The organism is Paenibacillus sp. EPM92, assembly GCF_016586185.1.
GTDB classification, from domain to species: domain Bacteria; phylum Bacillota; class Bacilli; order Paenibacillales; family NBRC-103111; genus Paenibacillus_G; species Paenibacillus_G validus.
In genome coordinates this window covers 57,672-115,342 of the sequence record NZ_BCPS01000056.1, presented here as the reverse complement: position 1 = coordinate 115,342, position 57,671 = coordinate 57,672, and the positions used below count along the sequence as shown (strand labels likewise).

Genomic DNA, 57,671 nt, shown 5'->3' with positions numbered 1-57,671 from the left:
GCCATAACCGGAGCAATCACAATCTCGCCGTTCTTCACGACAGGCTTCTCGGAGATACGGCCTGTACCCAGGATCGCCACTTCAGGGAAGTTGATGATCGGCGTGAAGAACATGCCGCCCGCGGAGCCGATATTCGTAATCGTCAGCGTGGAGCCTCTCAGCTCGCTGCCGCTAAGCTTGCCTTCGCGGCCGCGAGTCGCCAAATCTTTGATCGCCGCTGCGATTGTCCAAATGTTTTTGCGGTCCGCATCCTGGATTACCGGTACGATCAGGCCGTTGTCGGTATCCGTAGCAATGCCGATATGATAGTACTTTTTGTACACAATTTCTTGCTTCTCTTCGTCGATCATCGCGTTCATCGCCGGGAATTGACGAGCCGCTGCGACCAAAGCCTTCACGATGAAAGGCAGGTAGGTCAGCTTGACGCCCTTCTTCTCGGCAACCGGCTTCGCTTTCTCGCGCAGCGCGACCAGACGCGTCACATCGACTTCGTCCATCAGCGTTACGTGCGGAGCCGTGTAGGCGCTCTTCACCATCGCGTTCGCGATCGCTTTGCGGATGCCCTTCAACGGCACGCGCTCTTCCTCGCGGTCGCCGCTGACAGCGCCCGCTGCGGACGAAGCCGCGCCAGGTGCCGCTGCAGCTGCCGCCGGCGCTGCTGCGCCAGCCTCAGCCACAGGCGCAGCAGCAGCCTTGCCGCCGCCAGCTGCAAAGCCGAGCACGTCTTCCTTCGTGACGCGGCCGTTCTTGCCTGTCGCCGGCACGTCGGCGATGTTCACGCCTTTCTCGCGCGCCAGCTTGCGCACGCTCGGCGTCGCCAGCACTTGGCCTGCCGCCGCTGCCGGCGCAGACGCCGGGCTTGCCGCAGGAGCGCTGCCCGCCATCGGCGTGTCGATCTTCGCCGCCGCAACATTGGCCGCGATCGCGCTGCCGACCGGCTCAACCGCCGCTGGAGCAGGCGCCGCTGCCGGAGCCGCGGCTGCTTCGCCGTGGCCGTGGGCTTGCTGAGGTACTTCGCCGACAACATCGATGATCGCGATGACGTCGCCAATCGTACATACAGTACCTTCGGAAACTTTCAGTTCGACGATTTTGCCTTCTACCGGAGAAGGAACCTCTACTGTCGATTTATCGTTCTGCACATCCATCAATATCGTTTCATCGTTTACGGAATCACCGGGCTTTACATGCCATTTGACGATCTCGCCTTCATGAATGCCTTCGCCCAGCTCCGGAAACCGGTATTCAAACGTTGCCATCGATCACTCACCGTCCTTGTCGCTTCATCGTTTTAGAAATCGAGCACTTTATTCAAGCCGGCAACGATTTTCGCCGGGTTCGGAAGCCATTGATCCTCGACTTGCGCAAAAGGATACACCGTATCCGGCGGCGCCACGCGCAGTACCGGGGCTTCGAGGTGCAGGATCGCTTTTTCGTTAATTTGCGCGATCACTTCAGCCGCGATACCGGACGTTTTTTGCGCTTCTTGCACGACGATCGCACGGTTCGTTTTCTTGATCGACTCGACGATCGTATCGATGTCAAGCGGCATCAGCGTACGCAGGTCGATCACTTCGACTTTCGCGCCGCGCGTTTTCTCGATTTCTTCCGCTGCTTTCAAGGACGTATGCACCATCGCGCCGTACGTGATGATCGTGGCGTCCGAGCCTTCGCGAACGACGTTCGCTTTGCCGATCGGCACCGTGTACTCGCCCTCCGGCACTTCCGCGCGGAACGAACGGTACAGATTCAAGTGTTCCATGAAAAAGACCGGGTCGTTATCGCGAATCGCCGAAATCAGCAAGCCTTTGGCATCGTAAGGGTTCGAAGGCACAACGACCTTGATCCCCGGCGTTTGCACCAGCAGGCCCTCAAGCGGGTCCGTATGCAGCTCGGCTGCTTTCACGCCGCCGCCGAAAGGCGTTCGAATCGTGATCGGAGCCTGGTAACGGCCGCCGGAACGGTAACGCATCCGTGCCGCTTGCACCGCGATTTGGTCGAACGCTTCGAAAATAAAGCCGACGAATTGAATTTCCATAATCGGACGGAAGCCTTGAATCGCCATCCCGACAGCCATACCGCCAATCGCGGACTCGGCCAGCGGCGTATCGAATACGCGCTCTTCGCCGAATTCGCCCTGCAGCCCTTCCGTTGCCCGGAACACGCCGCCTACTTTCCCGACGTCTTCCCCGAAAATGACGACGTTAGGATCGCGCTGCAGCTCGACGCGCATCGCGTCTTTTATCGCTTGAATCATTGTCATTTGAGCCATGGCTGAAAGTCCTCTCCTTTACGCTAAATAATCCGCTTTTTGCTCTTCCAGGTGCTGAGGCGTCGTCTCGAACATGCTGTCGATCAAGCCCGCAACCGTCATTTTCTCGGTCGTTTCCGCCTTCTTGATCTGCTCGGCTACCGTATTTTTCGCGTCTTCCACGACAGCCGCTTCTTCTTCCTCCGTCCAGAGGCCTTTGCTCGTCAAGTAGAGGCGGAAGCGGTTCAGCGGATCTCTAAGCTCCCATTCAGCCGTTTCTTCTTTGGTGCGGTATTTGGACGGGTCGTCGCCGGACATCGAGTGCGGCAGGAACCGGTAGGTGATCGCTTCAATCAACGTCGCGCCTTCGCCGCTGCGGCCGCGTTCGGCAGCGTCCTGTACGGCTTTGACAACCGCAAGCACGTCCATGCCGTCCACTTGCACGCCTTCGATACCCGCAGCTACCGCTTTATGAGCAACGGACAAAGCCGCCGTTTGTTTCGAGAATGGCGTGGTAATCGCATAACCGTTGTTTTGCACCATAAAGATCGCCGGCAATTTGAACGCGCCCGCAAAGTTCAGCGCTTCGTAGAAGTCGCCCTCGGATGAACCGCCATCTCCCGTATACGTGATGGAGACGCGTTTCTCGCCGCGCTTCTTGAACGCCATCGCTACGCCCATCGCATGCAAATATTGAGCGCCGATGATGATTTGCGGCATGAGCACATGCACGCCTTCCGGAATTTGTCCGCCGTGCTGGTGGCCGCGGGAATACAGGAACGCTTGGTACATCGGCAAGCCGTGCCATACGATTTGCGGCATATCCCGGTAGCCCGGGCAAATGAAATCGTCTTGATTCAGCGCGAATTCGCTGCCGATCATCGTCGCTTCCTGACCGGATACCGGCGCATAGAAGCCGAGACGTCCTTGGCGTGTCAAGTTCACGGCACGTTGGTCCCACGTTCTCGTGAATACCATGCGCCGCATCAGCTCGCGCAATTGCTCGTCTGTCAATTTCGGCATCGCTTCCGGATTGACCACTTGGCCGTCGGAACCGAGAACGGATAACGGCTGCACTTCTTGTACGCCAACGATATATGGCTTACTCATCAGATAAGTCACCTCTTACAGTTAATGTTGGAACAGGGGCAATATCGAAAAAACACAAATTCTGTTATAGTAGTATTATAAACCTGTTTTTGCAAATAACACAAGAACTATCCTGATAAATATGATTTTTTTCACAAATAATAACTATAACAGTTTCACAAAATGAATAGTACAGTGGGTGAAAATTGTGAAAACTATTATAATACAAACGGAGGTATCGACCGATGGAAGAAGACGTCTACTATAAACGAACGATCGTCAAAGAGCTTGTCCCGTCCACATATTTAGGCGAAAACCGCGCGCTGCGCATCTATCTGCCGCCCGGTTACAATGAGCTTCTGTCCTATCCCGTTATTTACTGCCAGGACGGCGAAGATTTTTTTAATTTCGGGCGAATCGCCACCGCCATGAACCGGCTGATCTACGATCACAACGCCGAACCAGCGATTATCGTCGGCGTCGACGTCGACAAAAGCGTTCGGACGAATGAATATGCGCCGGGCGGCGAACGTTTCGCGGCCTACTGCCGGTTTTTCGCAGAAGAGCTGCTGCCCTTCACTGAACATCATTACCCGGTACGCACCGATTCAAACGAACGGATACTTGCCGGCGACTCGCTGGGCGGAACGGTCTCGCTGCATCTTGCCTTAGATTATCCTAGCCTATTTAAGCAAGTTATATCCTTATCCGGAGCATTTTTGCAGTCAACCCAGGCACGGATCGCCGAAGAGCGCGATTTGTCCTGGCTGTCTTTGTCCATGCTCATCGGCACGGAAGAAACAGTGGTCTCCACCGGCCGCGGCACGTTCGACTTCCTCGAGGCAAACCGCATAACAAAACAGCTCCTCGTCGCGAGGAGCTGCCAGCTTGAATATATGGAGAAGCCCGGCAAGCATCTGTGGGGCTTCTGGCAGCAGGAGCTGCCTGCGATGTTATTGCGGTTTCTCTAGAATGCCGTAACGCGCGCGCATCTGTTCGGCCATCTCCCGCACCTTGGCGGCTTGCGGAAGCCACAGCTTGGCGGAAGCCGCGGCCAGCCCGGCCTCGCTTTGCCGCTCGCGAACGACGCGTTTCACCGCATCGGCGAACGCCGCGGCGCCGCCGAACCGCTCGCCGAGCAGCTCGGTCAGGCTCGCCATGCTGTCCTCCGTCACCCGCGGATAGGCCGCATCGGCCGCTGCGCCTTCGGCCGCCCGCTCGTAGAACGCACGCGCGAGCCGCGCTTTAGCGGCACCTGCGCCTTCGGCCACTACGAACGCCTGCACGACATACGCGTGCTGCTGTCTCCGCTGGGCGATGCCGCAAAACTTGCGGCCGCCGATGCTGAGGTCGAAATCGCCGGGACAGTACGCTCCGACGATTTCGCCCTTATCGACGCCGCCCCCGGCTTCGCGGAGCGCAGTCGCGATCAATTCGTACATCGTCTCGAAATCGTCGCGGAAATCAAGGTCTCCCTTTCTCCGCTTGGCACGGATGAACGAGACGTTCACCACCCCAAGATCCAGCGGCACAGCCGCCCCGCCGGAGTTGCGCACCGCGACGTTGTAGCCCTGAGCCTGGAGCCAACGGGTCGCTTGCGGCGCCCCCGGCAGCCGGCTGTCGCGCAGCCCCATCACGAACGCTCGCGGATGCCGCCACAGATGGACGATGGAAGGCCCTCCTTCGCCCGCATAACGGCAAAGCAATTCCTCAAGCGCGAACGGATACAGCACGTCCGCTTCGCCGAGCTCGTCGGTGCGGTCCAGGACCAGCACGCCTTCCCACCCGCTCGGCTGATGGCCCGTATCGTCTTTGTTCAGTGGTTCGTATGCGCGTTCCATGCCCGTTCCCCTTTTCCCCATCTTGTTCCTCTTATTGTAAAGAGGATACTCTTGGGATTCAAGGGAAGCTTACCAGAAATCTGTGCCGCATCAGCTTGTCGCGTCTTCCAGCCCTTCGATCTTCGCCTGTCCCCAAGGGGCCACTTTCACATGCACGATCAGCTGCGCGGCTTTTTCCTCAAGCTCTTTGCCCGTATTCTCCGGGACGTAATACTTCTCAATGCCGTAGCTCACCCGGAAGCCGCCTTCGTATCTGTTATCCCACGTGTACAGGGCGCGCGCTTTCAGCGTCACCTCGCCCGCTCCGACCGGCGGCTTCGCATCGTAAGCCGCCACAGGCTCGTATACGCCGTCGGCCCCCGGCTTCACGACGACGTATACGGCGTCCCCCCGCTTGACCTGCCGGTCCGAGCCTTTCCACATCACAGGCGTAACCGTATTGATATCATATGCCAGCGTGACGTAATCGCCGTACAACAAATCGCGCGGGTCGACGGGTACGGTGCGGATCCGGATGTCCTGGCCGTACCAGCCGACGGCGTAGTACGAGATCGCGATGCCGGCGAGCACAAGCGTTTGCAGCAAGGCGAACAGCGCGACCAGCCGCGACCGTCTTTTCTTCAAGTTCATCGCCTCGTTAGGCATCCCGGTTCCCCTCCCCCGCATCGTGTAACACCTGTTTGTTTTTTCGGTTCAAGAACCAGCTCAAGCCGATCAGGAGAACGCCCCCGATGATGAAAAAGAGCGATTTGTCCATAAAGTCCCACGTCAGCTTGCCGTAAGCGACGAGCGTGCTGCAAATGAACAGCGCCGTCCCGAAGTTGATTTTGAACCGCCAGCTTTCGGCATAGCCCCGCCACAGCACGTACAGCGAGAAGAAGAACAGCGACAGCAAATACATCACGTATATACCGGCGCTCAAGTAGAAGAACGGAACGAACAGCACCCATTCGTATGCGGTTGACAACCGCCCCCGCATCGATTTGCCGGCCAGCGAAGCAGCGAACAGCACGCCCAGCGCGCTCAGGTAGGCCAGCGGCTCCGGACTTAGCCCTTCGCGCAGCGAGCGTTCGCTCCACTCGCCGCCGATCAGCACCATGAACACGCCGAACACGAACGCGGCGGCGAGCGGCGCAGCTTGAAGCGCGTAGGCGCCGCGGCGCTCCTTCAACCAGTCCCCCAACACATACAGCGCAAGCGCCGGGATAAACATCCACATGAATTTATACTCTTCCGACAGCACCCACATGAGCGCATGCGCCGTGACACTTAAGCTGAAGCACCATACGAGCAGATCGCTGCGGAACTTCCAGCCGTAATAGCCAAGTCCCGCCGCCATGAGAAGAAAGGCGGTATAGCTGAAGCTGCCGAACGAAGCGACGCTGTAGACCTGCGCCGCATCGAACAACAGCAGCGCCAGCAAGTACAAGTAACGGCTGCGGTACATGTACGCGGCCAAAGCCCCCGCCGCCGCCCATAGAATGAACGACCCGGCATTGTAAGCGACCAAATGGAACATTTGACCGATCAGGATGATGCCGCCGCCGAAGCTGACGACCCCGAGACCGGCGAGCGCAATCCCCAGCTTCTGCGCGCCTCGCCGCGTCGCCGCCTCGCCGCCAGCGTAAAATCCGCACATGACGAGCACGATCAGCAGAAGCCGGAGCAGTTGGGGAATATCCTGCCAGTTTGCTGCAATAAAGCTCAAAATACCGAGACCGACCAACACGCTTCCCAAAATCGGAAGCAGGCCGACCGCATGCTTTTTATCCTCATAGAGTCCGATAATCCGATCGGCCTGCTCACGGGTGACAATTCCTTGATCGACCCAGGCCGACGCTTCGCGTTCCACCCATTTTTTGCTCAAGCGTATCACCTCTTGTCCGGACCGCATTCCAGTATGCCGTCCTGATACTTTCAGTATAGCGAAGAACGAGGCCGAGAACAGTACTAACTTCGGCTAGTACCTGCCCATTTTTCCATCAGTGGGTGCAGGAAAACTCCGAACTATCTTATTCAAATTTACCCTCTGCTACATTATAATGAATCTAGCTTCTTATTTTTCTATTTGGCGTTGCCCCCGGAGGGATTGTTCCTATATGATGTCCAGAAGACTTTTTGTCAAGCAATTGCTTGGCCTGCTTGCCTTAATGACCGGAGGCGCAGCCGCTACCCGGTTATTCGGAAAAGCCGCCCCCGGCGATCCAGCCGCTCCGCCGGTGCAGCCCGAGCTGCCGGTCCCGGCCCCTGCGAGCCAACCCGCAGCTTCCGGCGCGCCGCTGCTGTCCTTCTTCCTGCTCAGCGATCTGCATATCAGCGCAGCCGATTCGAGCATAGGCGATAAGCTGCACCTCGCGTTGAAAGACGTGAGCAATTTCGAATCAAGCGTCGATACGATCGTCTTCGGCGGCGACTTGACCGACTTCGCCCGCGATATCGAGTACAATCAGCTGAAAAAAATATTGGGCGCCTACAAGCTGCCTCCTTATTACGCGAATATGGGCAATCATGACTATTACGATATTTGGTTGACGGACCGCGGCGCTTTCTCCACCGAGACGATGCCCAACGGCAAGACGGATGCAATGGCGCGGGAGCGGTTCATGCGCTTTTTCGGGTATAAGGATAAACCGTATACAGACGTATGGGTGAACGGCGTACACCTCATCTTGCTCTCACAGGAGGCGTACGTGCAGGAGAAGCCCGATGTCGGCGAGGGCGCCTGGTATTCGGACGAACAGCTCGCCTGGCTGGAGGATAAAATGAAGGCGCACGCGGACGGCAAACCGGCGCTCGTGTTCATCCATCAGCCCCTGCCCGCACCCGGAACCGACGGCGGCACGCACCGGCTCATTCGCGCCAAACGGTTCCGCGCCATTCTCGAACCGTACCGCAACGTCTTCGTGTTCTCCGGACATTCCCACCGGACCTTTGTGAACGAGAACCATTACAATCAGGAGAACACGTTCCACTGGTTCAACAACGCCTCCGTCGGCAAAACCAGGGGCGGCACGAGCGGCACGCCGACCGTTCAAGGCATGTACGTGCAGGTGTACCCGCACCAAGTCGTCGTGAAAGGCCGGGAGTTCACCGACCGTTCGTGGATTCCGGGCGCGGAATGGACCGTGCCGTTGCGCGTGTAGACGAAGCGGGCGCGGTGTTCAAGGCGATCAACGCCTCCAACGCTTTCGACACAAAATGGGCTTCGCTCCTTCGAGCCAGCCCGTCATCTATTCATGCAATCGATCATACCCGTAAACCGCATCCCCGTGCACATACTTGAGCTTGGCGGCTTCGTTCCGGCCTGACGGATCCTCCGCCGGCGCAATGACCGAGAAAACCGCAAGTCCCTTCTTCTGCTCCCGGGCCAGCCATCCTACGCGCTCTTTCATCGCGGTTGGTTCACCCGGCTGGGGAAAAAGCGGAACGGTGGTTGTAAGCCTGCTTCTGGAATCTGTCCGATCTTCGGATAGATTCTTTTTTTATCCATGTAGGAAATAGGCAAATGTTGTCGAATGTAAATATGAATTGAACTATCGATGTATCGAATTTGTTGCAAAAGGTGATGAACGGTCGTGGATTTTGTTACCCAATTACTATTGAATATGCTCCTTGTCGTAACTCCGGTCATGATGTACCCCTTGTTCTGGATCGATCGTCTGCAGCACATCGACGACACCGGAAACCGGTGGGCCGCCGCCGCTCTCGCCGCCCTCTCGGCCGTGCTCAGCATGACGTATCCGGTTCAACTGGCCGACGGCTTCCAATACGACATGCGCTTTATCGCGCTCACCGCCTGTTTCATGTATACAGGAACGCTTCCTACGCTGGCGGTCTTCGCCGTCGTTGTGCTCTACCGGTTTATGGAGGGGGGCGCCGGCGCTTACGTTTCGCTCGCCATCACCGCAGTCGTCTTCCTCTTCTTGTGGGCCGTGAAGCGCAAAATTCATCCGTCCGCGCTGCTGCAAAAGCCGCTTGTCGCGGGATGGATCGGCCTGGTCGTTGTCGCCATCACCGCGGTCTTATCGATACCGTTCGCGGGACTCGGCCGCATGGTTTATAGTCCGGAAATCGCGCTTTTTTTTGTCGCCTATGCGCTGACTTATATGGGGACTTCGGTCATTATCGTATGTATCGTCCGGCAAATTCGCATCAATCTCGATTTGCGCAAGCAAATCCAGCAGCGCGACAAAATGAACCTGTTGAGCGAGCTGGCCGCTTCGTTTGCCCACGAAATCCGCAATCCAATGACGGTTGCGCGGGGATTCGTGCAGATGATGAAGCAGCGCGAGCTTACCGAAGAGAAGCGGCAGGTCTACAACCAGATGGTGCTTGACGAACTGGATCGCGCCCAGTCGATCATCAACGACTACTTGTCGTTCGCCAGACCGCAAATGGAAGCGCTGGAGCTGCTGGACGCCAAGCAGCTTGTGCTTCGGGCGCTGGAGCAGCTCGACACCTTCGCTCAACTGCGGAACGTCCGCATCGAAGTCGATCTGCAGGACAAGCTGATGATCAGCGCGAACGCGGACAAATTGACCCAGTGCATCGTCCACTTGTGCCGGAACGGCATCGAATCGATGCCGGGCGGGGGCATCCTGCGCATCATCGGGTCCGTGCAATCGTCCCGCGTCAGCATCGACATCATCGACCAGGGCATCGGGATGACCGAGGATGAAGTCGGACGTCTCGGCACTCCTTATTACACGACGCGGGGGAAAGGAACCGGACTCGGCATGATGGTGACCTACCGCGTCATTCAGAACATTCAAGGCCGTATCGATGTCACGAGCGAGCAGGGGAAAGGCACCTGTTTTACAATCACGCTCCCTTCGCTGCAGCCGAGCAGCTATCATTGATCAGCCTCCGCCAGTATGTCCATCGCTTCTTGAAAAAGAAGGATGGACTTATTTTTCGTTCCTGCCGGCACATGCCGAATGAGGACGGCAACGGCGTATTTCGGATGGTCCGCCGGTCCGTATCCGATAAACCAATGATTCTCGCCGGGCTTGCCGCCGGCCAGCTGCACTTGCGCCGTCCCGGACTTGCCGGCCACCGGCCACTTGGCGGCTTGCAGCGCGCTGCCGGTGCCGTGGTCCACGACTTGCGTCATCCAGCCCAGCATCGTCTTCGCCGTCGCCTGATGAATGGACGGGAACGCTTCCGCATCTGCTGCATGACGCGAATCGAACCGCTCGTATAACCTTTCGTTCCGGAACCGAACCTCTTGCACGACCCGCGGCGACAGCACCTGGCCGCCGTGGAACAGCGTTACGACAAGATTGGCCGCCTGCAGCGGGGTGAGCAGCACGTCACGTTGGCCGATCGCCGTCTGGACGAGCGCCCCCGCGTCTTTACGGTCGGTCGATGCGGCATACACTTGACCGGCTTCTTCCCCGTCCAGCTGCCGGAATCCCGCCGCCGCTGACGTATCCCCGAGCCAGCCGACCCGGTTCGTCAGGCCAAGCGATTGCGCATAGCGCTCCAGTCGTTCTCCGCCAAGCCGCTGCGCGACTTCCGCGAACACGATATTGCACGACTGGGCGAAGCCCTCCTCAAGCGTAAGCGTGCCGTGTCCCTCCTTCTTCCAGCACGTAAAGCCGAATTTCCCGAGCTCCCCGTCGCAATGAAACGTTTCGCCGGGCTTGACGACGTGTTCGTCCATCGCGGCCGCAGCGGTCACCGTCTTAAATATGGAACCCGGCGTCTCCGCCTTTAAAGCGCGATTGCCCCAGCCCGCCTCATTCGCCATATCGACGTGTTCCGGCTGAAAGCTCGGGCGGCTGGCCATCGCGATAACGTCGGCGTTTTCGATATCCATCACAACGACAGCCCCGTCGCGAATAGCCCATTGCTCCAGCTTGCCTTCGATACGCTCCTGCAGCTTGCGGTCCAAGGTTGTGACAATTTTCAACGGATAATACGGGTTGCCCGGCGTTACGGTGCGAATATCCAGCCCCGGAAGCGGCCGCCTTGCCGCATCCGTAAACAGCGACACCGAGGTTGCGCCGATCCCGCGCAGCCACGGCTCGAACGTTTTCTCCAGTCCGGCGTTGCCGATTTTGCTCGTCAATTGCAGCTCGCCCTTATGGAACTGGTCTGTGAATTGCTTCGTGATCCGTTCCGGGTTTTGCCCGATATACCCGATGACCTGGGCTGCAGGCTGGCGCCTGTCGTACCGTTCCTTATACGTCGTCACGCGTAAATCGGGAAGCCCTAGCGCGTCAAGCCGCTGCGCCTGATCCTCGGTCAGGGCAGCCGCTCTGCCATCGACCGTCCAAATTTGAGGTACCGTAAGCGAATCCAAAAAAACGGTCAGCTGCCGCTCCGGGACGCCAAGCACCTTCGCCGCTCGGGCGAGTGATGCTTCTCGTTCGGCGGCGCCGCTCGGGTCCGTTTCGATCGGAAATGCGGTCAGCACCCGCATCGTCTTCCCCGTGAGCGATACGCCGTTGCGGTCCACAAAGTCACCCCGTCCGCTGTCGAGCACGATTCCCTGTTCCCGCTGCACAACCGAATTTTCAACCAGATCGATCCCCCGGTCGGTCAAATGCGTAGCGGAGGCGACCTGGATCCAAAACAGCCGTACGTTCCAGCCGATCAAAACAAGAACGATGCCTATCAAAACGGTAAAATACGGTTTTTTTCAAGGTTGACGATTCATGCTCGCTCATGGCACTCACCTGCTCGCTTCGCGCTTGTGCTGTTTTCTTCCAGTATGCGCATATACAAGCTTCGACAAACGCGGCAGAGCTTGAAGTCAAAGCCGCACGCCTTCAATCCCATGAAATGGAAAAAAGCGCCCGCCTCTCCGCAGAGGCAAGCGCCGTAACGTGAACCGATCACTCGGTCTATACTTGGAATTTGGATAACGATTCTTTCAAGGAATTGGACAGCTCCTCCAGCTTGTCGGACAGCTTGACGAGTCCGGTGGAAACGTTGAGCTGCTCCGAGCTGAGCGATGCCACTTCCTCCGAAGTGGCCGACGACTGCTGCGCCACCGCGCTGACGTTAGCCATCGCATCGCTAAGCACCGATTGGGACGATTCCAATTGACTGATCGACTCGGTCACTTCGGACAGGCGCTCGATAAAGCCTGCCATTTGCGTATCAACCTGCTTGAAGATGGAATCCGCTTCCTTAACCGACGAAATTTGCTCTTGGAAAATCGGATACGCTTGCGACAACACCTGCACCGTCTCGTCAATTTCCTTCTGAATTTGCTCCGTGATTTGCCCGACGATCGCAATCGACTGACGGGATTGATCGGCCAGCTTGCGGATTTCATCGGCCACGACCATAAAGCCTTTGCCTGCCGCGCCGGCTCGAGCCGCTTCGATGGTCGCATTCAAGGATAGAATGTTCGTTTGCTTCGTCATATTGCCGAGCACGTCGAGAATTTTACGAATGGAGCGCGTGCTTTCTTTTAAATTATCGACTTTCTCCACCATGGAGCGGGTCATCGATTCCGTTTCGTTCGTTTTGCCGATCAGCTCGCTCATATAAGTGATCCCTTGCTTACTCGAGCCTTGTACTTCGCCGGCTGACGTGCCCATGATCACGTTCGCTTCCACGACACTTTTCATCTGCTTGGCGATGTTGTGCGTCAATTCGTTGCCTCGCTCGGACTCGACCGCCAAGCTGGATGCGCCGTTGGCGATTTCCTCGGTCGCGATCGAGATATCTTTGGCGGACATCGCCGTTCTCTTCGACGCATCGGACAAGTCGGCCGCCGTCTGCAGCACCTCTTGCGCGGAAGCGTTCGTTTGCTGCACAAGCGCCGTAATTTTCTCCATCATTTGGTTGAAGCTGACGCTAAGCTGCCCGATTTCGTCCTGGCTCTTCACATCCATACGGACGCGCAGATTGCCCTGCTCGCCTTCCTTCATCAGGTTGCGCAGCAGCACGAGCGGACGCCCGATCATGCGGGCGATGAAGTAACCGATGATGACGGCAATGACCATCGCCCCGAGCGCCATGCCAAGCGTCAGGTTGAAAATGACCGAAGCGTCTCTGACCAATTCGTTGACCGGCATATAACCGATGAAGTTCCATCCGTTAACCTGCGATTTGTAGTACACGATCTGGTAATCGCCCTTAATGCTGGTCAGCTTGCCGTTCCTCTCTTTGAAAGCGTCTTCGGGCACATCCAGCTTGCTTTCTTTGCCGAGCTGTTCCTGATTCGGGGAGTACACGTACGTATTCGTATCGGAAACGATGATCGTGCTTCCGCCTTCGCCCATGCTGATGCTTTCGGTTTCCCGGCCGATCGTATCGACGCCGATTTCGATCAGCAGCACACCGGTAATTTGACTCGTCGACGGGCTTTTCAGTATGCGGCCCAGGGCGAACGTCGGCTGCGCGTTCCCCAGAACGCCGTCGGTGAATCCTTTCTCCTGTGTACTAAGCCAGACCGCCTGACCGTTGCCCTCGATGATTTTCTTGAACCAGTCCTTCTCGGCCCGGCTGTCGTTGCCCATCGTATTGGCCGTCGAACTTATAGGTTCGCCCGTTTCCGTCAGCAAATGCACGGCTTTAATGCTTTTATTAGAGAAAGCATAAACATTCAGCTTCTCGTTCACTAACCGGTTCAAGTTCATATAATCGTATGTATCTCGTCCTGTTGCGCGAAGATTCGTGATCGTTGCCCGCAAATCTTCGTTCAGCATCATCTGCATGGTCAAATCTTCGAAGGTCGAATAGATCAGGTCAAGCTTCGATCCCGCTTGAATGATCGTTTGCTCCGAAGCGTCCGCCACTTTGTTCTGAAGGACTTGCTTGGACTTGTAATAAGAAGTCAAGCCAACCGTCAACACAAAAAACAAGATGCAGAAGAAAAAAATCAAGAACAGCTTCGCCCCGACGGATTTCATAAGATGGGTCATCCGCATGTTCTGTAAGGATTCGGCGACAGAACCGGCAGCGCTTGTGCCAGACCGCTTAGACCGGGATGTTTGTGCAGCAAGTTTCATTTGTGCGCTTTTGCCGAATTTTTGCAGGCTTACAAGTAGTGAAGACAACCTATTCTTCACAGGAAACACCACCTAATTCATTTTGGTTTCAAATCATTTTCTTGTTGCTTCTAGGTACAAGAACCTATTCGACATATTAAGCCAAAATCCTCCACCTTTTATGTATTCCTTTCCAATAAACATAGTGCTTGGTGATTAGCCTATGAAAAGGTTTTATAGGCATGTTTATATATATCGGGATAAAGCCCGTCCTTTTGAAGTACTTTTTTGTTCGAATTTCCGGACACGCAAAAAGGCCCGCGAGCGTGAAGCTTGATCGCGGGCCTTTCTTTTTCGCATTTCCGTTATTTGCCGACTCGTTTGCGCATCATATCGAACGGACGAACCGGCTGCTCCACTTTCATCCGAATCAATTGCAGCGGATGGCGGGCGGCGTCAAGCGCCTCTCCGGCCTCGTTCGCGATGCTGGGCACCTGCTGCTTGAAGAATGTGCCGCCCGGGCCGAAAAACTCCACCTCTTGTCCCGGTTTAAAGTGGTTGCGCTGCTGGATGAGCGCTATGCCTTCGGCCGGATCGTAGTCCATCACGACGCCGACGAAGTCGTAAGGCGCCGCTTTGTCCTCCGGCTCGAAGATGTGATCCTCGTGACCCGGTTCGTCGTAGAAAAAGCCGGTGTTCAGCGGACGGTTCGCCGCCTTCTGAATTTCGTACAGCCATTCCGGCTTTAACGTATAATTTTGCGGATCGTCGAAGTACGCGTCGATCGCTTGGCGGTACGCATTCACGACCGTCGCCACGTAGTGGACGCTCTTCATCCGCCCTTCGATCTTGAAGCTGTCGACTCCGGAGCGAATCAGCTCGGGGATGTGCTCGATCATGCACAAGTCTTTCGAGCTCATCGAGAACGGATTGTCACCCTCCTGGAACAACGGCAGCTCCTTGATGCCGATCTGAGACGCAGACGTCCCGCCGAGCTCCTCTTCCGTTGTAAACAGGTCATATTTCCAGCGGCACGACTGCGAACAGCCGCCCCGGTTCGAATCGCGGTCCGTAAAATGGTTCGACAGTACGCACCGGCCTGAATAGGAGCTGCACATCGCGCCATGCACGAACACTTCGATTTCGATGTCCACGTTGCGCTTGATGTCGACGATCTCCTCCATGCTCACTTCGCGCGCCAGCACGACGCGGTCCACGCCGTCTTCCTTCCAGAACTGCACGGCCTGCCAGTTCATCGTCGACTGCTGCGTGCTCAAATGAATTTCCAGCTTCGGCGCCACCCGCCGGCACGTCTCGATAATGATCGGATCGGCTACGATGATCGCGTGTACGCCCGCATCCTGAATGCCGCGCAAATAGTCCTCCAGGCCGTCGATATCCTCGTTGTGCGCAAAAATGTTAGTCGCGACGAACACCTTGGCGCCGTATTTTTCGGCAAACTCAACGCCCTCGCGCATTTCTTCGAATGTGAAATTATCCGCGTTGGAACGCAGCCCGTACTGCTGCCCACCGATATATACCGCATCCGCGCCGTAATGCACGGCGAACTTCAGCTTCTCCAGGCTGCCCGCAGGAGCCAGCAGCTCCGGTTTATCCAGACGCACGCGTTTGCCCAGCAGCTCTTGATTGATTAATGTCATCGCACTCACCCCATTTCGTGTAACGCTTCTTAGTATACTTGCTCTTTATAGAAGAACCCGTACGACAGCTCGCGCCGCGGATCCTGCAGCTTGCGAATCGCCTCCAGCCACTCTTCCTGGAACCGGTAACCGCCCGGGTCCGCCGTATAGGCGTCGATCGCTTGTCTGTAGCTGCGCAGCACCGTTTCGTTGTAGGCCGGCGTCTTCAAGAGCGACTCCACCTTCAAGCAGTCGATGCCGCCTTCCAGCAGCTCGTGAAGGCTGTCCAGCATGCAGACATCGTCCGAGCTCATAATGTGCGTGCCGTTCACATCCTCGTACACCGGATACCGCTCGTTCTGACGCTCCTGCTCGATCAGGAACAAACCTTCATCCATGCCGAGATCCAGCTGTTCCAGCTCTTCGGGACGGCCTTGATGTTCCTTGTAATTCGTCAGCAAGCTCCGCTTCGAGTGGTAAATGTTCGTGATGCCGTGCACCTGCACTTGAACTTCCAGCTCGGGCAGCTGCCGCTTGATCTCCAGCGTCTCCTCGAGGTTCAACTCGCGCGCCAGCACCATCCGGACGGCTCCCTTGCCCGCCCAATACCGGGCCGTCGCGTAGTTGGTCGACGTCATCTCCGCATTCCAATGCAGCTTCATGCCGGGCGCCGCTCTGCGAACGGCGATTAGTACAGCAGGGTCGCCGAAAACGAGCCCGTCGACCTGCACACGGTCCAGCTCTTTCAAATACGTTTCAAGCGGGGCCAGCAGCCCGTTATCCATAAGGTTGTTCACCGCCACATACACACAGGCGTTGCGTGCATGCGCCCAAGGAACAAGCTCTTCAAGCCCGGCTATGGAGATCTCGCCCGGTAAGCGCAGGCCGAAGCGATGCTCGCCTACGACAACGGCGTTTGCACCCGCCTCGATATAACGCTGCGCCTCCCGGACCGTACCGGCCGGGATCAGCAATTCCGGTTTTTTCGTCATGACAGTCACACCTTCTTTCCTTGAGACAACTTTGATCTACTTGTTGCTCTCGGCAATATTTTTCTTATGCTGCTCGAACGTTTCCGCAAACAAGTGCGTTCGGCTGCCGTCCTTCTTCGTCACGTAGAACAAATAGTTCGTCTCGGCGGGGTAAATCGCCGCGTGAATCGAAGCGAGCGACGGGCTGGCGATCGGCCCCGGAGGCAGCCCTTTGTTCAAGTACGTGTTATACGGGCTCTCGATACGCAAATCTTTCTCGAACAGCCGCTCTTTCGGCTTATCGAACAAGTATTGAATCGTGGCGTCAATTTCCAGCTGCTTGTTTTGCTTCAACCGGTTGTGAATAACGCCGCTGACGAGCGCCCGCTCTTCCTCTACCGCCACTTCCCTCTCCACCAAGGAGGCGAGCGTTAACATTTGGTGAAACGAAAGGCCGCGTTCGGCCATCGCCTGCCGCCAGCCTTCGGGCAGCTCCTGCAGCCGTTTGTCCAATTCGCCGACCATCGTGGCGATCATCTCCTGCGCCGAGGCGTCTTTCTTCCACTCGTAGGTTTCGGGGAACAAGTAACCCTCCAGCCGCACCTTCATATTCGGGTCCGCCGGTATGCCCGAAGCCACCGAGTCCCCGGATCCTTGGAATTGCTGCGCCGCCGCTTCGAACGCCTGCGCGTCGACGCCGAGCTGCTGCAGCTTCTCGGCTGTTTGCTTCAGCGTAAAGCCTTCCGGAACGGTGAGGCGTATACCTGCCGACTTCACCGTCTCGCCGCGATTGAACAGCGAGACGATCGCTTCCTTCGACAAGCCGGGCGACAGCTCGTATTCGCCCGCTTGAAACTTGCCGCCCTCGCCCTTCAGCTTCAAGTACCACGTGAAGAGCCGCGCATCGCGGATTAACCCTTTCTCTTCAAGCTGCGAGGCAAGCTCGCTGATCCCCGTTCCGGGAGGGTACGCCACCCGCTTGAGCTCGCTTGACGCCGGAAGCGGCGCAAGCCCGCGGCTGACGTACAGCATCAGCCCTAGCGCGGTCCCAAGGCCGATGAGAATTATGATCATGATTGCTGCAATTCCAACACGTTTCAGCGACATCGCCTGCTATCTGCACCTGAAAGGGCGCCGCTCCTTTCTTCTATTCAAACGAAAAAGAGCGGAGAATCTCCGCTCGTGGTATACGGCCAACCTACATTACAACGATTCATCCGCCGGAAACGTCCATTCGTCGAAAAGCTCCGAGACCTCTTCCCACTCGTCGTCGTCTTCGATCGTCTCCAGCGCAAGTTCCCCGTCTTCATTACGCGTTACGCGAAAAACTTCCGGTTCATCCTCTTTGCCCGGCTTCGCCTTCTCCAGCATGGCATAGCCTTGGCCGTTCCTGACAAGCTCCGACACAATGCGGTACACGACGGATTCTTGATGCTCATCATATAAAATAATATCATCTCCGTACGCTTCCCGCAACTGGCGCGTCGGCACCGCTTCCGAGGCCGAATTCGACATGGGCCTCCTCCTTTGCACCTAAGCTTACTTGGACTCTTCTTCGTCTTCCTCGAATTCGTCCATCAGCGTGTTGAACGTTTCTTCGACAATGTTCCATTCTTCTTCATCGTCGATCGTGTACAGCTGCAGATCGTCGCCGTCTTCTTCATAACGGAACGCATACACCTCGTCGGATTCCTCGTCGGCGTCCACAGGGACGACCATCATGTACTTCTTGTCCGAGCCGTCCACTTCGAACTTCATAATCACTTCAAATTCTTCTTCGTTGCCTTCATCATCCGGAATGAATATAATTTCGGGCTCTTCTTCCTGCAACAGCTCTTCGTTCACGTTCTGGTCGTTCTGAGACATGAGTTCTTCACCTCTTCGAGTTGGAGTTGGCATCCATATATCCTTGCAATATGAGCGCGGCCGCCATCTTATCGATGACCTGCTTTCTTTTCTTGCGGCTGACGTCCGCCTCGAGCAGCGTACGCTGCGCGGAGGCGGTGGTCAACCTTTCGTCCCACAAATGTACGGGCAATTGTAGTTTTTCATGTAAACTTTGGGAAAATGCAATGCAAATTTCCCCACGCGGGCCGATCGTGTTGTTCATGTTCTTCGGCAAGCCGACCACGATCTCCGACACGCCGTAATCGCGGATAATTTCGCGCAGCCGGTTCGTGTCCCTCTCTTCCGTCGTACGACGGATGACTTCCAGCCCTTGCGCGGTCCAGCCCAGCTCGTCGCTTACCGCAACGCCGATCGTTTTGTCCCCGTAATCCAAGCCCATTAAGCGCATAACTTGCTCCTGTCCGTCCCTCTTGCGTCCCGCTTCTAAGATTTGTACTGCTGCAAATAGGAACGAACCAGCTCTTCGATCAGTTCGTCCCGTTCCCGTTTGCGAATGATGCTCCGGGCGTTGTTGTGACGCGGAATGTAGGCCGGATCGCCGGAGAGCAGGTAGCCGACAATTTGATTGATCGGATTGTACCCTTTTTCCTGAAGCGCGTCGTACACCGCGAGAATGACTTCTTTGGGCGAGGTTTCGATTTCTTCCGCTTTCATGTTGAATTTCATCGTTTTATCCATAGAACTCATATCTGCGAAGCACCCCCCTGCAAAGTTATTACTGACTTATTCGCCATCGGCCATAAAATTCCTGTTGACAGCGAACATTTATTTGGATGCGACCAGCCGTTCGACCGTTCCGAGGGCTTCCTTCAGCTTGGAGGCGTCTTTACCGCCCGCCTGCGCCATATCCGGACGGCCGCCGCCGCTGCCGCCGCAAGCCGCAGCGACTTCTTTAATCAGCTTGCCGGCATGATAGCCTTGCCCGACCAAATCCTGTGAAACGGCCGCTACCAGATTCACCTTATCTTCCGCCGCAGCGCCGAGCACGATGATGGCCGAACCGAGCTTTTGCTTCATCTGGTCGACGATATTGCGCAGCGATTCCATATCGCCCGCGCTTACTTCGGCCGCAAGCACGTTAACCCCGTTCACGGCTTTGACCTGATCGGTCAGGGAGCCGGCTTCAATGCCGCCCAGCTTCGCTTTCAACGATTCGTTCTCGCGGGAAAGCTCCTTCAATTGGGTGAACAAGCCTTCCACCCGTTTCGGCACGTCCGTAATATTCGACTTCAGCAGGCTTGCCGCATCGCGCAGCAGCTGCAGCTGTCCGTCCAAGTATTGGTAGGCCTGACGCCCGGTCGTCGCTTCGATCCGCCGTATGCCGGAGCCGATGCCGGACTCGCTGACGAGCTTGAACAAGCCGATTTGGCTCGTATTGGACACGTGGCAACCGCCGCACAGCTCCAGGCTGTAACCGCCGATGCGAACGACACGCACAACATCTCCGTATTTTTCCCCGAACAACGCCATAGCGCCCATCGCTCTCGCTTCGGCGATCGGCTTGAGCGAAATGTCCACCTCGAGGCTGTTCCAAATTTGCGCGTTGACCCGCCGCTCGATCTCCTGCAGCTCTTCGGCGGAAATGCTTCCGAAATGCGAGAAGTCGAAACGCAGACGTTCCGGCGCAACGAGCGAGCCCGCTTGATTGACATGGTCGCCCAGCACTTCTTTCAAAGCTTTATGCAAAAGGTGCGTCGCCGTATGATTCTTGATAATGTCCTCGCGGACATCCTGAGTCACGGTTGCCTGCACCGTCTCTCCGCTGCGCAGCACACCGGCCTGGACGACGACGGTATGCACGTGCTGGCCGTGGGGCGCTTTGCCGACCGATTCGACTTTAAGCACGGTATCGCCCGCTGTCATGTAGCCGTGATCGCTGACTTGACCGCCGCTTTCCGCATAGAACGGCGTCCGGTCCAGGATAACCTGACACGTTTCACCCGTTCCGACCAGATCGACGAACTGCTGCTCATGCACGATTGCGATCACTTTAGCACTTGTTACCAAATCAGTATATCCAACAAACTCGCTTTTAACCGTAAAATCAGCCAGCGGTCCGCCCTGCACCTTCATGCTGTCAGACTCCTGGCGTGCCGCGCGGGCGCGGTCCCGCTGCTCCTGCATCGCACGGTCGAACCCTTCGCGGTCCACCGTCAGCCCTTGCTCCGAAGCATAATCCTCCGTCAGATCGAACGGGAATCCGTAGGTATCGTACAGCTTGAAAGCGTCCGATCCGCTGATCGTGGTCAAACCATCCTTGCGGGCCTTCTCGGTCAACTCGGCCAGAATGGCGAGACCGCCGCCGAGCGTCTCATGGAAACGCTCCTCTTCGGTACGGATCACCTTCTCGATAAATTCGCGCTTCTCCACCACTTCCGGGTAGTACACGCCCATAATTTCGCCTACGACCGGCGTCAACAGGTACAGGAACGGCTTATCCATACCGAGCACCACTTTGCCGTATCGGACCGCACGGCGAAGCAAACGGCGGATGACATAGCCGCGTCCTTCATTGGACGGCAGTACGCCGTCGCCGACGGAGAACGCTACCGTCCGGATATGGTCGGCGATAACTTTGAGCGCGACATCCTGCTCGTCGTTTTCTTTGTATTTGACCCCGGCCAGCTCGCACGTTTTTTGAATGATCGGCTGGAACAGATCGGTGTCAAAGTTCGAATCGACATCTTGCAGAATCGAAGCGAACCGTTCGAGTCCGGCGCCGGTATCGATGTTTTTGTTCGGAAGCGGCGTATAGCTGCCGTCCTTATTATGGTTGAACTGCGAGAATACGAGGTTCCACACCTCGAGGAAGCGCTCGTTCTCGCCGCCCGGCCAGCATTCCGGATCGTTCAGGTCGCCGTATTTGTCGCCGCGGTCGTAAAAAATTTCCGTACACGGTCCGCAAGGCCCTTCGCCGATATCCCAGAAGTTTTCCTGGAGCTTGTAAATTCGCTCTTCCGGAATCCCGATTTTCTTGTTCCAAAGCTCGAACGCTTCCGTATCTTCCGGATATACGGTAACGGAGAGACGCTCCGGATCGAAGCCGATCCATTCTTTGTCGGTCAGAAACTCCCACGCCCACGTGATGACTTCTTCCTTGAAGTAATCGCCGATGGAGAAGTTGCCGAGCATTTCGAAAAAAGTGTGGTGGCGGCGCGTCTTCCCCACGTTCTCGATGTCGTTCGTCCGGATACACTTCTGCGAGTTGGCGATCCGCGGGTTCTCCGGTACGATGCGGCCGTCGAAGTACGGCTTCAGCGGCGCCATCCCGGCGTTGATCCAGAGCAACGACGGGTCGTTGTGAGGCACGAGCGGGGCGCTCGGCTCGATTTTATGGCCTTTGCTTTCAAAAAACTTTAACCATTTGGAACGAATTTCACTAGCTTTCACTTTCGTAAGCCCCCCCTGAATTGAAATGAAACGGGAAAAACAATAAAAAAACGCCCCTGAAAACAGGGACGATTGCTCGCGGTACCACCCTGGTTATTGCACGGCCTTCGCCTGCGCTGTTAACGCTCGGCGGTTCGGTGCAATCTCCTCTTCGCGGACGATAACGGGTCCTTCCGGCGGAGTTTATCCGCGCTCCGAAATGAGCGTTCAGTCGCCCTTCATTAGGAAGACTCTCGCAGCGGACCGCACCCAAGCCCGGCTCTCGGACATGGCCTGCGCCTGCCTTCTCGCCGTATCGGTATGCATCCGAGCCTTCTCTCTGGCTAATGGACTACAACCTACTGAATTTCTTCAACGCTTTCTTGTTTGGAAGCCAAAGCTTTACAAAGCAAAATTATACCTTTCCGACGGCGGGCCTGTCAACCGAGATCCGCCCTGTAGAGCCCGGCATTTGGGCGTATCCCGTTCCCGTGTCCCGTGCGGGGCCGGGGCCCTACTCCCAAACGAGGGAGGTCAACAGCTTGTGTTCGAACGCCCGGATGACGAATGCCTCGTAGAAGTCGCGGCGGACAATCCATTGGTACACCGCATTGTGGTGCGCATAGAACAACACGTCGGTCAGAACGTCGTTATGGCCAAAATAATCGCGCACCGCCTTCACGCCCTTCTCGACACTCGCATCCGGCACGGATAGACGCAGCCAAAATTCCACGTCCGCCTCCCCGTCGTTCTGCTCCTCCCAAGATAAGAGCTTCTCGTCATATGTATAGCGAAGCTTTGTCATCGCAGCCTTTCCCCCTTACATCAAATATCTTACATAAATATATACGTGCGCCAGCGCCACCGAAAACAGCATCAAAGGAAATGCGATTATCATATATTTCATAAACGATATCGGATATCCTTCCCTGGCGGACATGCCGGCGACGATCAAGTTGGCGCTGGCCCCGATCAGCGTCCCGTTACCGCCGAGGCAAGCCCCTAGCGCAAGGCTCCACCAGAGCGGCTCCAAATCGGATACGCCCATCGTTCCCATCTCGAAGATCATCGGAATCATAGTGGCCACGAACGGGATATTGTCGAGGAACGCCGAAGCGAGCGCGCTAAACCACAAAATCATGATCGACGTCTTCGTCACATCCCCGCCGGTCAACTTGATCGCCTGCTCGGCCAAAGCCGCGATGACGCCGGTTTCAACTAAACCCGATACGAGCACGAACAATCCGATGAAGAAAAATATCGTCATCCACTCGACCCGGCGGAACGATTCTTCCAAATAATGCTCCCCGGTTAACAGGAGCAACAGGAACGCGCCGGCCAAGGCCACCGTGGCCGATTCCAGATGGACGATCTGATGGATGAAGAAGCCGCCGATCGTTAAGCCCAGCACGACCAAACTTTTGCGAAGCAGCGCCGGGTTCTGGATTTCCGACTTTTCATCCAGATCCATGACGCCGCGCCGCAGCTCCTCCGTTGTCTGAATGTCTTTGCGAAACAGCAGGACGAAGACCGGGATCGTCGCGATCAGGATGATGATCACAATCGGCGTCAGGTTGTTGATGAACGCCATGAACGTCAGTTCCTTCACCGCGCTGCCGATCATAATGTTCGGCGGATCGCCGATTAACGTCGCAGTCCCGCCGATGTTGCACGCAAATATTTGTGAAATGAAGAACGGGATCGGATTGACCCGCAGCTGTCGCGTAATGCTGAAAGTGACCGGCACCATCAGGAGCACCGTCGTGACGTTGTCGAGGAACGCCGAACCGAACGCCGTCACGATCGCCAGCGCGACCATGATGCGCGCGGGGTGTCCGCCGACTTTTTTGGCCGCCCAAATTGCGACGTACTTAAATACCCCCGTCTCCGCCGTAATGCTGACGATGATCATCATCCCGACGAGCAGTCCGAGCGTGTTAAAGTCGATGTGATGGAGCGCCGTTTCCTGATTAACGATTCCGAGCACAACCACTAGAATGCCGCCGGTCATGGCGACGATCGTTCGGTGGATTTTCTCCGAGATGATGAATCCGTAGGCGACGAGAAATAACCCGATAGCGATGAGCGCTTGCTTGTCCATATAGATAGTCCTCCTGCGATGTCTGGTGAGACCCTGAAAAAAGACAAAGAGGAGCCCTTGGTGACAGGCTCCTCCTATGAAACGATTGCTGAATATGCAGTTGTAGACGGGCTTCAGGGTCTCCCGAAAAAAATTCCATCTGTATATACGCCGGAGGTTGCAATTTGTTGCGCCCATGACCAAATTTTTTTTAAACGGTTCGTTTATGCACGTAATATAAAAAGACATGCTGCAGAATAACCTTGATTACCGCAAAGAACGGAACCGCCAATATGAGCCCGACCACACCCGCCACCTCTCCTCCAACGAGCAGCGCGAACATGATAAATAATGGGTGCATGTTCAAAGAACGGCCGACTACCTGCGGTGAGATGACGTTGCCCTCGAGAATTTGGCAGACGGTATTGACCACGATAACCAGCAGCAGCATTTTGATCGAAATCGTCGAGGCGACGATGAGCGCCGGAGCCGCGCCGAGAAACGGCCCCAGGTACGGAATGATGTTGAACACCGCGACCACGCTTGCCAGCAGCAGCGCATAGGGGATGCCGATTGCCCAATACCCGATGTAAGCAAGCAGCCCGACAATCAGACAAACCGTAAACTGTCCGCGAATGTAGTTGCCGAGCGCCGTATCGATATCGGTCAGCATCGACACAATCTCTTTGCGGTGCGTTCTGGGCACAATGGCCAGCGTCGTTTTTTCGATCAATTGAAAATCTTTCAAAATATAGAATGCGACGAACGGGATAATAAAAATCATAAACAGCTTATTGATCGTATTGCCGATCCCGTTGATGTAATCGGCGATCGCCAGCGAGATGCCGTCCTCCAGCTTCGCCAACGATTGATGGATCCCGATCCGGACGCTGTCCGGCAAAAACTGCAGGCCGTTCAAGTCGTCGACCAGGCTCTGCGCCTTGAACGAAACGTCCGGCATGTGCTCGTTCAGCTCCGCCAGCTGGCGAACGAGCATCGGAATCACGTTCATCAGGATGACCGTCATGGACATGATGAACAAGGCGTAGATCAGAAGCACAGCGATCGTACGCGGCACTTTGCGTGCGCCCAGCAGCGAGACGACCGGATTCAAGACATAGGAAATAATGAGCGCGATGATAAACGGTGTCAAAATTTCGCGCAAAAACCAATACACCCCTGAAATCATCGGCCGGAGCTGCATCAGCAAATATAAAATAACAAGAATGAGCAAGGTATAAACCATCCCGAGCAGAACGCGGTTTTTGGGCAGCCGTTCCAGACACGTCCCCTCCTTCGGCATCTTTCGGTACCGGCTTCGTCAGTACGAACGAACTTCCATATACTACAGTATATGTACAACCCCTGGTTCTTAACCCAACATTCGGACGTCCCCCGCACATAAAGCCGGCACGAGCCGAATACAATGAAGAAGGACGAACGGGGCAAAAAAACACCGCAAGCGAAGGAGCGACGCTCCCTGCAGCGGTGTTCATAGGCGTTATATTGTAAGTCGGCTTGCCGGTCCGAACCGTTAGTTGGCGTGAACTTGCGGCATTTCCTCTTCAAAGAAGAGATCATCCAACGAACTTAACGTACCGTCTTCCTCGACTTGGAATACGGACATCTTCTCCCCGTTCACGGTCAGTTCGATAAAGCAGCCCCAGCAATAAAATTGATGCGAGCCGATTTTGCCGATATCTTTGGAATTACAGTTTGGACAACGTAACATCTGTATCACCCTATTCTTCTTTTGGTACGAAGATTTCCTCCAACGCCTCGCTTGCGCGTACGGGAACAATTAAGGCGTCCTCGCCGACTTTCACGGAATCCGGCATGGGCAGCCATTTGCGCCCTTCTTTGAGATCTGAAATGAAACCCTCGGTCAATTCGTATCCTATTACTTTTTTACCCGTTTTTGCATCTAAATAAACATCCTCGACGACGCCGAGTTGTTGACCGTTCACGGTCAGCAGCGGAAGTCCCTTGATCCGGTGTCTCCCGCCAAGCAGAAGCTTCCAGGTATTCTTCGCTTCAAGCGGCTTAATCGCGTCCTCCCGCTTGATCGTAACGGCGTCTTCGCCTAGTGCGATAACGTCTTCCCATTCCACGCAAGTCGCTTCTTGAAACCAATGTCCCGCCCCTAGCAGAAACGCCTGCACTTGCCAATCCTCGTCGAGCAGCAGATCCGTAACTTCACCGACTTGTTTGCCGGTATGCACGCAGATCACAGGCAACCCGATCACATCCCGCGTACGTCTCACCAAACTCTCTCCAATCGTGAATTGGCTTAAACGATACTACGTAAACGGCGGATGACGGTTTCAACCCGTGACGCGGTTTCGCGAATCTGTGCGGAATCATTCGAGGCGCCGAAGCTGAACCGAATCGCCGACGAAGTTCTCGCTTCGGATAACCCCATCGCTTTCAGCACATGGGATACCTCCAGCGATCCTGAGGTACACGCCGATCCGCTTGCCGCCGCGACTCCGGCCAAATCGAGATTCATCAGCATCGATTCCGTCGAGACGCCCGGGAAGCTGACGTTCAGGATGTGCGGCAGCCGCTCGCTCGGATGTCCGTTCACGATGAAATCGTCCGGGCTGAGCCGCTTTTCCAGCTCGTTTACCAGTTCTTGACGTAGTGTTTCCACGTGATGTTTCTTTTCATACCTCGCGCGGTCAAAAAGTTCAACCGCCTTCGCAAAACCTGCGATCGCCGGGGTATTCTCCGTACCTGGGCGCCGTTTGCGCTCCTGGGAGCCGCCGTAGCCTAACGGCACGAACCGAGCGTTCTTCGCTATATACAACGCGCCGACCCCTTTGGGACCGTTCAATTTGTGCGCGGAAAAGCTCATAAAGTCAACAGGCAGCGCATGCAAATGAAGCGGCATGTAAGCCAGCGCCTGAACCGCGTCGACGTGAAAGGCGATTCCCTTCTCGCGAGCCAGTGCGCCGATCGCTTCGATCGGCTGCAGCGTGCCGACTTCGTTATTGCCGTACATGACGCTGATCAATATCGTATCCGGGCGAAGCGCGGATTTAATGTCGTCCACCGAGACCCGTCCGTATTCGTCGACCGGCACGTAGGTCACTTCGTAGCCGAGGCGCTCCAATCTCTCGCATGCATGCAGAACCGCATGATGCTCGATCTGCGTCGTAACGATATGGTTGCCGCGAGCGCGGTTCGCTTCAGCGGCGCCGAACAGCGCCATATTATCGCTCTCCGTGCCTCCGCCGGTAAAGACGAGCTCAGACGGCGCACATCCGACGAAAGAGGCGATCCGATCGCGCGCTTCGTTCAGCGCGCTCTTCGCGTCGCGGCCGGCCCAATGCGTGCTGGAGGCATTCCCGAAGCTATTCGTCCAATATGGCATCATGGCTTCCACCACTTCCGGATGAACCGGGGTTGTTGCGGCATGATCCAAATAAATCAGGTTCAATGTACTCACCACATCGTTCATAAGAAATGTAAAGACACTTAGATATAAAACATATAGCTGTCGTGATGGCTTCCCTCGTCATGATAGGAGATCATATCCTGCAGCGAGGTCGAATCCAGCACTTGTGCGATGCCATCGCGAATGCGTATCCACAAGTTCCGTTTGGCAGGGTCGTCTTCCTCCGTAAAATCGACGGGGCTGATCGGACCTTCCAGTACCCGAATGACATCTCCAGCGGAAATCTCCTCGGGCGATTTTGATAATATATATCCACCGTAAGCGCCGCGAATGCTTTTGACTAACCCGGCATTACGCAGCGGGGCAACCAATTGCTCCAAATAATGCTCGGAAAGCTGATGCTTTTCGGCGATGCTTTTCAGTGAGGTGGGGCCTTCTCCGAACCTGGTGGCAAGCTCCATCATGATGGTCAGCCCGTAGCGGCCTTTAGTTGATATCTTCAAATCGAGCACCTCATTTACATATCATACATTTTGGTATCTTTTCTATGGTAACACAAAACCTTCTATTGTGGGAGAAAAACAATGACGATATGTTGAAATAATTTTATTTATGAGCAAATCTATGTATAATACTAAGCAGGCCACAAGAGCAAAGCGAGGGGATTAAGAATGAGTAAACCACGTGTTGTCCTCGGCATGTCAGGCGGCGTCGATTCGTCCGTTGCGGCGCTGCTCCTGAAAGAGCAAGGTTACGAGGTCATAGGCGTATTCATGAAAAACTGGGACGATACCGACGAGTTCGGACACTGTACGGCGGAAGAAGATGCCGAAGATGTGCGCCGGGTATGCAGTCAAATCGGTATTCCTTATTATACGGTAAATTTTGAGAAACCATACATGGACAAGGTGTTCGCCTATTTCTTGGACGAATATCGCAAAGGTCGCACGCCGAACCCGGACGTCATGTGCAACCGGGAAATCAAATTCGGCGAGTTTCTGAACAAGGCGCTCGAGCTTGGTGCAGACTATATTGCGACCGGCCATTATGCACGCGTCGAGCAAGTTGACGGCGTATATCGGCTGCTGCGAGGCGTCGATTCGAATAAGGATCAGACGTATTTCCTGCACGCACTGAGCCAGTACCAGCTCTCCAAGGCCATGTTCCCGATCGGCCATCTGCCGAAGCCGGAAGTCCGCGCGATCGCGGAGAAATCGGGTCTTGCGACCGCGAAGAAAAAAGACAGCACCGGCGTTTGCTTTATCGGCGAGCGAAATTTCAAAGAGTTTCTCAGCGGTTATTTGCCGGCCAAGCCGGGTGAGATGCGCACGCTGGACGGGGAATTGAAGGGCCGCCACGACGGCCTGATGTACTATACCCTCGGACAACGCCAAGGGCTCGGCATCGGCGGCTCGGGCAGCGGCGAGCCTTGGTTCGTCGCCGGCAAAGACCTGGAGCGTAACGTGTTGTACGTCGTTCAAGGCGAGAAACATCCGGCGTTGTACTCGAAGGGCTTGCTGGCCACCGACTTGACCTGGATCTCGGGAGAACCTCCGCAAAGCCCGTTCCGCTGCACGGCCAAGTTCAGATACCGCCAGCCGGACCAAGGCGTCATCGTTCATTTCGAAGCGGACGGCAGCTGCCGCGTGGAATTCGATCAGCCTCAGAAGGCGATTACGCCGGGACAATCCGTCGTGTTCTATGACGGCGATGTCTGCTTGGGCGGAGCGGTCATCGACAAGATGGTGAAGTGACGCGGACAAGGTTTGGCTATACCGCATCAGGCACCGGAGATCGGCTGACTTGAGCGTTCGGCGTCCCATATACAAAAACCGTCAAGGTACTCCACCTTGACGGTTTTTTTGTATAAAATTATTTCCCGGGCTATAACGCAGACCGCTCAACCGATCGTCAGCTTGCCTTCCGGATACCGATAGCTGTCCTTCTTAAGCTTCGGCTGCAAAGCGAACGCCAGCGTGATCAGACCGACTCGGCCGATATACATCATGACAATGATGTTTATTTTGCCGGCGAAGCCTAGCTCTGGCGTCAGTCCCGCGCTTAAGCCCACCGTCCCGAAAGCCGAAGCCGCTTCGAACAAAATCATCAGGAAATCTTGCCCCTGCACGGTGGATAACGCCATCGTGGACAGCACGAGGCAAAACAAGCCAAGCAAGGAAAAGGTCGTCGCTTTATATATATCTCTCTTCGGGACCCGGTAACGGAACAGGACCATGTCTTGCTTCCCCCGCACCATGGTCAGTACGGCGCCGACCAGAATAACGAAGGTTGTCAGCTTGATCCCGCCGCCGGTGGAGCCGGGAGCCGCGCCGATAAACATCATGATGACCATCAGGAACTGCGTAGCCGACCGCAATCCGGTAATATCGATCGTATTCACTCCTGCGGAGCGCAAGGTGATCGCTTGGAACAACGAGGCGAGAATTTTCGTGTCGAGACTGAGCGGGCCGAGCGTACGCGCATTCGTATATTCGAATATAAAGATGAGCAGTGCGCTTAACAGCGTCAAAATGCCGGTAGCCGTCAGCACAACCTTGCTGTGCAGCGACAGGCGCCGCGAGCTCGGGTAATCCACGAGCTCTGAGAGCACGATAAATCCGATACCGCCGAACAAGATAAGCAGCATCGACACAAGGTTGATTCCCCAGTCCGCCACATAAGGCGTCAGGTTGCGGAACCCGCCAAACAGCTCAAAGCCCGCGTTGTTGAACAGCGATATGGCATGAAACACGCCGTAATAAAGCGCATGGCCGAGCGGCATCTCCTGCGACAAGCGATAGGCGAAGTACAGCGCGGCAAAGCTCTCGATGACGACGGAATAGATCAGCACCTTCATAATAAGCCGCACGACGCCTTCGATGCCGAGAAGATTCATCGACTCCTTCAGCATGAGCCGATCGCGCAGCGAAATCCGCTTCTTCATCGCGATTGCGAACCATGTGACCGTCGTCATAAAGCCCAAACCTCCGAGCTGCACCAGAATCAGGATGACGACTTGACCAAACTTTGTAAAATAAGTGCCCGTATCGACCACGAGCAATCCTGTCACGCAAGTAGCCGAGGTCGCCGTGAACAACGCGTCGACCCACGGGGTAGCTTCCCCGCTTACGGCAGCGGCCGGCAGCGACAACAACAGCGTGCCGACCGCAATAATAAGGGCGAAACCGCCGGCAAACACGCGCGGCGGCGTCAGTTTGAACCATTTGGACTTGCGTTTCACTCGTATGTCATCTCCTTGCACCGGGCTCCTTCTTATGAGCTAGTATACCACGACGCAACTAGGCGGCAAACGTCATCGTCACCTTTCGTCAAGCAGCGGACTTTTCCGCATGCGAAGCTTCAGCCGGGTTCAAGCGCCGATACCGAGCGCCGTCAGCACCATATAGATCGTCACGACCCATCTCGGCATATCGGGAGATACCGCCCGAAAGCTGTGTAAGAAATTCGTCCATGCAGGCCTCCTGCGGTCATAAGCTTTTACGGCTCTCTCCGACACGCGAATCCGGATGGTGATTGAACGTATCCGCGTATTCCACCAATCCGATGTCGCAGCCGGGCCCCAGGCTCACATTCTTGGCCCGGACGATGCCGGCGCGGGTGTGCTCCAGATAAACCTCGTCGCCTTCAATCGTATCGACGATCAGCGCATCTTCTGCGAACATCAGCGCCCGTACCAGCTTGCCGAGCGCGCCGGCAAGCTCCGTTTTGCGGACAGATATCGTTTCGCCGCCGATTTCTTTAGCCCGGCATTCCGTGTACAAGTCGACTTCGATGCTCCCCGCATTCAGCAGACCGTCCACGCGAAAGCAGCCGCGGGAACGGAACGATTCCGCTTCGCAAGCGCCCTGAACCTTCAAATAACCGTTCACCACGATGTCTTCTCCGGATAAGCCGGCCTTCACCTTCAACTGCCCGTCGACTCTCAGCTCGCGTGCGCTTAAGCTTCCTTCCACGTCCGCTTTGCCGTTAATTTGCATGCTGCCGGTATCCACCTTCGCTTCAAACGAAGTCGAGCCGTTGACTTCCACCGTTTGAGCCTTCACCTCGCCGTGTATGCTCGACCTTCCGTTACAGACGAAGCTCACCAATCCAAAGGACCGTTCACGTTCCCTTGCCCGTTAATCTTAACGTTGTTATACGCGCCTCCGCCCGCGCCGCCCATTACGCCTGAAATATTCAAATCGCCGCGTAAGCCCATCGTTATCGCTCCATTCCCCCATCAAATTTGCACAGCGTCGGTAACATCCGATCCCGCCGTATGCTCGAGCTTGTTCGTATATTCAATCCGGCCGATGCCGCACCCGGGTCCGACGACTACGTTCCGCCCCCGGATGACCTCCGCCTGCGTGTACTCCACATAAACGTCGTCGCCCTCGATCGATTCGGCCGTCAGTGTGCCTTCATAATAATCCGCCGGAAGAAACAAGGAGCCGAGCAGCTTCTTCAGCATCGTCCCGGTCCCGCGCCGCACTTCGATGCGTTCGCCGCCGATTTCCTTAACCTGACATCGGCTGTGCAGAGCAAGATCAACCGAATCCGCATTGACAAGCTCGGCGATTTTGAAGATGCCCTTAATCCGCAGTTGCTCCGCTTCGCAGCGGCCCTTTATTTGGAAATAACCTTCCAAATGAATCCGGTCCCCCGTGACATGGCCCCGAATAGTCGTTTCGCCGTTCGACTTGATCTCCTGCGCCTTCACGTTGCCTTCGACCGCCATCCTCCCGTGGATCGTCGCGCGCCCGGTGACCAAATCGCCGCTGACATCGAAGGTTCCGTTGATACGACACGACGTGCTTTTCACGTCGCCTTTTACCTTCACCGTACCGCTGCACTTGAGAGCCAGACAGTCGACATCGCCGTTAAAGTCCGCTTCCCCCATCACCTTGATGTCTTTATACAAGCCCCCGGCCGCGCCGCCCGTCCCGGTGACCGTCAAATTGTTGCGCGATTCCATTGGGTCATCCCCTTCCATCGTTCATCTTCATCTTCAGTTCTTCCATGCACGCGGCAAAGCTCAACCGGGCCACGACTTTCGTACCCGGGTCGAACATAACGGAATCCGAACCGCCGATCATCAGGAACGAAGAGATGCCCATCTTGCGAATGAACACCAGCACCCAACTTTTGTTCTCTATTGCCGACTCGTGGCCATGCAGCGTCTGCAGCATCATAACGCCTTCGTCCAGATTGATATCGCCAGCTTGCAGCAGCTTATCGAGCATATAAGCGATCAAGATGCGTCCGAACGGGAGCACGGGTCCGTCGCCGAACGTGTTCGCGAACAACTCCAGCGATTGTTTCGAAACAATGTTACGTTCCAAAAGTTCGCTTTGCCCTACCGCCATGTCCGCCACTTCCGGCGAGAAGACGTCCGCCAACTCGTCAAGCGATAAATCTTCCTTCATATTGATGATCTTATCGATACGAGCCAAAATGCTTTTCTTCGGAAAAAAAGTTTCCTGCCCGGTAAACGTCGATTTGCGGATGAACCAGTCTTCGGGAATTAAATTTTTCCGCTTCCAGCGGTACAGTTGGCCATACGAAATACCCGTCAATTCCAGCAATTCTTTCTTGGATATGAGCTCTTGCTCGATCATAACCGCACCACCTTATACGTAACAATGTAACATAACATTGTTACGTTGTAAACTCGAAAAAAAATGACCTTCCCGCAGGTCAATTTTTCCGGCATTTATCGGCTTACATCCCATGGTCTCCGGATGCCGGATCGCTATGCTTCGCATTCTTGCTCGGCGTCACGAGAATGCGGGAGATACGTAAATGGTCGATTTCCTCTACGGTAAACACAAACCGTTCATTCCACTCGACCTGCTGCAGCTTGGTGGGCGGCATCTCAACCTGCGCGTACATCCATCCCCCGATCGTATCGTAATCGTCCGATTCGATTTCGAGACCGAAATACCCGTTCACCTCTTCGATCAACAAGCGCCCGTCGATCGAATGCGTCCGTTCGTCCTTCCGCTCGATCTGCGGGCGTTCTTCGTCGAATTCGTCCTGGATTTCACCCACAATTTCCTCGATAATATCCTCGAAGGTAACAAGTCCGCTCGTGCCGCCGAATTCGTCGATCAATAGCACCATCTGCGCTTTGCGCTTCTGCATCAGCTTCAATAAGGCGCTGATTTGCATGGATTCCGCGACCTTCATAATCGGCCTTACGATCGTCAGCAACTCGCCTTCGCCATCCGTCAGCTTCAATAAATCTTTAATATGGACAAAACCGATGATCGCGTCCTTATCGGGATCGCATACCGGGTACCGCGTATGCATTTCGCTGATCGCGATCATTTTATTGTCCTCATAGGAGCGCTGGGCGTACAAACATATCATTTCCGTACGGGGAATCATAATCTCACGCGCATTCGTTTCCGTAAATTCAAAAATGTTATCGACAAGCGTCAGCTCCGTATTGTCGATTAACCCTTTCTGGTTGCTTTCTTTCATCAGCACGCGTATTTCGTCTTCCGTATGGGCGCTGCGATGCTCCTCCGTCGGTTCGATGCCGGTCAGCCTCAGCAGCGCGTTCGACAGCCCGTTCAGCATCCAAATGAAAGGGTACATGATCTTGTAGAACGCCACCAAGGGAACGGATGAAAGCAGCGTCACACGTTCCGACTTGCGAATCGCATACGTCTTGGGAAACTGCTCGCCGAGCGTAATGTGCAGCGTCGTGATGAGCGTAAATGCCAGAACGAAAGCCGCCATGTGAACGACGGACTCCGGCAGCCCGAACGGGCGCAAAAGCGGCGCCAGCAGCTTGGAAACGACCGGTTCCCCAAGCCACCCGAGCCCGAGGGAGGTTAATGTGATTCCGAGCTGACAGGCGGATAAATACGCGTCCACATTGCTCAGGACCAAGCTCGCACACCGTCCGCTTCGCGAGCCGGCGGAAGTGAGCTTCTCGAGCCGGCTGCGGGACGCTTTGACGATGGCGAACTCAGCAGCGACAAAAAAACCGTTCAAACACACCAGCAGCAGTACAAACCCGATGTTTAACCAAAGGGGGAACGGATCGCTGATCAAGCCCTTTCACCTTCCCAACCGCAAGAAGTCTAGTTTGAAACTATACTAATACCCTATACATCCAAGGGCACGGCTAGAACGGGAAAGTGCGACGCTTCGTCTTCCTTCCGGGTTACGACGGCATCGGCGTAGGGGTCGGTTTGGCAAAGCCTTGCTTGTACGTTTGCTCGATCGTTTGGCGTATTTCCTTCAGCGTCTTGCCGTCCTGCTTCATCTTGATCGACTTGACTGCAATTTGCAAACATACGCCGCAGCGCGTGCCATGATCGTCCCAGACGACGGAGCCGTCCGCTTGCACTTCCTTAATAAAACAGTTCATGTTGCTCATATGACCGGCACTCTCCCCGCAGCCGCAGTAACAGGGCATCCACTTCAAGAGATCGGCCGCTTTGCCGGCGGCTTCATAGACGAGGCGCACATCCTCGGGTTGTTTGTCAAGAAAACGCGGCAGCGCGTCCGCGGAAGCTGTTTTTTCTTGAATATCGCCCTGCGGCGTTGGATGTCCTTGCTGAGTGTGCCCGGCATGCGCACTGCCGTTACCTTCGGCAGAAGGGGCCGTCTTCGGCGCGCAGGCCGAGACGACGGAGGCCAGCAGCAGAAGCGCGATTACCGGTTTGACCGCTTGTTTCATACGTTCCCTCTTTTCCTTCATTCGTTTACCTTCGATTGTACATCAATAATGGCCGCGGTGCCAAAACTTACCGTGTGGAGAGCTTTCGCCGCTGGAGCTGCGTTGAAATTCCATGTTTGCCGCTCATGTGGTAAAATAACTTTATGAAATAGAAACATCCGTTCTAATTTCCATATGTAAAGCGAGAGTTAGCCATGGACCTATTCGATTACAACTACGAAGAGCGGCGGGAAGTCGTCGAGCCGTTGTCGGAACGGTTTCGCCCCCGCAGCTTGGATGACATTGCCGGCCAACAGCACCTGATTGGCAAAGGGAAGCTGCTGCGCAATCTGATTGAGCAAGACCGCGTGTCGTCGATGATCTTGCAAGGTCCGCCCTCCTCGGGCAAAACAAGTCTGGCCGCCGTTATCAGCCGTTTAACGTCCGCCCACTTCGTCAAGCTGAATGCCGTCTCCTTGACCGTCGCCGAGCTGCGCGGCGTATTCGCCAAGGCGCTTGACGACTTGAAGCTGTACGGTCACAAAACGATCGTGTTCATCGATGAGATCCACGCGATGAAATCGAATGTGCAGGAAGCGCTGCTGCCCGTCGTCGAGAACGGCACGATCACGCTGATCGGCGCCACGACCGAATCGATCGCGCACGACATCATCCCCCCGCTCGCTTCCCGCTGCCGGATATACCGGCTCGAGGCGCTGTCTGAGGCGGAGATCAAGCGCGTGATTCTCGAGGCGCTTAACGACCCGGAGCGCGGCCTCGGCAAGCTGAAGGTATCGATCGAGACGGAAGCGCTCGATTATTTGGCCGACATTTGCAACGGCGACATCCGCAATGCGTTGAATGCGCTGGAGAATGCCGTGTACAGTCTCACCGATGCGGATACGGTCGATTTGGCGACCGTGCAGCAGGCGTTCCAATTCCGGCTCAACGCCGTCACGACGAACGACATGTACAACCTGACGTCCGCCTTCTGCAAGAGCATCCGCGGCAGCCAAACCGATGCGGCGCTCTATTGGATGGCCCGGCTGCTCGAATCGGGCGTCGACCCGCTGTATATCGCCAGACGCATGGTCGTCCATTCCAGCGAGGACATCGGCATGGCCAATCCGCACGCGCTGCAAATTGCGCTCGCCGCGAAGGATGCGGTGCTGTTCCTCGGCATGCCGGAAGCTCGGATCCCGCTTGCGCAGGCTGCGGTTTACTTATGCGAAAGTCCGAAGTCGAACTCCGCATACAAGGCGATCGCGCGCGCCTTCGACACCGTGAAGAACAACCGGGCATACCCGGTGCCGGATTCGATCAAGGACGGCTCGAAGACATATGTCAATCCGATCGACCATCCGGACCGTGCCGGCAAGGTCCAGTATATGCCGGAGCCGCTGAAGGACGCGAAATTTTACGAGCCCCAGAACAGCGGCGTCGAAGCGAAAATTTATATGAAAAAGCAATAAGACAGTCCCAAGCGGGACTGTCTCTTTTCGTCTCATGCGTATGATCCCCACTGGCCGACCGCCATCGCCATCCGGTAGCGGAGCATCTGCTTCACCAGCTCTGATTGCTCTCCCGAGCATTGTACGATCAATACAACCTGGCCTTCATTCTGTGACGAGCTGGCTTCACGGTTTCTTTTTTCCGGTTTACCCAGTAATCGATTCCCATCCCGAGCAGCGCACCCAGCGCAAGCCCGAGCAGCCCGCATATAATCGGCCCCCATGTCCAGCTGAACCCGAGGGAAGCGCCCAGAACAGCTAACACGGTCCCAAGCACAGCGGGGCCGTCTAACAGGCTGACACCGTCCGATCGATGCATCGTATCCATAAAATGAGCCCGACCCGACATTTGGCGATCCAGCGGAACCGCCGCGATCGAATCCGCTCCGATCCCTGTGCCGTGCAGGTCGCTGATCGCAAGTTCCAATTCCATGGAGTAACGGAAGGTCGCTACGATATACATCGATTACTACCCTCCTGCGCCTGATTTGATCGAAAATCCCAACGTTTGGTACTCTTCTTCCAGCCACTGCCGCTGCGCTTTTTCAAACAGCTTGTTGTTTTCCACGGCATACACATAGGCGTCAAAGGCCGCAAAGCCATAAATCGACGGCATAAACAACGACCATTGCGGGTCCATGGGCGAATGAATGCGGCCCCAGCTCTCTATCGTAAGCAGAAGGCATTCCATAAAATTGGAGTTTATAGCCATTACAATCCAGGCGATAAGCAGCAAAAAACCGGTCGGAATCCGGTGCAGATACATCTGCCCAAGCCCGGGCATGAGCAGCGACCAGACCATCGCCAGCCATGGCGAACGAAGGTCCAAATATTGAACCGCCAGCGAGTTCATCTGAAAACGGATGATCGGCGCATTCTCCCGTTCCGCTAGCGTGAACACTTTGTTTTGTTCGATCGTCGTTCGGTAGCTGTCCCATATGGCATAAATGTAGACCGCAATGTATAAGAGCACCCAGCGAGGATTTATAATGAGCGCCGCTTGCTTGTATTTGCCGTGAATCGAGAACACCATCGCTCCATTAATGTGCGATTGCATGTTGATCAGCACTTCCCACACGATGAGGATAGCCCCCTTGAAATGGTTGCCGAGCAGCAAATGCCCGAAGCCCGGAAAAGCGGCCGACCACCAGGCAGTCACCCATGGCTTGCGGAAATGCAATATGTTGACATTCAGTGTGCTCATATGAGCCAAACTGCGACGGTTGTTGCGGTTTTTCGCCTTGCCGTTCATACGACTCACCCCGATAAGGTTGCGATTAAATCAGACACCAGGTAGCTTGCCCCAATTCTGGAAATTTTACAAATGCAAAAAAAACCGGCATCCGCATGAAGCAGAGATGCCGGTTGGCAGAAGTTAATTGAGGCCGGCTTTAGCCAGCAGATCGCGCACCGCAACGCTAACCATAATCAGGCCGGCCACTGGCGGCACGAACGCGTTGCTCGCCGGAGGTTGCTGCGCCTTGCGGATTTCCGGCGCGTTGTCCGGTACGATCCGCTGGGTGACATCCTCCCGGGGCTTTATCGGCTCTTCCGTGGAGAAGACGACTTTAACCCCCTTGTGGATGCCTTCCTTGCGCAGCTTGTGACGAATGACGCGAGCAAGCGGATCAACCGTCGTTTTAGAGATGTCCGCCACCTGAAAACGCGTCGGGTCCATCTTATTCGCCGCCCCCATGCTCGAAATGAGCGGGATTTTGCGGCGCCGGCACTCCTTGATCAGGTGAATCTTGTAGCTGATCGTATCCGAAGCGTCCAGGACGTAATCAAGCGGATATTCAAACAGCTTCTCGTACGTTTCCTCGGTATAAAACATGCGCAGTGCAATGGCGTCGCACTCCGGATTGATTTGCAGAATGCGGTCGCGCATCAGCTCCGCCTTCGGCTCACCAACGGTCGACAGGAGAGCGTGGATTTGACGGTTCACGTTCGTGATATCCACCACGTCCTTATCGATCATAACGATGCGGCCGACCCCGGTGCGGGCCAGCGCTTCGGCGGCAATCGAGCCGACGCCGCCGATGCCGAGCACCGCAACCGTACTGTTTCTCATGACGTCCAGCCCTTCCGGGCCGATCGCCAGTTCCGTTCGTGAAAATTGATGCAGCATCGAGGGTACGCTCCTTTCAGCAAATCCTCTTATTTCGTAACCGGCGGCTTGACGGCAATGCGAATGGACAGCTGCTCCAACTGCTTATCGTCCACCGTACCAGGTGCATCGGTAAGCAAATCGGTCGCGCTGGCCGTTTTCGGGAAGGCGATCGTCTCACGCAGGTTGGTGCGGCCGGTTATCAGCATGACCAACCGGTCGAACCCGAACGCGATCCCGCCGTGCGGCGGTGTGCCGTACTCGAACGCTTCCAGCAGGAAGCCGAATTTCTCATTCGCTTCTTCCGGCGAGAAGCCGAGAGCGGCGAACATTTTTTCTTGCACTTCGCGCTTGTAGATCCGCATCGAGCCGCCGCCGACTTCGTACCCGTTAAGCACGAGATCGTACGCTTGCGCGCGGATTTGGCCCGGATCGGTATCGAAAAAGTGAACGTCCTCTTCCTTCGGACGCGTGAACGGATGGTGCTCGGCCACGTAACGTTTCTCGTCTTCGTCGTAGCTGAGCAGCGGGAAGTCGACGACCCAAGCAAACTTAAACTGGCTCTCGTCGATCAGGCCGAGCTGTTTGCCAATCTTCAGACGCAGGTTGCCGAGTACGTCCGCAACGACTTTCTTCGTGTCGGCGGAGAACAGCAGCAGGTCGCCTTCTTCGGCTTCCAGACGCTCTTTCAGCAATTCGAGCTCCTGCTCGTTGAAGAACTTCACGATCGGGCCTTTCAGCTCGCCGTCTTTGTACGTAATCCAGGCCAGCCCTTTGGCTCCGTAGCGGGCGGCGAACACGCCGAGATCGTCGATTTCTTTGCGGCTCCAGACGCCGCATCCTTTGGCGTTGAGAGCCTTCACCTGGCCGCCTTTGGCGATGACGCTGGCGAATACTTGAACGCCGGATTGGGCGACGATGTCGGACACGTCTTTCAGTTCAAGACCGAAGCGCAGGTCAGGTTTATCCGAGCCGTATTTGCCAATCGCGTCGGCGTAGCTGATCCGCTGGAACGGGGTCGGGATTTCCGTGTTGGCGGTTTCGCGGAACAAGCGTACGACGAGCTTCTCCATCAGATCAAGCAGCTGATCCTGCGACAGGAACGACGTCTCGATGTCGACCTGGGTAAACTCCGGCTGGCGGTCGGCGCGAAGGTCTTCGTCGCGGAAGCAGCGGGCGATCTGGTAGTAACGCTCGAGGCCGCCGACCATCAAGAGCTGCTTGAAAATTTGCGGCGATTGCGGCAGCGCGAAAAATTCGCCCGGATGGACGCGGCTCGGCACCAGGTAATCGCGCGCGCCTTCCGGCGTGCTCTTGGTCAGGATCGGCGTTTCCACTTCGATAAAACCGTTCTCGTCGAGGTAATCGCGGAACACCTTCGCCGCTTTGGAACGAAGCTGCAGCGTGCGCTGCATTTCCGGACGGCGCAGGTCGAGGTAACGATACTTCAACCGCAGCGACTCGTCGATATCGATGCCGTCTTCGATGAAGAACGGCGGGTTTTTGGCCGGGTTCATAATTTCGAGTTCGGTAATTTGCACTTCGATTTCGCCGGTCGGCAAGTTCGCGTTCACCGTTTCCGCATCACGCTCGACGACTTTACCGCGAACGGCCAGCACGTACTCGTTGCGCGCACGATCTGCGATGCCGTGCGCGTCGCCGGAAAATTCCGGGTTGAACACGATTTGCACAAGTCCGCTCCGGTCGCGCAGGTCAATGAACAAGACGCCCCCGAGGTCGCGGCGGCGCTGTACCCAGCCGTTCAACGTGACGGTTTCACCGACGTTGGCTTTACTTAACGTTCCACAGTCATGCGTTTTTAACATTTGTGTCATGATTCGTACCTACCTCCAAAGTGTGGTCAACAAGGATTGAACTTAGTACTGCCCGCAAATTGCGGAACTGCGGTGCGCGAATATCCGGGTGCGCGCCGGCAGCTTATTACGCCCGCAGCCGGGCGGCCAGCGCTGCGGCAAAGCCAGCGAGCGGCAGCGTCTCCTGCTCGCCCGTCGCCATCGCTTTAACGGTGATCTCGCCTTTCGCGAGCTCGTCTTCGCCGAGGATGGCGACATAGGCGGCGCGGTGGCGGTCAGCCGACTTCATCTGCGCTTTAATTTTACGCGATTGATAATCCCGCTCTGCGGACAGCCCCTGCATCCGAAGCTGCTGGAGCAGCTTCACGGTTTCCTTCTCGGCCGCTTCGCCGAGGCCGATCAAGTACACGTCGAGCGGCTTCGCAGCCGGAATCTCGACACCCTGCGCCTGCAGCACGAGCAGAATGCGCTCGAGGCCGAGGCCAAGGCCTACGCCCGGCTGGTCGTTGCCGCCGATTTGGCCGACAAGGCCGTTATAACGGCCTCCGCCGCCAATCGTATCGATGGCCCCAATGCCCGCCGCCTTATACTCGAACGCCGTGTGGGTGTAATAGTCCAATCCGCGCACAAGGCGAGGATTGAGCCGGTAAGGGATATCCATCGCCGCCAGGTGATCCTGCACCGCTTGGAAATGCGTCCGGCATTCTTCATCCAGATGCTCGACGATCGTCGGCGCGCCCTCGCAGAACTTCTGGTCGATCTTGCAATCGAGAATCCGCATCGGATTGCGGTCATACCGCGATTGGCAGTCTTTGCAGAGCTGGTCTTTCACCGGCGCAAAAAAGCGTTGAATGTGCTCGCGATAAGCGGCGCGCACGGCCGGATTGCCGACCGAATTAATCTCCACGGTGACATCCTTCAAGCCGATCTCCCGGTAGAACGAATACCCAAGCGCGATGACTTCCGCATCAATGCCGGGATCGACGGAACCGAACGCCTCGATGCCGAACTGGTGGAATTGACGGTAGCGTCCGGCCTGCGGCTGCTCATAGCGGAACATCGGCCCGATGTAGTACAGCTTGCTGACGTCCGGTTCGCCGTACAGCTTGTTCTCTACGTATGCGCGAACGACGCCGGCCGTCCCTTCCGGACGAAGCGAGATACTGCGGTCGCCCTTGTCCTGAAACGTATACATCTCTTTCTCCACGATGTCCGTCGTTTCGCCGACGCCGCGTTGGAACAGCTCGGTGTGCTCGAAAACAGGCGTGCGAATTTCGCGGTAATTGAACCGGCGGCACAGCTCGCGGGCTTTATTCTCGAGATACTGCCACTTCTCGATCTCGCCGGGCAGCAGATCTTGCGTGCCCTTAGGTTTCTGTATACTCATCTGGGTCTGGCTCCTTTCTCCTTGACACGAACACAGGTGTGAAAAATAAAAAATCTCCCGCCCCTGTCGATAAAACAGGGACGAGAGAATCGGTTCCGGTTCTCCCGCGGTACCACCCGCGATTTGAATGCATCGGCCGCCGCGGCAAGCCGGACGGAAGAAGGACATTCACACTTGAGGCGGATAACGCCCGCTACACGCAGCACGGCTACTGTCCGGCTTCCCTTGTCTTTCGGCTGTCAGCACGAAAAGCGCGGGTAGCGCCGGGGTTCCCCGACTGTCCTCCGGGAGGTCTGTTCATCCGATTCGCATAAGGAAGCTTGCAGCCTGGGCTTCCCTCTCTGTCCTATGCAAGGTTCGAATTACTTGTTCCCATCCATGGATCGTATCAATGACTTTCAATGTTCACATTTTAACTGCGAATTTTGGCAAAGTCAAGCATACGCTGCTGCGCATAAACGGCAAGCCCGAAATTGAAGGCGGGTGGCGAAAACCGTGTCCACCGCCCGCCCAGGCGTCCTGGGGCGACACACCGCTCTGATTGCGTTCTGCCCGTGATCAGACCCGGCCGGGATGAAGCATGCTGATGAAGACGTTTAACGATCACCGGGAAAATATAACATATACATATCATAAACCTGACACGTATATTATTTTATCGAGTCTGCGAAATTTCGGCTGTTTCATGATCAGCATGAAGGGCTTTGCCCGCTTCATCCTTCACCAACCGGGCATGTACGACAAATCTGCCTGCCACCGGGTCCAGCAAATAATCACAGGTGGACAAAGTTATAATCCGTTCCTCGGTGCCAGGCTCCACATCCCTCGGATACAGTGATTTTTTCTGAATATTCTCCAGAAAGGCCGCATAAGCCCCCTCATCGTTAAATTCCGTTTCTATATAATTAAAATCCGTTGTCGTATAATAAGCCGCAAAAACCTCAGCCGTATAAGATTCATACAAGGTGTCGAAACGGATTTTCCGATGCGTATCATAGTAGTCCCGATTCACATACTGCTTCAATTCGCCAAACATGGTACCATCCTTCATCCGGTGGCCGTAAATAATCGTATTGCGGTCGTCCGCTCCAATGTTATTGCGAAAATCGAGGAAAATGCTGCCCGCCTTGGATGCCTCTCCTTTATAGTTGCGATATAAGTAATGCTCGTTATCAGAACCTTGAACCACGGGATAATCGATCCGGCTGCCCTCCAGCCTGATCCACCCCACTACGTCTGGATTCAGCTCCAGCAGCGGCTTGAACGAGCTGCGAATCGGACGCTCGCTCCCCCCACCGTAGACGCTCTCCGCTACGGCACTGGCTCCCGCAGAAGAGAACGATTCCTTAACTTGCTCTGCTGCGAACATTCGGCTCGCCTCAGCGAGCACCTTACGGTTCTCGTAGTATCCCCAACCAACGGCCGTCAATCGAATCGAGGCATACATAAACACAGCAACCGCCAGCAGGGTCCAGACCCGATGCATGTGCCGACGCCTCCCCCGCTCCAAAGTTAAACGTCTCTATTCTTCGGTTTCTCCGTAAGTATCCTCTGCCGGCCTTGTTCAAATCGGATTAAAAATACCTGAGGACGCCGGGGTTCCGGCATCCTCAGGTTTTTGCAGCTATGCTAGTACCAGCTTATTACTTTACATAATTGTTCAGAGCCAGGATTAGGGTGACCGCTTCTGCGCGCGTCGCGCTTTCATTAGGAGCAAACAGGTTGTTGTCCCGTCCGCTAATTATACCCAGCTCATTCGCTGCCGCCACTTCGGCTTGCGCCCACTGCGGAATGCTGCCTGCGTCCTCGAAAGTCGACTGCGCGTTCGCCTCTACGTCCAGCTTCAACGCACGTACGATGATGACCGCCAGCTCCGCACGGCTGATCTTGCGCTCGGCACGGAACGAACCGTCTTCATACCCCCCGATAATTCCGGCTTGCACCACAGGAGCCAGATGCGGTTTCACCCACTCCGGAATGTTCTCCAGATCGGTGAAGCTCAGTTCTTCCGTGCTTGGGACCAGCTTTAACGTCCTGCTCAGCAGCGTCGTAAATTCCGCACGGTTAATTTCGGCATCCGGACGGAACGTACCGTCTTCGTAGCCGTTCACGATGCCGAGCCCTACGGCTCGTTCAATGGCCGCCTTCGCCCAATGGTCTTCAAGATCTGCGAAGCTGCCGCTTACGCCCTGCTGTTTGCCCGGCTTGATTTGTCCGTTATCCGAAGGCTGCTCCTTATACGGCTTCACGCTGTTTCCGTCCAGTACAAATTCTACGTTGTACTCTCCATTGTATTTGCCTGGCACCGCAAGAATGAATTGGGCGAATATTTTCGTCTTGGTGTCCTTCACTTCGAACTGCAGCGTTCTTTCATTCCGCTGCTCGTTCGTCGAGACGACTTCCGCATCGGTCAAGACGCCGTCCTTCTCGATCTTCAATCCCGTAACTTCCTTGTTTGACACCGTGACGACCAGATAGCTCTTCCCTTCCTTCAGCACCAGCTTGGCCGGGTGCTTCACATAGTCATTCGTTACCGATGTTTGCTTGGAGCCCCGTAGATTCAGCGCATACTCGATGGCATATTCTCCCTCTGTGTATTTTTCCAAGAACGGCTTATTCGCATCATCTTGCGCTGGATTTGCCCCGCTCGCGATCGCCTTGATCGTAGATTTGTCGAAGGTCAGGTGAACATCATACTCATGATCGTACAAGAAGTCCGGGCTCACCTGCCAGTAAATCTTGACCCAGCCTTTTAATTTTTCCGTCAGGTCATTGACCTGGAACTTTACGGTCCGCGTATTTTTCTCTTCGTCCGTTTGGCTCACTTCCGGAGTGGACATACCTCCGCCATTGTCAATTTTAAAATCCGTGACTTCCTTGCTTTGCTGTAACGTAATCTCGACGAACATCGTTCCATTCTGGACCGTCAGCCTTCCCGGTGTAATGACATAGTCCTGCATCACCGAAGTTTCGTTCGTGTTATACTTCAGGAACCTGTAAGCGATGCTGTACGTGCCATCCGGAATTCCATGAATATTAGGTGTCGTGCCTCCACCGCCGGGTCCTCCACTGCCAGGTCCGCCTCCACCAGGCCCCTCCGGATTGGTTGTCGGAGGTGGAACAAGCGCTACTTCAGCGAACGCAATTTCAAAGGCACGCTCCGTCTGATCGGCATCCACGAGGCTTAGCACGTACACAGCCGTACGATCCTTCACTTCAAAGCTGATTGCCGATGCAGCGCCGTCCGCGCTTAACACGGTCACAACTCCCGCTTGCTTGGCAGCAGCTGCAACCTTTTCCACGTCTTCCAGACTGCCGTCTGCTTTTTTCATTTGAATCTTTTTAAGCTTCACACCGGCTTTCAATTCGAAAGTGGCTACCTGCTTGCCGCTGCTCACCTCAAACTTCGCACCGCTGGAAACATAATTGCTGATTGGCGCTCCCGTTGCATCGGTAATCATGGCAGGCAAGCTGAAGGTGTAGCTTGCATCCGCCAGAATCTCGGAAGCGTTAAAGATGACCAAAGCTTTTTTCAGAGCATTCACAGCTTCATTCACAGCTTGTTGTGTCGCTGTCGTACTAGAGGAAACGTCTTTAGCCGTATCAATTGCCTTTTGCAGGGCAGCCTTGGCCCCTGCCGCATATTGGCCGGGCGAGCTGCCCTCTGCGGCTGCTTGATACTTAGCTTCAGCTTCTGTGATTTTGCTGTTCAGCGTCGTCTTGCTCACAGGAAGCACAGGCAAGTTGCTGAAGCCCAGTTCTACGTCATATTCATGGTCATACAGGTAGGAGTCGGTGATCTGCCAATAAATTTTGACCCATCCATCCTTGCGAGCCGTTAAGTCTTCAACTTCAAAGCGGACTGTACGTGTATTGGCTGCCTCATCGGTGCTTACAGTCTCTGTTTCCTGTAGTACGCCGTTTTGCTTCGTTTTGAACGATACGACTTCCTTGCTTTGCTTCAACGTGAAGGACACATAGTACTTGTCGTTCTCCAACACTAGCTTGCCGCTGTTCCGGTCCACATAATCATACATCACGGAGTTTTGATCGGTGCCCTTTTTATAAATCGTAAAGCCGATCGGATACTCGTTCGGATTTCCTGTTCCAGGATCAGGGTTGGCAGGGATCACCGATGCTTGGAACGCATCGACTGCCGCCTGCAATTTCGCAGAAGCGTCGGCGATTTGCGGCCTTGAAGCGGCAAGCTTGCTTCCGGTAACCGCCGCAAGCTCAATAGCCTCTAACAGCGTCGCTTTGGCTCCGGCTTGATATTGTCCCGGCTCCGTGCCTTCCACCGCACCTTCATGAAGCTGTCTGGCGTAGGCAACGGAATTGTTTAAGGCTGCAAGCTGATCCGCATTGAAGCTGATGTAAACGGTTTTGGTCACACCGTTCACCGTGTACCTCAAACCTGTTAACCCCCGCCACTTGGAGTCATCTGCAGAAGCATACCGAATAGCGGGTTGATAAACCTTGTTCTGCGCATCCGACTGATTCTTCACGGCAGACGCGGCGAGCGAATACGACGTTCCATAGGAGCCTGCGGCATTAGGAGAAAGTCTTTTCACATCAAGCTCACCGGCAGGATTTACAAAAGTAATATTCGCATACGCCTGATAATACGGATCTTCCGCTTGCTGCAGGATAGTGGCTGTATGCTTGAATTCATTCGCATAAACCGATTCCGTAGCAGTATCCGTATCCGAATCCAGAATCAGGATGTTAACGGCAGACGCCACAAACTTCCGCTTTTGTATATCTTTAAATCCAGGTGTGAGGGAATCGCCATTATACAAATTATTATATTGTTTGGATACGTCTTCGGGAGAAGCGTAGACATCAGCTACAACATTCGATGCAGCTTGGGTCCTATTAACAAAACCTTGAACCGTGGGGTAGGGATACTCGTTCTCCGAGAAGGCATAGACAACCTGATTGCCCGGCCCTCCCTCAGCTGCCCCGCCATCCTTGGCCGTTTGCGTAAAAGCTCTTATTTCTTCAATTAACTGGATTAAAGGCGCCTTGTCCACAACAATCTTCAGGGCATTGTATTTGTCTAGAGCCGCCTTAAGTTTATTATAGGCCGCCTTGATGATCGTCGGTTCTCCGCCCGCATTAGCTGCAATGGTTTCCGATTGGGTGATGCTGAGATAGAACTCCGCTTTCGAGCCGACCGGGTAGTATCCGTCCCCGGTTCCTTCATAGGTACTGGCATAAACAGAACGCGCCACTGTAGCCAGTTCGTTAAACATGGCCAGCGTAACCGGTTCATTACCGTTATCCCCGCCATTACCAGGGTCCCCGCTCCCGCCCTCGCCATTACCGGGATCGGGAATGACGATTTGGCTTATATCCAGTTCCAATCCGACATGATACCAATAGTTATAAGGTACAGGTAATTTGAAAATATTATCTTTATCATCAACATGAAGTAAAAGATCCTGGATCTTACTGATATCCTCGATTTCCATTTGCACGATGACATTCCTGCCGTCTTCCGTCAATCGGGTCACAACCGGCTTATAGCCTTCAATTCCAGTAACGACCGGTGCTTTTCCTACCTCTTCATGAATGACCGCCTTGTCTCTGCCTGCCATACGCGAGCCGAAATAGGCGAATGTAGCGTAGTTTTCCTTCGTAATCTGATTCTCGAATTTCGCATGACCATTCTGTATAATCAGCTTTCCTGTATTCGGCAGCATATAGGCGTTGGCAGCCGATACTTCCGAATGGTTTGTATCCTTAACATACCGGTATCCGATCGCATATTCCCCATCAGGCACGATAGAGGATGTTTCCGCCGCCGATACCGACCCGATTTGCAGGGCAGACAGCAATAATACGAAGGCAAGCCAAATTGCCATTGTTTTCTGAATTTGCTTAGTCAATTGATCGTCTCTCCTCAAACAGATTCCATTTATCGATACAAAAATGGTTATTCAACCTTGTAAAAACAGTAAATGTCTTTATTGCAAGTGAAGAATGGCCCCTGGTGCTGAGCCATTCTTCACTACTTATCTGTAAATTAAAGATTCCATTTAATTTGCAAATTCATATATCCGCTATGAGGACCCGCATTCACTCCAAGCTGAACCGGCAGATTTTCTTCAAAGTCAGCAACGTCAAACGTAAAATAAATGAAGTCGCCCGACACTGTGCCTGTAATGGTGTCGTATGCATCTGTTGCAGAATTATAGACTTTCAACCCGTAAATATAATCCGTGTCATAATGCACCGTAACTGTGCTTCCCGAAACAACCGCATCATTAGTGAAGGAGCTTGCATGTGGAGAAGGATTGCCGGCAGCATCCAAAAATTCATAGTTAGAAGCGGCCGCGAAAGCCGGTACGGCCAGAGCAAGCGCGAATACGAAAAGCATCAGCATCATCGAAAAAGTCTTTTTCATGGACATTCTCATTATTAACACACTCCTTGGTTTTTTTGGTTTTGTGCTTAGGACATGAACGCGTTGAACAAGCAGAAACTAATTAAACACGGGCGACCCTCGAAGCTGCAAAACAATGAACCGGACTTCCCGCCCTCCTTTCCTGCGTGTTTGAATGCCACAGAAAAAGCAGATTTTGTAGATAATGATAATCATTATCAGTCAAGATGTAAAAAAAAACTTCTTCGGCTGAGGTACATGATTAGGCCTATAAACAAGTACCCCTTCTCTTCAGAACATCGATGACGTGTGCACCATCTTTCGACACCCCTATCTTATATTCGCGTTCTAAATTTTGTCAATATCTATTTTTCCTGCTATTTTTTCTTTAAATTTACATGAAAAACCCCTAATTTATTTTGCTTCCGAGGGACGCAAAAACAGAATGCAAGCCTTAGCAGATGCAGACTTCTCTCCCCCTGAACGCTCAAATGGATGAACAGGGGGCCGTTCTTTGAGGGCATAGATGAACTAGACATAGAGACATGTCTTTATGCCTAATGGAACTATTCATCGTTTGTTATACACGAACATTACAATCAGATCCCCACAGGCAAAACAATCATCCCGGCCTCCTCATCCTGCCGGATGATAGACTGCACCCCATAGACAGATTGAATCGTCTGCGCCGTAATGATCTCCTGAGGCGCTCCCTGAAGCTCCACGCGACCATGCTTCATCACGACAATTTCGTCACTGTAACGAATCGCCTGATTGATATCATGCAGCACCATAATAATGGTCAATCCATGGGACACGTTCAAGCTCTTGACAAGCTCCAGCACCTCAATCTGATAGTAGATGTCCAGAAATGTAGTCGGTTCGTCCAGAAACAAAATTTGCGTCTGCTGGGCGAGCGCCATCGCAATCCACACCCGCTGCTTCTCCCCGCCGGAAAGCTGGTCCAGCGTCACTCCCCGCTTCTCCAGCAAATTGGTGCAGCTTAAGGCCCAGTCGACGGCCTTCTCATCCTCTTCCCCATGTCCGGAGAACAGCCCTTTGTATGCCATTCTTCCGAAGCTCGTCAGCTTCTCAACCGTTAAATCCAGCGGAGCCTCATTCTGTTGGTGAACGACAGCAAGCCTCTGAGCGAGCTCCCGGGGCTTGTAGCTGGCGATAGCCTTGCCGTCCAGAATAACCTCTCCGCTGTGCGGTATGTAATTCTGTGACATGACCCCGAGCAAGGTCGATTTCCCGCAGCCGTTCGGACCGATGATCGTTGTAATTTTGCCATGCTGAAACTGGCAGTTGATCCCCATGAGCTGGTCTTTCTTTTTATCGTACGAGAAGCTCAGCTGCTTAATGTCCATAGACGCGATCACTCTTCCTGAGCAAAAATATTAAGAAGGGCCCCCCGATAACGGTCATAATGATGGAGGCCGGAATTTCCGCCGGAGCGAGCACGGTTCTGCCCAGCGTGTCCGCAGTCAGAATCAATAAAGCCCCCGCCAGGGCGGAGAACGGAATCAACACCTTATGATCCGATCCGACCAGCAGACGTGCAATATGAGGGACAAGCAGTCCGACGAAGGCAATAAGCCCGCCAATGGCTGTGGCCACTGCTGCCAGCAGCACGGCAATCGCCGAAATCCACAGCCGTGCCCGGGATACGTGAAGCCCGACATTCTTAGCCGATTTGTCCTGCAGGGCAAGCAAATTGCACCACGGACTGACCAGCCAGGCGAGCAGAAGCCCGATGGTTCCATAAACCAGCATAATATGCACATCACCCCAGTTCTTCATCGTGAGGATGGAGGTGACCGCCTGATTGATGCTCGTGACCGCGTAGCTGCCACGATAATTAAAGGATTGTCCCAATCCGCTGAAGGTTGCATTAATGGCAATCCCGACCAGAATAATCCGGATCGGAATCAGACCCGATTTCCATGAAAACGAATAGACCAAGAAACAAGCCAAAGCTCCCCCCAGGCACGCGAACAAAGGCATCCAGAAAAACAGGTTCGGGAAGATCGACACGGTCAGAACCGAGACAAAGCCGGCTCCTGACGAGATCCCGATGACCCCTGCGTCCGCCAGCGAGCTGCGCATCACAGCTTGCAGCAGCACCCCGGAAACGGCAAGAGCCGCCCCTACGAACAGCGCAACGATAATACGTGGAAGTCTCAAATCCCGGATGACCTCTACCTGTTTGTTCGTTCCTGTAAATAATCCTTGGATCAGCTCAAGTCCCCCGACTTTAATACTGCCCGTGCTGGCGGAGTAGACAGTGACCGCGATCAGGAGGACAATGACCCCCCATATGCTCCATACCTTTTTGTTCATCCCAAGCATCCTTTGTTAGGTGTAGGTTATCGTCATACGGTTCTGCACATGAATTCATGTGCGTTCATGCGGGTTTTTACGGCTTTTAGGGATACAGCATTTTCACCGTCGCTTCCAGCGCTTCGCTCACAGCAAAATTGCCCGTGGTCGGAAAAAGCTCCTCCGGCAGGTCATACACCCGATTATTTTGCACAGCGGAGAAATGCTTCCATATGTCATTCTTCTTGAATTCCTTCTCAAACATCTTTACGACTTCCTCAGGCATGCCGTGGGCTGCGCGCAAAATGACGTCGGGATTGGACTTCTGTAAATATTCCGTATTGGAAGCCAGATATTCAACGCTTTCCCCCTGCACGATGTTCTTGCCCCCCGCAAGCCTTACCAAATCTCCGATATAGGAATTTTCGGTAGCGACCAAATAGCTTCCGGGCACGCCGAGCAGGATCAGCACCGTTGGCTGAGGCTTGCCCTCGACCTGCTTCTTGATCTGCTCCACCTTGGCCTTATATCCATCCACAATAGCCTTTGCCTGATTTTCCCGACCATATCTGGTTCCCATATCAAGAATGGCTTGGCTCATCGTGTCCAGACTGGTGAAATCGAGAAATTTTGCCGTGATGCCCGCATTCTTAAATACCGGGGCCAAATCGTATTCCAAGGTCGTAACGGACAGCACTTCAGTCGGATCAAGCGACTTGACAATTTCCATATTCGGTGTCATCGGATTACCAACCTTCGTTACCCCATCATAGCGTTTAGGCAACACCTTGGAGCTGGTCGGAATGCCCACCAGATCGAGTTCCAGGGCATCTGTGAATTGAGTCGCTGCTACTGTCGTCGATACGACTCTGTAGTTCTCCGCTGGCGCGGGCTCCGCTGCCGGTGTTTCCCCAGTTGACAATGCGCCTGTTGCCACGTTGCCGGAGCAGCCGGTTACGAGGACGGCCAATGATACGAGTGAAGCGCCCATCCATGATTTCATGCGCATTTTATGCTTATCGCTCCTTTCAATCCAATTTGCCCTCTACACATAACGGCTTAGAAATACCCGAAGACACCGGGTGCCGGTATCCTCCAAGGTCTGCAGCCATGTTAGTCCAAGCTTATTATTTTACATCATGGTTCAATGCGAGGATCAGGGTGACCGCTTCAGCACGCGTCGCGCTTTCATCAGGGGCAAACAGGTTGTTATCCCGCCCGCTTATGATACCCAGCTTGTGCGCTGCCGCCACTTCCGCTTGCGCCCACTGCGGTATGCGGTCCGCATCCGCGAAGGTTGCCTGCGCGTTCGCCTCTACGTCCAGCTTCAACGCGCGTACGATGATGACCGCCAATTCCGCACGGCTGATCTTGCGCTCGGCACGGAACGAACCGTCCTCATATCCTCCGATAATTCCGTTTTCCACCACAGGGGCCAGATGCGGTTTCACCCACTCCGGAATGTCCGCCAGATCGGTGAAGCTCAACGCCTTCGTGCTTGGCCCCAGCTTCAACGTCCTGCTCAGCAGCGTCGTAAACTCTGCACGGTTAATGTCAGCATTCGGACGGAATGTCCCGTCTTCATAGCCGTTCACAATGTCTAAACCTGCGGCTCGTTCGATGGATGCCTTGGCCCAGTGATCTTCAAGATCGGCAATGCTGCCTGTGTCCGGTTGTTTACCCGTCTCGGTTAACCCATCGTCGGCCGGCTGCTCTACATACGGCTTCACGCTGCTTCCATCCAGTACAAATTCTACGTTGCTCTCTTCCTTGTCTTGGCCTGGCACCGCAAGAATGAATTGGGCGAATATTTTCGTCTTGGTGTCCTTCACTTCGAACCGCAGTGTTCTTTCATTCCGCTGCCCGTTCGTCGAGACGACTTCCGCATCGGTCAAGACGCCGTCCTTCTCGATCTTTAGTCCCGTCACTTCCTTGTTGGACACCGTGACCGCCAGATAGCTCTTTCCTTCCTTCACCACGAACTTGGCCGGGTGCTTCACAACGTCGTTCGTTACCGATGCTTCCTTCGAACCCCGCAGATTCAGCGCATACTCGATGGCATATTCCCCTGCCGTGTATTGTTCCGACAACGGCTTTTCCGCATGATCTTGTGCCGGATTTGCCCCGCTTGCGATCGCCTTGATCGTAGATTTGTCGAACGTCAGGTGGATATCATATTCGTGATCGTACAGGAAAGTTGGACTTACCTGCCAGTAAACCTTGACCCACCCTTTTAATTTCTCGGTCAGGTCTTTGACCTCGAACTTCACGGTTCGCGTATTCTTCTGCTCATCCGTTTGGGTCACTTCCGGAGAGTACAAGCCTTCGCCGGTGTCAATTTTAAAATCGGTGGTTTCCTTGCTTTGCTTTAAGGTGATCTCGACGAACATCGTTCCATTCTGGACCGTCAGCCTTCCCGGTGTAATGACATAATCCTGCATCACCGAAGTATCGGTCGTGTTAAACTTAAGAAATTTGTAAGCCATGCTGTACGTACCGTCTGCAATTCCGTGTGGATTCGAGTTAACGACAGGAACGCCTCCACCGGGACTCTCCCCGCCCGTTAAGTTTCCATCCGCATAGACCGCAGGTGTCTGAACGGCTGCCAGCAGTGCAAACAACATCGTCCATACGAAAACTGCTTTTTGTATACGATTGCTCAAAATAGGCTCTCTCCCTCCGGCTGCCCTATTTTTGTTTGATCAGGGCTGTTGACGACGCTTTCTTCCATGAATCTGATACGCCACAAACAAGCCGGATACAACCAGCATACCTGCCAGCATACCGATCGGGGCCTCGTCCCCGGTTTGAGGATTCACAACGGCCGATCCTTGACCCGCATTTGCAGATCCTGAAGATTTGGCGGCAGACACCGGAGCCGATTGGCCCGCTGCGGCCTTGTCCGCGCCAGACTTGCTGTTCTCGGCAGTTTTGCTTCCCTGTGAATTAGAAGCCGGTGCGCTGTTCTTCGTGGCCTCGGAAGGTTTGGCTGCTGCAGGCGGTTCGCTCTTGGCCGGTGCGGCTCCCGTGCTCTTGATCGTTTTTGGGTCAAAGATGAACCTGATCGTATAATCGTGATCATAATCAATATCCGGTACCGTCACGTGAATTTTCGAAATCAAAGGCTTGCTCAGATCATCGATCTTGAACTGAACCACCCGGGTATCTTCTTCCTTATCGCTTCTGATCACCTTCGCATCAGCGAAATCGCTGCCAGCCGGCGTTTTAAATACCGTGATCCATTTACTGTGGTTCAATTGAATCTGTGCCGTGATTTCTCCGCTTTTAACATTCAACAAAGCCGGCTTTTCGAAATAGTCGTTGGCCATGGATACAGAATCATTCTCCGCCTTCGTGATCACGTAGTCGATTCTGTATGCACCATCTGCCAAATCTGAAGCGGCTTGCGCAGCCGGCGAGATAACCAATTGCAGTGCCCATAGCAGCGCGATGACAAAGGACGGCAAAGCTAACCTTCTTTTCATTTATCGTTCTTCCTCCATTTTCCTTGGATTAATTAATGACAAGATAATGATTATCATTCTCAATGATAGCTCAAAAAAAATGACGACTCAACATGATTCGAATCATTTCTACATCTCCCCTACCGAGACCGCTGCTTCAGCATCACAACACCTCGAACCTAAAAAAATGTGTCCACACGAGTCCAAAATTTTCCCAACGGCTTGATGATAGCTTAAGCTGCTAGAAAATGTCAACACTTTTCAGCATGGCTTAACGCCGTATAAATCCTCAAAATCAGATGTTTTCTTGATCTAATCTTTATTAATCGCTCAATAAGAAACTGTTTTCTTGCATGTTTTTGGATAATCATACCATAAAATATGTTGACAATGATATTCATTCTCATCTATTATTTTTTATCAAGGATTGTCACAATTTGGTCACCAATGCGAGTTATACCGCTAAAGTGAAGTTCGAAGACGATTATCCTGTCATGATCCCGCTTAAACCTGTATAAACCACAAGGAGGAGTTAACCATGATCATTGTTACAAACACCTCTCACATTACGAAGGGAGAAGCTCACAAGCTGATTGAGCGCTTTGACAAAGTAGGCAAAGTCGAGTATATGCAAGGATTTCTCGGTCTGGAAGTTCTTTTGACTGAAAACACGAAGGAATACGATGAAGTAACCGTCGTTACGCGCTGGAACTCGAAGGAAGACTTCAATGCGTGGACGCGCAGCGATGCTTTCCGGGAATCCCATTCTCATCGTGAGAAGCCCGATTACATCATCTCCAACAAAATTACGTTCTACGAGGTGAAAATTGTCCGCCATCCCATCGTTGCAGGAGACGCTTCTTTATCCATTGGTTAATGCATAATGCACCCGTAACCGGGTGTACTGCAAAAAGGCCGAATCTCTCGATTCGACCTTTTTGTATCGCGGTTGATTGTCGTTATTTATTTGTCATTCCTTAATACCTGGTAGACATCCTTAATCATCATATACGTGTCGCCGTTCGTCAGCTCCTGCTTGTCCGCGATCGCTTCCACGGTAGCCGGAGTCAAGTAGCCTTTGCTCTGCAGCGCGCTGACTGCATTGTTCTCCGCGGCTTCAACTTTCAACAGCAGCGCCAGCATATAAGCGGCTTGATCCATCGTCACCGGCAGCTTCTTCGGATCGGAGCCCTTGGCGAGCGCGGCCGCCGGATTGCCCGTCATTACCGAAGGCTTGAATTTGCGCATGCCCTCGAGCATATTGACCATGCGCTGCTGGTTGCTCTTCGCATCGAGCGCAAAGTTGTTATCGTAGCCGCCCGTCGCCAAGCCAAGCGTGACGGCCGCCTTCAAGCCCTCATACGCTTTATGCTGCATGAACGGCTCCGGCTTGAGCTCGTACGGATTCAGTACCATGCCCTGCGCGCTCAACGTTTGGTGCAGCACGGCGATGGCTTCCTTAGAGGCGGCCATCTGCCGGAACGAAAGCTTCTGTTCGGCAGCGATCTTTACGGCCGCTCCGGCGGCTTCGCCGGCGGCCATGCCGACCGGAATGACGCGCGCCGTACCGTGCGGCAGCGAGTCATAGCTGGCAGCGCGGCCGACCACGAGCAGCCCGTCGACCTTCAGCGGCACGATGCTGCGGAACGGCACCGCGTACTGCTTCGGATCGGTAACGACCGCACCGGTATCCGCAGGAGACATACGCTGAATGTCGACCGGGTACTCGCCAAAAGCAATGCGATCCCACTGGTCGCGATTTTCCAGCACGTCCAGAATGCTCAACCGGTATTCCCCTTGAATGTGCCGCGTTTCGCGAACATACAGCTCCGGTGCCGTGGCATCGAGCTCGATGCCGGCGAATTCCGGATACTTCTCTTTCATGTAAGCGACGATGTTCGGCAGCTCGTTCTTCGCAAGCTCGAACGCTTCCGCTCTGGACTTGGCGTCCGTGCCGTCGATGCCGAAAACTTGCAGCGCATTGATCAGCATCGTATTGTCGTTCTGACGACCGATGTTCAGCCCCCGCATCGCGACCCGCTCTTTATTAAGCGGCGGATAATCCTTCATCTCCTTGTAGCCCCATGCGCTCATCGCATTGGCGCCTGTTCCCGCATCACCGTCATTCTCCAGACGCTCCTGCACTTTCTTCCACACATCCGGCGTAATGTTCTTCAGCCGGAACACGAGGGTTACCGCCATGCGCGCCTTCTTGTCGCCAAGGTCCTCGCGGCCCGTCGTATACGGAACGCCAGCCTGCGCGGCGATGTCGGCATCCTGCGTGGCATCGATCACCGCGCCCGCCTTAACGGTTTGCGTCGTGCCGTCCGCCAGCGTCAGCTTCAAGCCCGTCACCGTCTGAGCTGCGCCTCCCGCTTGCACGACCGGCTCCATCGCCTGTACCTTGAGCAGCACGTCGATATTTTTCTCCGCCGCCACCAGCTCGTTGAACGCATTCGCCGCCGTCACGACGTCGAACGAATCGCCTTCGATTTTACTGTACCAAGCGCTGAAAATACCTTGGTTCAGCACCTCGCGCTTGTGCAGAATGCTTTTCTCCGGTTCATAGTTCATGTCCAGACTGTTGAGCCAGCCCAGCGTCATTAAGCCGCCCAGCACGCCGCGATCGCGCCCGTCCACTAGCAGCGTCTTCAATCCGTTGCGCGAAGCCGAGACAGCGGCTGCGACGCCCTCCGGATCGGTGCCGGCTACGATGACGTCGTACTGCTCCTTCGGCGTTTTCACAGTTTGAACTTCCTGAAGCTTTTGTACTTGACCGGCTTTAACGTTCTGGACCGCCGCTTTCTTCTGCCATACGTAAAGTCCGCTTGCTGCCGCCGCGATCAATACGAGCGCCACGAGTACGCCTATGTAGCCCTTCAGACTTCCGCCCGAAGCATAATTGGAATTGCCCGCCATAATACACCTCTCGTACTAGAATAAAAAGTCCGTTTCAGCCCGGCTTCCGCCCCTTTTACATACGTAAGGCCACCTCAAAAGGTTTCAACATTCGCGCAAAAGCGACAACGCGCGGCCGCAAAGGGATAGGGCAGCCCTCAGCTCCCCTCCCTTTAAGCGCAACTTGCCTTCACGCCTTCAAGCCGTCAACTGCTGTTGCGCGCACTTGCTCATGCGCTTTCGAATCCCCCAGGCTTCGCCTTCCCAGTTTCGCCTTCCCTGCCGCAACTGTTACGATGGTGCGACGCCGAGCCCGTAGGCTTCGTCAAGCAGGCGAATTTTTTTCTCGATATACTCGCGGTATGCCTGGTTGTACGCCGCCGGCTCCTTGGGATTCGGGAAGCGCTCGATCCGCTGTTCGTACCCGTCCTCATGCTCCACCTTCGGAAACAGCACCTTGCTGACAGCGCCGCAGCCGAGGCCGATAATCGTCTGGCGTTCTTCCATCATGAGGATGTTGTACAAGCTCTCGTACCCTTTCAGCGCGTAGCCGACGTTCTCCTGATTGCCGAGAATGTTTTTCTGCCTGTACATGTAGTAAGGCA

General features: G+C 54.7%; 52 protein-coding genes (2 of these 52 cut by a window edge). 6 read left to right on the top strand and 46 right to left on the bottom strand.

What is annotated here, in order from left to right:
* The 3 genes in view from JMF85_RS11440 to pdhA are tightly spaced (at most 32 nt apart) and all read right to left on the bottom strand, a layout consistent with a single transcriptional unit that may run on beyond the window.
* Positions 1-1,259: the 5' portion of a dihydrolipoamide acetyltransferase family protein gene (locus JMF85_RS11440; RefSeq protein WP_127607144.1), read on the bottom strand. Its footprint begins 112 nt before the window's first position; the window shows 1,259 of its 1,371 coding nt (coding positions 1-1,259); the start codon lies at positions 1,257-1,259; the stop codon falls past the left edge of the window.
* Positions 1,260-1,291: 32 nt separating this feature from the next.
* A complete protein-coding gene (locus tag JMF85_RS11435) occupies positions 1,292-2,272 on the bottom strand; it encodes an alpha-ketoacid dehydrogenase subunit beta (RefSeq protein WP_127607142.1) in 981 nt (326 codons plus the stop codon).
* Between the two features lie 18 nt (positions 2,273-2,290).
* On the bottom strand, positions 2,291-3,361 hold the full coding sequence (gene pdhA, locus JMF85_RS11430) for a pyruvate dehydrogenase (acetyl-transferring) E1 component subunit alpha (protein WP_054798678.1): 1,071 nt from the start codon (positions 3,359-3,361) through the stop codon (positions 2,291-2,293).
* A 224-nt stretch (positions 3,362-3,585) separates the two neighbouring features.
* On the opposite strand from pdhA, the gene JMF85_RS11425 reads away from it, so the two are divergent.
* The gene (locus JMF85_RS11425; RefSeq protein ID WP_201318209.1) at positions 3,586-4,311 is read left to right on the top strand and encodes an alpha/beta hydrolase; all 726 of its coding nucleotides are present in this window, start codon (positions 3,586-3,588) and stop codon (positions 4,309-4,311) included.
* On the opposite strand, the gene JMF85_RS11420 is transcribed toward JMF85_RS11425, so the two are convergent.
* The 3 genes from JMF85_RS11420 to JMF85_RS11410 form a co-directional block, all read right to left on the bottom strand.
* Complete coding sequence (locus JMF85_RS11420; protein WP_201318214.1) at positions 4,294-5,181, bottom strand: lipoate--protein ligase family protein; 888 nt, start codon at positions 5,179-5,181, stop codon at positions 4,294-4,296. The two genes, JMF85_RS11425 and JMF85_RS11420, sit on opposite strands and share 18 nt — an antisense overlap.
* Before the next feature lie 90 nt (positions 5,182-5,271).
* Positions 5,272-5,826 carry a GDYXXLXY domain-containing protein gene (locus tag JMF85_RS11415; protein WP_201318208.1) on the bottom strand — a complete coding sequence of 185 codons (555 nt, stop codon included), beginning with the start codon at positions 5,824-5,826 and terminating at the stop codon, positions 5,272-5,274.
* Positions 5,819-7,048 carry a DUF2157 domain-containing protein gene (locus tag JMF85_RS11410; protein WP_127607136.1) on the bottom strand — a complete coding sequence of 410 codons (1,230 nt, stop codon included), beginning with the start codon at positions 7,046-7,048 and terminating at the stop codon, positions 5,819-5,821. Before JMF85_RS11410 ends, JMF85_RS11415 begins: the two co-directional genes overlap by 8 nt.
* Positions 7,049-7,280: 232 nt before the next feature.
* Between JMF85_RS11410 and JMF85_RS11405 the strand changes: the two genes are divergently transcribed.
* Positions 7,281-8,324 carry a metallophosphoesterase family protein gene (locus JMF85_RS11405; RefSeq protein WP_127607134.1) on the top strand — a complete coding sequence of 348 codons (1,044 nt, stop codon included), beginning with the start codon at positions 7,281-7,283 and terminating at the stop codon, positions 8,322-8,324.
* Positions 8,325-8,411: 87 nt separating this feature from the next.
* Here the strand turns inward: JMF85_RS11405 and JMF85_RS11400 are convergent, their stop codons facing one another.
* Positions 8,412-8,573, bottom strand: a complete 162-nt coding sequence (locus tag JMF85_RS11400; protein ID WP_201318207.1) for a hypothetical protein — start codon at positions 8,571-8,573, stop codon at positions 8,412-8,414.
* A 183-nt stretch (positions 8,574-8,756) separates the two neighbouring features.
* Between JMF85_RS11400 and JMF85_RS11395 the strand changes: the two genes are divergently transcribed.
* On the top strand, positions 8,757-10,040 hold the full coding sequence (locus JMF85_RS11395; RefSeq protein ID WP_201318206.1) for a sensor histidine kinase: 1,284 nt from the start codon (positions 8,757-8,759) through the stop codon (positions 10,038-10,040).
* Here JMF85_RS11395 and JMF85_RS11390 read toward each other — a convergent pair.
* From JMF85_RS11390 to cymR, 17 genes are all read right to left on the bottom strand, one after another.
* The gene (locus JMF85_RS11390; protein ID WP_236595823.1) at positions 10,034-11,785 is read right to left on the bottom strand and encodes a peptidoglycan D,D-transpeptidase FtsI family protein; all 1,752 of its coding nucleotides are present in this window, start codon (positions 11,783-11,785) and stop codon (positions 10,034-10,036) included. The two genes, JMF85_RS11395 and JMF85_RS11390, sit on opposite strands and share 7 nt — an antisense overlap.
* Positions 11,786-12,032: 247 nt before the next feature.
* On the bottom strand, positions 12,033-14,054 hold the full coding sequence (locus JMF85_RS11385) for a methyl-accepting chemotaxis protein (protein WP_236595822.1): 2,022 nt from the start codon (positions 14,052-14,054) through the stop codon (positions 12,033-12,035).
* Between the two features lie 443 nt (positions 14,055-14,497).
* Complete coding sequence (locus JMF85_RS11380; RefSeq protein WP_054797866.1) at positions 14,498-15,793, bottom strand: peptidase U32 family protein; 1,296 nt, start codon at positions 15,791-15,793, stop codon at positions 14,498-14,500.
* 29 nt (positions 15,794-15,822) lie between these two features.
* Positions 15,823-16,764: a peptidase U32 family protein gene (locus JMF85_RS11375; RefSeq protein ID WP_127607128.1), complete on the bottom strand. Its 942-nt coding sequence runs from the start codon at positions 16,762-16,764 to the stop codon at positions 15,823-15,825.
* Between the two features lie 36 nt (positions 16,765-16,800).
* The gene (mltG, locus tag JMF85_RS11370; protein ID WP_236595821.1) at positions 16,801-17,817 is read right to left on the bottom strand and encodes an endolytic transglycosylase MltG; all 1,017 of its coding nucleotides are present in this window, start codon (positions 17,815-17,817) and stop codon (positions 16,801-16,803) included.
* A 129-nt stretch (positions 17,818-17,946) separates the two neighbouring features.
* Entirely contained in the window at positions 17,947-18,258 is a 312-nt protein-coding gene (locus tag JMF85_RS11365) for a DUF1292 domain-containing protein (protein ID WP_127607124.1), read from the bottom strand.
* A 24-nt stretch (positions 18,259-18,282) separates the two neighbouring features.
* Positions 18,283-18,609, bottom strand: a complete 327-nt coding sequence (locus JMF85_RS11360; protein ID WP_054797870.1) for a DUF1292 domain-containing protein — start codon at positions 18,607-18,609, stop codon at positions 18,283-18,285.
* A 7-nt stretch (positions 18,610-18,616) separates the two neighbouring features.
* Positions 18,617-19,039 carry a Holliday junction resolvase RuvX gene (ruvX, locus tag JMF85_RS11355; RefSeq protein WP_127607122.1) on the bottom strand — a complete coding sequence of 141 codons (423 nt, stop codon included), beginning with the start codon at positions 19,037-19,039 and terminating at the stop codon, positions 18,617-18,619.
* Between the two features lie 35 nt (positions 19,040-19,074).
* On the bottom strand, positions 19,075-19,338 hold the full coding sequence (locus tag JMF85_RS11350) for an IreB family regulatory phosphoprotein (protein WP_054797872.1): 264 nt from the start codon (positions 19,336-19,338) through the stop codon (positions 19,075-19,077).
* A 78-nt stretch (positions 19,339-19,416) separates the two neighbouring features.
* Entirely contained in the window at positions 19,417-22,041 is a 2,625-nt protein-coding gene (gene alaS / locus JMF85_RS11345) for an alanine--tRNA ligase (protein WP_201318203.1), read from the bottom strand.
* 493 nt (positions 22,042-22,534) lie between these two features.
* Positions 22,535-22,825 (bottom strand): hypothetical protein, encoded by a 291-nt coding sequence (locus tag JMF85_RS11340; protein WP_054797873.1) that lies wholly within the window; start codon positions 22,823-22,825, stop codon positions 22,535-22,537.
* 15 nt (positions 22,826-22,840) lie between these two features.
* Positions 22,841-24,121 carry an ArsB/NhaD family transporter gene (locus tag JMF85_RS11335; RefSeq protein WP_201318202.1) on the bottom strand — a complete coding sequence of 427 codons (1,281 nt, stop codon included), beginning with the start codon at positions 24,119-24,121 and terminating at the stop codon, positions 22,841-22,843.
* Positions 24,122-24,311: 190 nt separating this feature from the next.
* Positions 24,312-25,382 carry an AI-2E family transporter gene (locus JMF85_RS11330; RefSeq protein WP_127607226.1) on the bottom strand — a complete coding sequence of 357 codons (1,071 nt, stop codon included), beginning with the start codon at positions 25,380-25,382 and terminating at the stop codon, positions 24,312-24,314.
* A 252-nt stretch (positions 25,383-25,634) separates the two neighbouring features.
* Positions 25,635-25,832, bottom strand: coding sequence for a hypothetical protein (locus JMF85_RS11325; protein ID WP_014371928.1), 198 nt, complete (start codon positions 25,830-25,832; stop codon positions 25,635-25,637).
* 10 nt (positions 25,833-25,842) lie between these two features.
* Positions 25,843-26,364: a PRC-barrel domain-containing protein gene (locus JMF85_RS11320; protein WP_127607115.1), complete on the bottom strand. Its 522-nt coding sequence runs from the start codon at positions 26,362-26,364 to the stop codon at positions 25,843-25,845.
* 26 nt (positions 26,365-26,390) lie between these two features.
* Positions 26,391-27,542 (bottom strand): cysteine desulfurase family protein, encoded by a 1,152-nt coding sequence (locus JMF85_RS11315; RefSeq protein WP_127607224.1) that lies wholly within the window; start codon positions 27,540-27,542, stop codon positions 26,391-26,393.
* Between the two features lie 38 nt (positions 27,543-27,580).
* The gene (cymR, locus tag JMF85_RS11310) at positions 27,581-28,003 is read right to left on the bottom strand and encodes a cysteine metabolism transcriptional regulator CymR (RefSeq protein ID WP_054800160.1); all 423 of its coding nucleotides are present in this window, start codon (positions 28,001-28,003) and stop codon (positions 27,581-27,583) included.
* A gap of 168 nt (positions 28,004-28,171) precedes the next feature.
* Between cymR and mnmA the strand changes: the two genes are divergently transcribed.
* Positions 28,172-29,254 carry a tRNA 2-thiouridine(34) synthase MnmA gene (gene mnmA, locus JMF85_RS11305; protein WP_127607113.1) on the top strand — a complete coding sequence of 361 codons (1,083 nt, stop codon included), beginning with the start codon at positions 28,172-28,174 and terminating at the stop codon, positions 29,252-29,254.
* 146 nt (positions 29,255-29,400) lie between these two features.
* Here the strand turns inward: mnmA and JMF85_RS11300 are convergent, their stop codons facing one another.
* From JMF85_RS11300 to JMF85_RS11270, 7 genes are all read right to left on the bottom strand, one after another.
* Positions 29,401-30,741, bottom strand: a complete 1,341-nt coding sequence (locus JMF85_RS11300; protein WP_141334258.1) for a TrkH family potassium uptake protein — start codon at positions 30,739-30,741, stop codon at positions 29,401-29,403.
* Positions 30,742-30,829: 88 nt separating this feature from the next.
* Positions 30,830-30,973: a hypothetical protein gene (locus JMF85_RS11295; protein WP_201318201.1), complete on the bottom strand. Its 144-nt coding sequence runs from the start codon at positions 30,971-30,973 to the stop codon at positions 30,830-30,832.
* A gap of 15 nt (positions 30,974-30,988) precedes the next feature.
* Positions 30,989-31,549, bottom strand: coding sequence for a cell shape determination protein CcmA (locus tag JMF85_RS11290; protein WP_201318200.1), 561 nt, complete (start codon positions 31,547-31,549; stop codon positions 30,989-30,991).
* A gap of 191 nt (positions 31,550-31,740) precedes the next feature.
* Complete coding sequence (locus JMF85_RS11285) at positions 31,741-32,475, bottom strand: polymer-forming cytoskeletal protein (RefSeq protein WP_201318199.1); 735 nt, start codon at positions 32,473-32,475, stop codon at positions 31,741-31,743.
* 4 nt (positions 32,476-32,479) lie between these two features.
* Positions 32,480-33,115 carry a YhbD family protein gene (locus tag JMF85_RS11280; protein ID WP_201318213.1) on the bottom strand — a complete coding sequence of 212 codons (636 nt, stop codon included), beginning with the start codon at positions 33,113-33,115 and terminating at the stop codon, positions 32,480-32,482.
* A gap of 106 nt (positions 33,116-33,221) precedes the next feature.
* Entirely contained in the window at positions 33,222-34,565 is a 1,344-nt protein-coding gene (locus JMF85_RS11275) for a hemolysin family protein (protein WP_201318198.1), read from the bottom strand.
* 112 nt (positions 34,566-34,677) lie between these two features.
* The gene (locus tag JMF85_RS11270; protein WP_127607103.1) at positions 34,678-35,196 is read right to left on the bottom strand and encodes a PCYCGC motif-containing (lipo)protein; all 519 of its coding nucleotides are present in this window, start codon (positions 35,194-35,196) and stop codon (positions 34,678-34,680) included.
* Positions 35,197-35,390: 194 nt separating this feature from the next.
* Between JMF85_RS11270 and JMF85_RS11265 the strand changes: the two genes are divergently transcribed.
* Positions 35,391-36,647 carry a replication-associated recombination protein A gene (locus JMF85_RS11265; RefSeq protein ID WP_155613778.1) on the top strand — a complete coding sequence of 419 codons (1,257 nt, stop codon included), beginning with the start codon at positions 35,391-35,393 and terminating at the stop codon, positions 36,645-36,647.
* A gap of 127 nt (positions 36,648-36,774) precedes the next feature.
* Here JMF85_RS11265 and JMF85_RS11260 read toward each other — a convergent pair whose 3' ends face one another.
* The 13 genes from JMF85_RS11260 to isdC form a co-directional block, all read right to left on the bottom strand.
* On the bottom strand, positions 36,775-37,149 hold the full coding sequence (locus tag JMF85_RS11260; RefSeq protein WP_201318197.1) for a hypothetical protein: 375 nt from the start codon (positions 37,147-37,149) through the stop codon (positions 36,775-36,777).
* Positions 37,150-37,155: 6 nt separating this feature from the next.
* The gene (locus tag JMF85_RS11255) at positions 37,156-37,938 is read right to left on the bottom strand and encodes a hypothetical protein (RefSeq protein WP_201318196.1); all 783 of its coding nucleotides are present in this window, start codon (positions 37,936-37,938) and stop codon (positions 37,156-37,158) included.
* A gap of 123 nt (positions 37,939-38,061) precedes the next feature.
* Positions 38,062-38,814: a tRNA threonylcarbamoyladenosine dehydratase gene (locus tag JMF85_RS11250; protein WP_054799938.1), complete on the bottom strand. Its 753-nt coding sequence runs from the start codon at positions 38,812-38,814 to the stop codon at positions 38,062-38,064.
* 29 nt (positions 38,815-38,843) lie between these two features.
* Positions 38,844-40,628, bottom strand: a complete 1,785-nt coding sequence (gene aspS / locus JMF85_RS11245) for an aspartate--tRNA ligase (RefSeq protein ID WP_127607095.1) — start codon at positions 40,626-40,628, stop codon at positions 38,844-38,846.
* A 106-nt stretch (positions 40,629-40,734) separates the two neighbouring features.
* Positions 40,735-41,994 carry a histidine--tRNA ligase gene (gene hisS, locus JMF85_RS11240; RefSeq protein ID WP_201318195.1) on the bottom strand — a complete coding sequence of 420 codons (1,260 nt, stop codon included), beginning with the start codon at positions 41,992-41,994 and terminating at the stop codon, positions 40,735-40,737.
* A gap of 655 nt (positions 41,995-42,649) precedes the next feature.
* Positions 42,650-43,480 carry a class B sortase gene (srtB, locus tag JMF85_RS11235; RefSeq protein WP_201318194.1) on the bottom strand — a complete coding sequence of 277 codons (831 nt, stop codon included), beginning with the start codon at positions 43,478-43,480 and terminating at the stop codon, positions 42,650-42,652.
* A 157-nt stretch (positions 43,481-43,637) separates the two neighbouring features.
* On the bottom strand, positions 43,638-47,885 hold the full coding sequence (locus JMF85_RS11230; RefSeq protein WP_201318193.1) for an NEAT domain-containing protein: 4,248 nt from the start codon (positions 47,883-47,885) through the stop codon (positions 43,638-43,640).
* Between the two features lie 137 nt (positions 47,886-48,022).
* Entirely contained in the window at positions 48,023-48,415 is a 393-nt protein-coding gene (locus JMF85_RS11225; RefSeq protein ID WP_054799933.1) for a hypothetical protein, read from the bottom strand.
* Between the two features lie 566 nt (positions 48,416-48,981).
* Positions 48,982-49,752 (bottom strand): ABC transporter ATP-binding protein, encoded by a 771-nt coding sequence (locus JMF85_RS11220; RefSeq protein ID WP_141334269.1) that lies wholly within the window; start codon positions 49,750-49,752, stop codon positions 48,982-48,984.
* Positions 49,742-50,725: a FecCD family ABC transporter permease gene (locus JMF85_RS11215; protein ID WP_127607086.1), complete on the bottom strand. Its 984-nt coding sequence runs from the start codon at positions 50,723-50,725 to the stop codon at positions 49,742-49,744. Before JMF85_RS11215 ends, JMF85_RS11220 begins: the two co-directional genes overlap by 11 nt.
* An 85-nt stretch (positions 50,726-50,810) precedes the next feature.
* Positions 50,811-51,713 (bottom strand): heme ABC transporter substrate-binding protein IsdE, encoded by a 903-nt coding sequence (isdE, locus tag JMF85_RS11210; protein ID WP_373423835.1) that lies wholly within the window; start codon positions 51,711-51,713, stop codon positions 50,811-50,813.
* 118 nt (positions 51,714-51,831) lie between these two features.
* Complete coding sequence (locus JMF85_RS11205; protein ID WP_127607084.1) at positions 51,832-53,367, bottom strand: NEAT domain-containing protein; 1,536 nt, start codon at positions 53,365-53,367, stop codon at positions 51,832-51,834.
* Between the two features lie 39 nt (positions 53,368-53,406).
* The gene (isdC, locus tag JMF85_RS11200; protein ID WP_201318192.1) at positions 53,407-54,189 is read right to left on the bottom strand and encodes a heme uptake protein IsdC; all 783 of its coding nucleotides are present in this window, start codon (positions 54,187-54,189) and stop codon (positions 53,407-53,409) included.
* Between the two features lie 517 nt (positions 54,190-54,706).
* Here isdC and isdG point away from each other — a divergent pair.
* Positions 54,707-55,045 (top strand): heme oxygenase, encoded by a 339-nt coding sequence (isdG, locus tag JMF85_RS11195; protein ID WP_201318191.1) that lies wholly within the window; start codon positions 54,707-54,709, stop codon positions 55,043-55,045.
* A gap of 86 nt (positions 55,046-55,131) precedes the next feature.
* Here the strand turns inward: isdG and JMF85_RS11190 are convergent, their stop codons facing one another.
* Together JMF85_RS11190 and JMF85_RS11185 are read right to left on the bottom strand one after the other, a co-directional pair.
* Positions 55,132-57,087 carry an FAD-dependent oxidoreductase gene (locus JMF85_RS11190; protein WP_054797608.1) on the bottom strand — a complete coding sequence of 652 codons (1,956 nt, stop codon included), beginning with the start codon at positions 57,085-57,087 and terminating at the stop codon, positions 55,132-55,134.
* Between the two features lie 270 nt (positions 57,088-57,357).
* Positions 57,358-57,671: the end of a coproporphyrinogen III oxidase gene (locus JMF85_RS11185; protein ID WP_201318190.1), read on the bottom strand. 1,231 nt of this gene lie beyond the right edge of the window; the window shows 314 of its 1,545 coding nt (coding positions 1,232-1,545); its start codon lies off the right edge, out of view — the gene reads right to left on this strand; its stop codon occupies positions 57,358-57,360.

Excerpts from the sequence above, each read along its gene's own strand:
- isdE (WP_373423835.1), bottom strand. The coding sequence starts at position 51,713 with ATGCGCATGAAATCATGGATGGGCGCTTCACTCGTATCATTGGCCGTC.
- hisS (WP_201318195.1), bottom strand. The coding sequence starts at position 41,994 with ATGAGTATACAGAAACCTAAGGGCACGCAAGATCTGCTGCCCGGCGAG.
- JMF85_RS11400 (WP_201318207.1), bottom strand. The coding sequence starts at position 8,573 with ATGAAAGAGCGCGTAGGATGGCTGGCCCGGGAGCAGAAGAAGGGACTT.
- JMF85_RS11380 (WP_054797866.1), bottom strand. The coding sequence starts at position 15,793 with ATGACATTAATCAATCAAGAGCTGCTGGGCAAACGCGTGCGTCTGGAT.
- JMF85_RS11265 (WP_155613778.1), top strand. The coding sequence starts at position 35,391 with ATGGACCTATTCGATTACAACTACGAAGAGCGGCGGGAAGTCGTCGAG.
- JMF85_RS11340 (WP_054797873.1), bottom strand. The coding sequence starts at position 22,825 with ATGACAAAGCTTCGCTATACATATGACGAGAAGCTCTTATCTTGGGAG.
- JMF85_RS11285 (WP_201318199.1), bottom strand. The coding sequence starts at position 32,475 with ATGGAATCGCGCAACAATTTGACGGTCACCGGGACGGGCGGCGCGGCC.
- JMF85_RS11350 (WP_054797872.1), bottom strand. The coding sequence starts at position 19,338 with ATGAGTTCTATGGATAAAACGATGAAATTCAACATGAAAGCGGAAGAA.
- pdhA (WP_054798678.1), bottom strand. The coding sequence starts at position 3,361 with ATGAGTAAGCCATATATCGTTGGCGTACAAGAAGTGCAGCCGTTATCC.
- isdC (WP_201318192.1), bottom strand. The coding sequence starts at position 54,189 with ATGAAAAGAAGGTTAGCTTTGCCGTCCTTTGTCATCGCGCTGCTATGG.
- isdG (WP_201318191.1), top strand. The coding sequence starts at position 54,707 with ATGATCATTGTTACAAACACCTCTCACATTACGAAGGGAGAAGCTCAC.
- JMF85_RS11365 (WP_127607124.1), bottom strand. The coding sequence starts at position 18,258 with ATGTCGAATTCGGCCTCGGAAGCGGTGCCGACGCGCCAGTTGCGGGAA.
- JMF85_RS11325 (WP_014371928.1), bottom strand. The coding sequence starts at position 25,832 with ATGTTACGTTGTCCAAACTGTAATTCCAAAGATATCGGCAAAATCGGC.
- JMF85_RS11215 (WP_127607086.1), bottom strand. The coding sequence starts at position 50,725 with ATGAACAAAAAGGTATGGAGCATATGGGGGGTCATTGTCCTCCTGATC.
- JMF85_RS11360 (WP_054797870.1), bottom strand. The coding sequence starts at position 18,609 with ATGTCTCAGAACGACCAGAACGTGAACGAAGAGCTGTTGCAGGAAGAA.
- JMF85_RS11270 (WP_127607103.1), bottom strand. The coding sequence starts at position 35,196 with ATGAAACAAGCGGTCAAACCGGTAATCGCGCTTCTGCTGCTGGCCTCC.
- JMF85_RS11250 (WP_054799938.1), bottom strand. The coding sequence starts at position 38,814 with ATGCTGCATCAATTTTCACGAACGGAACTGGCGATCGGCCCGGAAGGG.
- JMF85_RS11190 (WP_054797608.1), bottom strand. The coding sequence starts at position 57,087 with ATGGCGGGCAATTCCAATTATGCTTCGGGCGGAAGTCTGAAGGGCTAC.
- JMF85_RS11375 (WP_127607128.1), bottom strand. The coding sequence starts at position 16,764 with ATGACGAAAAAACCGGAATTGCTGATCCCGGCCGGTACGGTCCGGGAG.
- JMF85_RS11335 (WP_201318202.1), bottom strand. The coding sequence starts at position 24,121 with ATGGACAAGCAAGCGCTCATCGCTATCGGGTTATTTCTCGTCGCCTAC.
- ruvX (WP_127607122.1), bottom strand. The coding sequence starts at position 19,039 with ATGCGCTTAATGGGCTTGGATTACGGGGACAAAACGATCGGCGTTGCG.
- JMF85_RS11260 (WP_201318197.1), bottom strand. The coding sequence starts at position 37,149 with ATGTATATCGTAGCGACCTTCCGTTACTCCATGGAATTGGAACTTGCG.
- JMF85_RS11225 (WP_054799933.1), bottom strand. The coding sequence starts at position 48,415 with ATGAGAATGTCCATGAAAAAGACTTTTTCGATGATGCTGATGCTTTTC.
- JMF85_RS11295 (WP_201318201.1), bottom strand. The coding sequence starts at position 30,973 with ATGGACGAATTTCTTACACAGCTTTCGGGCGGTATCTCCCGATATGCC.
- JMF85_RS11415 (WP_201318208.1), bottom strand. The coding sequence starts at position 5,826 with ATGCCTAACGAGGCGATGAACTTGAAGAAAAGACGGTCGCGGCTGGTC.
- JMF85_RS11420 (WP_201318214.1), bottom strand. The coding sequence starts at position 5,181 with ATGGAACGCGCATACGAACCACTGAACAAAGACGATACGGGCCATCAG.
- JMF85_RS11385 (WP_236595822.1), bottom strand. The coding sequence starts at position 14,054 with ATGAAATCCGTCGGGGCGAAGCTGTTCTTGATTTTTTTCTTCTGCATC.
- aspS (WP_127607095.1), bottom strand. The coding sequence starts at position 40,628 with ATGACACAAATGTTAAAAACGCATGACTGTGGAACGTTAAGTAAAGCC.
- srtB (WP_201318194.1), bottom strand. The coding sequence starts at position 43,480 with ATGCATCGGGTCTGGACCCTGCTGGCGGTTGCTGTGTTTATGTATGCC.
- JMF85_RS11425 (WP_201318209.1), top strand. The coding sequence starts at position 3,586 with ATGGAAGAAGACGTCTACTATAAACGAACGATCGTCAAAGAGCTTGTC.
- JMF85_RS11435 (WP_127607142.1), bottom strand. The coding sequence starts at position 2,272 with ATGGCTCAAATGACAATGATTCAAGCGATAAAAGACGCGATGCGCGTC.
- JMF85_RS11220 (WP_141334269.1), bottom strand. The coding sequence starts at position 49,752 with ATGGACATTAAGCAGCTGAGCTTCTCGTACGATAAAAAGAAAGACCAG.
- JMF85_RS11405 (WP_127607134.1), top strand. The coding sequence starts at position 7,281 with ATGATGTCCAGAAGACTTTTTGTCAAGCAATTGCTTGGCCTGCTTGCC.
- mltG (WP_236595821.1), bottom strand. The coding sequence starts at position 17,817 with ATGATCATAATTCTCATCGGCCTTGGGACCGCGCTAGGGCTGATGCTG.
- mnmA (WP_127607113.1), top strand. The coding sequence starts at position 28,172 with ATGAGTAAACCACGTGTTGTCCTCGGCATGTCAGGCGGCGTCGATTCG.
- JMF85_RS11255 (WP_201318196.1), bottom strand. The coding sequence starts at position 37,938 with ATGAACGGCAAGGCGAAAAACCGCAACAACCGTCGCAGTTTGGCTCAT.